Raw genomic sequence first — 56,054 nt, 5'->3', positions numbered from 1 at the left:
GAGGGCTGGGTGCGATGGTCGAATACCGTGTCGGACAAGCTGGCTCGGCCCGGCGCCTCCTCGCCGTCGCACATCGCCGGGACGCTGGCCGAGGCCCTGGCCGACGATCCGCTGTTCTGCGACCTGCTGGCCAACCTGCACCTGCACCTGGAACACGAGGTGGACGCGGAGCGGGTCATCGAGGTCAAGCGCATCAGCACCGCCGCCACGCGCTCGCTCGCCGATTCCATCGAGAGGGCGCTGCCCGAACTCGGGCGGTCGGGGTCGCTCGACATCCTGCTGGCCGCGTACTCGCTGGCGGCCACCCTGTGGCAGGTGGCGAACCCACCGGCCGATCTCACCGACGTCTACGCCGAGGAGCCGGAAGTGGCTCCGCCGGAGTGGAATCTGGACTTTGCGACCGCGCTGACGCGCCTGCTGACCGCCACGTGCATCGGGCTCATCGCGGAAGCCTCATGAACTCAGGAAGGGGGCCGGTAGCGCTGTGGCTTGGCGAACTGCAACCGGTGAACACGGGAAGGACTTGGAGCGCCCAGTGACGACGACTGAGTCAAGGACGGAGCCGCTCCAGCAGCAGGGCTCCGCCGGCGGGGAGGGCAAAGAGGTCGCTCCGCAGCGCGGCAGGAAACAGGGGCTCTTGGCGCGTTTCTGGCTGGTCCTCACGATCGCGGCTGTCGTCGCGCTGTCGGGATTCGTCGTATACCGATTGCACGGCATCTTCGGCGTTCACCGCGGTTCGTTCGGTGGTGGCACCTCGGGCGAGGTCCTCGACGAGTTCAACGCCAAGACGATCACGCTGCAGGTCTGGGGCCCACCGGGCAGCACGGCAACCATCAACTACCTCGACGAAAACTCCCATCCGCAGCAGGCCCTCAACGTGCCCTTGCCGTGGAGCAAAGTATTGAGTTCAACGAAACCCGGCATCCCGGCAAACCTGGTGGCGCAAGGAGACGGCAGTTGGATCGCCTGCCAGTTCGTGGTGAACAAGCACGACGGGAGCGGTGACGTCATCAAGACTCCGAACCGCTCAGATCCCAACCAAACCGTGAACGCCTTCGTCTATTGCCTGGACAAGTCCGCATGAGCGAGCCGGGCGAGGTTCCGCCGCGCGTCGATCAGCCGCTGATCCCGCCGTTCCTGCCGCGAATGATCCATCGGCTGGCCCTGCCGATCGTCCTGGTGTGGTTGGGCATCGTGTTCGTCACCAACACCGTGGCCCCGCAGCTGGAGGTCGTCGCCAAAACCCACTCGGTGTCGATGAGTCCGACTGACGCGGCATCCTTTCAGTCGATGATGCGCGTGGGATCGACGTTCAAAGAGTTCAACTCCGACAACTCCGCCATGATCTTGCTGGAGGGCGACAAGCCACTCGGGGCCGACGCGCACCGCTACTACGACGAGATCGTCAGGCGCATCGAGCAGGACAAGAAACACGTTCAGCACGTCCAGGATTTCTGGAGTGATCCGCTGACGGCGGCGGGTTCCCAGAGCCACGATCAAAAGGCCGCGTACGTCCAGGTTTACCTCGCCGGCAACATGGGCGGCGGGCTGGCGAACGAGTCCGCCGCGGCCCTCCGCAAGATCGTGGACTCGGTGCCCGCGCCGCCGGGAATCAAGGCATATGTCACCGGCGCGGGTCCGCTGTTCGCCGATCAGTCCCACGCGGGTGAGAAGGGCGTCGCGAAGGTCACGCTCGTCACCTTCCTGGTGATCATCCTGATGCTGCTGTTCGTGTACCGGTCGGTGAGCACCGTGCTGATCATGCTGGCCATGGTGTTCATCGAGCTGGCAGCGGCCCGCGGTGTCGTCGCGACGCTCGGTAACTACGGCGTCATGGGGCTGTCGACGTTCGCCAACAACATGCTGGTGCTGATGGCGATCGCCGCCGGGACGGATTACGCGATCTTCGTGGTCGGCCGCTATCACGAGGCCCGCGGTCTGGGCGAGACCCGCGAACAGGCGTTCTACACCATGTTCCACAGCACCGCGCATGTCGTGCTGGGATCGGGGCTGACCATCGCCGGCGCGATGTACTGCCTGAGCTTCACCCGGCTGCCGTACTTCCAGTCGCTGGGGGTGCCGTGCGCGGTCGGCATGCTGGTCGCGGTGCTCGCGGCGTTGACGCTGGCTCCGGCGATACTGACGGTGGCGTCGTTCTTCAAGCTCATGGACCCGAAGCGCAGCCTGCAGACCCGGGGCTGGCGTCGGATGGGCACCGCGGTCGTCCGCTGGCCCGCACCGGTACTCGCGGTGACCATCGCGGTCGCGTTGGTGGGTCTGCTCGCCCTGCCCGGTTACAAGACGGACTACGACAACCGCCACTTTTTGCCGGCGGACACCCCGGCCAATGTCGGTTATGCCGCCGCGGACCGGCACTTCGACCAGGCTCGGCTCAATCCGGAGCTGTTGATGATCGAGACCGATCACGACCTGCGTAACCCGGCCGACTTCATCGTCCTGGACAAGGTCGCCAAGGCGGTCTTCCACATCCCCGGTATCGGCAGGGTGCAGACCATCACCCGGCCGTTGGGCACGCCGCTCGACCACAGCACCCTCGGTTTCCAGATGGGCGCGCAGGCCGCGGGGCGGATCCAGACCCAGCACTACCAAGAGGAGCAGGCGAACAATCTGCTCAAGCAGGCGGACGAGCTGCACAAGACGATGGCGACGCTGCATGAGCAGATGCAGGTGACCCAGGATCTCAGCAACACGACACACGAGACCACCAAGCTCACCAAAGAAACCGTGGAGATCACCGAGAGGTTGCGCGACGACATCGCCAACTTCGACGACTTCCTCCGGCCGATCCGCAGCTACTTCTACTGGGAGAAGCACTGTTACGACATCCCGGCGTGCTGGGCACTCCGGTCGGTTTTCAACGCGCTCGACGGCATCGACCAGGTGGCCCAGAACATCGTGAACCTGAGCGCGAACCTCGACAAGCTGGACAAGATTCAGCCCAAGCTGGTGGCGCTGATACCGCCGCAGATCGAGAGCCAGCAGCGCAACCTCGACACCATCATGTCGAACTATGCGATCACCCAGGGTCTAAACGAACAGGCGAAAGCGCAGTCCGACAACGCCACCGCGCAGGGCGACGCCTTCGACAAAGCGAAGAACGACGACACGTTCTACCTTCCGCCGGAGGCGTTCAAGAGCCCGGATTTCGCGCGGGGTCTCAAACAGTTCATCTCGCCGAACGGGCACGCCGTCCGGCTGATCATCTCCCATGAAGGCGACCCGGCGACTCCGGAAGGCATCAACCACATCGAGCCGATCAAGCAGGCCGTGCACGAGGCGATCAAGGGCACGCCCTGGGAGGGCGCCAAGGTTTACCTCGGCGGCACCGCCGCGACGTACAAGGACATGCACGACGGCTCCGACATCGACCTGCTGATCGCCGGAATCGCCGCGGCCACTTTGATTTTCGTCATCATGCTGGTGATCACCCGAAGCGTCGTGGCGGCCGTCGTGATCGTCGGGACGGTGTTGCTGTCGCTGGGCGCCTCATTCGGACTCTCCGTGCTCTTATGGCAGTACATCCTGGGTATGAAATTGCACTGGATGGTGCTGGCGATGGCGGTCATCCTGCTGCTGGCGGTCGGCTCGGACTACAACCTGCTGCTGATATCGCGGTTCAAAGAGGAAATCCACGCCGGGCTCAAAACCGGGACGATCCGCGCGATGGCCGGTTCGGGCTCGGTGGTGACCTCCGCCGGCCTGGTGTTCGCCGCCACCATGGCCACGTTCATGTTCAGCCCGCTGCTGGTGATGGCCCAGGTGGGTACGACGATCGCGCTGGGTCTCCTGTTCGACACCTTGATCGTGCGGTCGTTCATGACACCGTCGCTGGCCACCCTGCTCGGGCGTTGGTTCTGGTGGCCGCAGCACGTGCGGCCACGGCCGGCCAGCACCATGCTGCGCCCGTACGGGCCGCGTCGTGCCGTGCGCGAGCTGATCCTCAACGACGTCGAGGAGCACCCGGCGGGCGGACTGGTACAGCCGCGCTGACGGGGCCGCCGGTTCACATTTCGCGAAAATGTAACTGCCGACGCCTTCCTCGTGGGAAACGCGTCGGCAGTTGCAGTCTCGCGGGCCGTCAGGCGGCCATGTGGATTACGACCAGTTCCACACCGACATGTCGCCGGGCGGGTATGTGTTGCAGATGTCGGTGGCCTTGGCGACCACGCCCTTGTTGTTCCAGAAGATCTTCATGTGGTTGGGCCAGGCCAGCCACAGCGGATCGGACTGTGGCGCATAGAAGTTCTCGGAGTAGTTCCGGCGGTCCGCCGGTGACAACGCGTAGAACCAGTGGGCCTTGTCGATGGCGGCCTGGTTCACGTTGGGGTGGTTGTTGAAGTCGATCATGTAGCGCTGGTAGTACACCGGGCTGGTGTCCCGGGTTGCCGCCAGGATCTGCTCGGCGTCGCACGTGGTGTTGATCATTCGGCGGGGGATCGGGAAATCCTCCGTGGAGTCGGCTACCGCGGTCGACGGGAAGATCGCAGCGGTAACACCCAGAGCAAGGAACGCGGCGCCTGCACGCAGGCCAGTACTCAGCCGAGACATAGCCGTTACGGTAGCACTTTTTGGCCCGACGCGGATATTTCCCAGCTCACTGCCAGCGGATCCCTAGCCTGGCTCAGTATCAGTCCCGATCAGGGACGATGACGTGCGAGGGGTCTGGCCGCAGCTCCGGCGGGGCCTGGCTGTAGTCCCCGAACGGGCCGTCGCGGCGCGCGACGGCGGCCCGCACGCCCTCTGTCTCGGCGGCCTTGATGAAGCCCAGGGCCTCGGGCGTATTGCGCATCAGGCCGTCGAGGATGCCGCCGAGCGTCTGGGTAGAGGCCAGGCCCATGTTCTCGTAGGCCTGGTTGACGATCAGCTTCTGCGCCTGCAGCTGCGACAAGGGGATCTGCGCCAGCTCGGCGGCGATCTCGGCCACCCGCGCTTCGAGGCGCTCGAAGGGCACCGCCTCGTTGATCAACTCGATCTCGGCGGCCTGCACGCCGGTCAGGGGCCGGCCGGTCAGCGAGTGCCACTTCACCTTGGCCAGGCTCAGCCGGTAGAGCCACATCCCGGTCAGGTACGCGCCCCACATCCTGCTGTAGGGGGTGCCGATCACGGCGTCCTCGCTGGCGATGACGAGATCGGCGCACAGCGCGTAGTCGCTGGCCCCGCCCACGCACCAGCCGTGCACCTGGGCGATCACCAGTTTTGACGCCCGCCAGATGGCCATGAACTTTTGCGTCGGTCCGGTCTCGCGGGAGCTGACCATCGCGAAGTCCTTGCCGGGGTCCCATTTCCCGTCGCTCATCATGGACTCGCCCCAGTGCTGGAATCCGCCGCCGAAGTCGTAGCCGCCGGAAAACGCCCGGCCCGCCCCGCGCAGCACGATGACCTTGACGGACGGGTCCCGCTCGGCCAGGCCGACGGCGGCCTCGATCTCGTCGGGCATGGGCGGCACGATCGTGTTCAGCTGCTCGGGCCGGTTCAGCGTGATGGTGGCGACCGGGCCGTCCGCCTTGTACAGGACTGTCTCGAAGTCGGGCATCGCTAGCCCTCCTCGGTGGGCGGGTCGGCCTCGCGGTTTTCCGGCGAGGAGGCGTAGATCCGCCCGCCGATCTTCAGGTACGGGGTGGTGAGGTAGGCCGAGAACGCGACGATGGCCGAGAAGATCGCCGCCACGACGACGCCGTTGGGCCACAGCTGACCGGTCCCGATCGCGAAGCAGACGATGCCGATGATCGCGGTCGCCCAGTAAAACCTCCGGCCGGCGCGGCGATGCTTTACGAAGCGGTACCGCGCCTGCGCCGCCGAGGCCAGGATGAAGATCAGTCCCGTCGCCAGCAGGGTGAGTTCGATGCGTTGGATCGCTGACACGTCGACGATCCTATGGCCGCGCGAGCATTTGCCACAGGAACGAGTAGGTCAGCGCCGACTTGAACGCGACCTGCTCGTTGTCGGCGGCGCCGGCGTGGCCGCCCTCGATGTTCTCGTAGTAGAACACCGGCTGGCCCGCCGCCTCGAGCGCCGCCGTCATCTTGCGGGCGTGGCCCGGGTGCACCCGGTCATCGCGGGTCGACGTGGTGATCAGCACCGGCGGGTACCGGCGCGTCGCCGAAATGTTTTGGTACGGCGAGTATTCGGCGATGAACTCCCAGTCGTCGGGATTGTCCGGGTCCCCGTATTCGGCCACCCACGAGGCGCCGGCGAGCAACAGGTGATAGCGCTTCATGTCCAGCAGCGGCACGCTGCACACCAGCGCGCCGAATTTCTCCGGGTACCGGGTCAGCATGATGCCCATCAGCAGGCCGCCGTTGCTGCCGCCCTGCGCCCCGAGCTGCTCGACCGTGGTGATGCCGCGGTCCACCAAATCGGTTGCCACGGCGGCGAAGTCCTCGGCAACCTTGTGCCGCCCCTCGCGTATCGCCTGGGTGTGCCAGCCGGGACCGTATTCGCCGCCGCCGCGGATGTTGGCCAGCACGTACGTGCCGCCGCGGGCCAGCCACAGCCTGCCGAGCACGCCGCTGTAACCGGGAGTGTTCGACGATTCGAATCCGCCGTAGCCGTAGAGCAGGGTGGGCGCCGGCGCATCGGACGCCGGGCCGCCGGGCCGCACCACGAAGTAGGGGATCGGCGTGCCGTCCTGCGACTTCACGAAATGCTGTGCCACGGAGATGTTTTCGGCGTCGAAGAACGCCGGGGCGGACTTGAGCGGCTCGAGGGCCCCGTCGTCGGTGCCCCGCATCAGCCGGGACGGAGAGTCGAATCCGCTGGAATCCAGGAAGAACTCGTCGCCGGTGTCGTCGGCGGAGACGACGACGGTGTTGGTGGCGGCGGGAATCCCGGCCACCGGTTCGCGGCGCCAGCCCCCCCGTGACGATCGCAAGCGCGGCGGAGCCGGGCGCAGCGGGTCGTCACGCGATGGCGGCGTGGCGATCTCGACGCGGCTGGCCACGTCGAGGAGCGAGACGATCAACAGCCGGTCGCGGGTCCACGCGTAGTGGTTGAGCGCGGTGTGCTCGTCGGGTTCGAAGACGACTTGCAATTGCGCTGTGCCGGCGAGGAATTCCTCGTAGTCGGCGGCCAGCAGCGATCCGGCGCGATAGGTCGTGTCGCCGAAGAACCAGTCACTGCGCAACTCGACCAGCAGCCATTCGCGGTGCAGGCTGACGCTGGCGTCGGTGGGGGTGTCGATGCGGATGAGTTCCGGGCCGCGCAGCTCGTAGAGCTCTTCGTTCCAGAAGTCCAGGGCCCGGCCGATCAGGGTGCGTTCGAAACCGGGAATCCGGCTGGCGCTGGCCGCCACGTTCACGTCGGAACGGGCGCCCTCGAAGACGGTTTCGGCCTCGGCCAGGGGCGTGCCTCGGCGCCACCGCTTGACCACCCGCGGATAGCCGGACTCGGTGAGGCTGTCTGCGCCGAAGTCGGTGCCGACCAGGACGGTGTCGGGATCCTCCCAGCTGACCTGCGACTTGGCTTCCGGCAGGTCGAAGCCGTCTTTCACGAATTCCCTTGTCAGCATATCGAATTCGCGCACGATGGAGGCGTCCGAACCGCCGCGGGAGAGGCTGATCAGCGCCCGGGTGTACTCGGGGTAGATGACGGCGGCGCCGGCCCACACCCATTTCTCGCCGTCGGCCCGGCCCAGTTCGTCGACGTCGATCAGCACGTCCCACTCGGGGGCGTCGGTGCGGTAACTGTCCAGCGTGGTGCGCCGCCACAGCCCGCGGGGGTTGGCGGCGTCGCGCCAGAAGTTGTAGAGGTACTCGCCGCGGCGCACCACGTAGGGGATGCGGGCGTCGGTGTCGAGCACCTCGAGCGCCTCGGTGCGCATCCGCTCGAAATCGGTGTCGCGGAAGCGCGCGAGCGTCGGCTCGTTGCGCGCGCGCACCCAATCCAGCGCGTCGTCACCGGTGACGTCCTCGAGCCAGAGGTAGGGGTCTTGGCCGTCTTGCGGGTCGGTGCGCGCTTGCGGCGTGATGGAAGCCATGGAAGCCATTGTGGCCGCGGCGGTACTGTGAGGTGTATTACACAGCCGAATGAGGAGTGAGAGCAGATGACTGTTTTCGCACGTCCAGGTTCTGCCGGGGCGTTGATGTCGTATGAGTCTCGCTACGAGAACTTCATCGGGGGGCAGTGGGTTCCGCCGGCGCGGGGGCGCTACTTCGAGAACCCGACACCGGTCACCGGCCAGACGTTCTGCGAGGTCGCCCGCTCGGATGAGGCCGACGTCGACAAGGCGCTCGACGCCGCCCACGCGGCCGCGCCGGCGTGGGGCAAGACGGCGCCGGCCGAGCGGGCCGCGATCCTGAACAAGATCGCCGACCGCATCGACGAACACACCGCCGCGCTGGCGGTGGCCGAGGTCTGGGACAACGGCAAGCCGATCCGCGAGGCGCTGGCCGCCGACATTCCCTTGGCGGCCGACCACTTCCGGTATTTCGCCGCGGCGCTGCGCGCGCAGGAGGGCTCGCTGAGCCAGATCGACGACGACACCGTCGCCTACCACTTCCACGAGCCGCTCGGCGTGGTCGGGCAGATCATCCCGTGGAACTTCCCCATCCTGATGGGTGCCTGGAAACTGGCGCCCGCGCTGGCGGCGGGCAACGCGGTGGTGCTCAAACCCGCTGAGCAGACACCGGTTTCGGTGCTCTACCTGATGTCGCTGATCGGCGACCTGCTGCCGCCCGGGGTGATCAACGTCGTCAGCGGGTTCGGCGCCGAGGCCGGCAAGCCGCTGGCGTCGAGCAACCGGATCGCCAAGATCGCGTTCACCGGCGAGACCACCACCGGGCGACTGATCATGCAGTACGCGTCGCAGAACCTGATCCCGGTCACCCTGGAACTCGGGGGCAAGAGCCCCAACATCTTCTTCGCCGACGTGATGGCCAAGGCCGACGACTATCAGGACAAGGCGCTGGAGGGCTTCACGATGTTCGCCCTCAACCAGGGCGAGGTGTGCACCTGCCCGTCGCGCAGCCTGGTCCAGGCCGACATCTACGACGAATTCCTGGAGCTGGCCGCGATCCGCACCAAGGCGGTCCGGCAGGGCGACCCGCTGGACTCCGAGACCATGCTGGGATCGCAGGCGTCCAACGACCAGCTCGAAAAGGTGTTGTCCTACATCGAAATCGGCAAGGACGAGGGCGCCAAGGTGATCACCGGCGGCGAGCGCGCCGAGCTCGGCGGTGACCTGTCCGGCGGCTTCTACATGCAACCCACGATCCTGGGCGGCGATAACACGATGCGCGTCTTCCAGGAGGAGATCTTCGGGCCGGTGGTGGCGGTGACGTCGTTCTCCGATTACGACGACGCCATCTCGATCGCCAACGACACCCTCTACGGCCTGGGCGCGGGGGTGTGGAGCCGCGACGGCAACACCGCCTACCGGGCCGGCCGCGACATCCAGGCCGGCCGGGTGTGGGTGAACTGCTACCACGTCTATCCCGCCCACGCGGCGTTCGGCGGCTACAAGCAGTCCGGCATCGGCCGGGAGAACCACAAGATGATGCTCGACCACTACCAGCAGACCAAGAACATGCTGGTGTCCTACTCCGAAAAGGCGCAAGGGTTCTTCTGACGCGCCGGCGACGATGCAGAGCGAAGCGATGAGGAGGAGCGGCGCCAAGGGTCTCGCGCCACCAGGAGTGGCCATCACCGCCCCGGCCGCCGAGGTGCTCACGCGGCTGCAGGCGGCGCACGGGCCGGTGATGTTTCACCAGTCCGGCGGCTGCTGCGACGGGTCGTCGCCGATGTGTTATCCGCTCGGCGACTTCCTCGTCGGCGATCGCGACGTCCTGCTGGGCGTGCTCGACGTCGGGTCCGACGGGGTGCCGGTGTGGATTTCGGGCCCGCAATACGCCGCCCACTATCGCGACAAGCACACCCAGTTGGTGATCGACGTGGTGCCCGGTCGCGGTGGCGGGTTCAGTCTCGAGGCGCCCGACGGCGTCCGGTTCCTGTCCCGCGGTCGCGTTTTCACGGCAGCAGAACAGGCGTCTTTGGCCGGCGTGCCGGTCATCACGGGCGCGGGTTACGAGCGTGGTGAACGCCCTGCGACACGGGGTCCGGTGGTGGCCGACGCGGGCGCGCAGACATGCCCTGAGCCTCGGTAACCGCAGTACAGTCGAGAAAGTGATTCCCCTGCCCCGTCCCTGGTTACTGGCCGGCGCCATGCTGATCGGAAGCGCGGTCGGGGCACTGGCGTGCGTGGCGTACACCGTGGTGGTCCACGCCAGCGTCCGCCCGGACATCGCGATCGCGTCGGTGGTCGGCGTCCCCGGCGTCGTCGGGCTGACGATGATCCTGTTTTCCGGGCGCCGCTGGGTCACCGCACTGGGGGCGTTCATCCTGGCGGTGGCGCCGGGCTGGTTCGGTGTGCTCGTCGCGTTGCGGGTGACCGCCGGTGCCTGACGACAAGGACGCGGCGAGCCCCGGGACCGAGGCCTTCGTGCCGGACTTCTCCGACGATGACGACCAGGCCGAGGACACCGGCACGCAATCGTGGGTCCCCGACTTCGATTCCGACTCCGACTCCGACGAGGAGGCCGAGGACACCGGCGGGCGGCCCGCCGCAACCGAACCCGAGTCCGAGGAGCCCGAACCCGAGGTTCCCGCGGGGCCCGTCGGCCCGGTGCAGTCGGTGACCGTCCCCGGTCGCTACCTCTACGTCAAGTGGTGGAAGTTGGCCCTGCTGCTCCTCGGTGTCTGGGCCGCCGCGGCCGTGGTCGGGCTGGGTCTGTTCTCGTGGTGGTACAACTCGGTCGACAAGACCCCGGCGCTGTTCGCGGTGCTGGTCTACGTGTCGCTGTGCGTGGTCGGCGCCGTGATGCTCGCGATGGTGCACGGCAGGCCACTGGTTTCGGCGCTGTCGGTGGCGGTGCTGTCCGGGCCGTTCGCCGCCGTGGCCGGCGCGGCGCCGTTGTACGGCTATTACTACTGCGAGCGAGTGGGCCACTGTCTCGTCGGCGTCATTCCCTATTGAGGCCTCGCCCGGGCGGCCACCAGGGGCCCTGGCCCACTAGGGTGGGCTCGTGACTTCTCACTATGACGTCGTCGTCCTCGGGGCCGGTCCAGGCGGATATGTCGCGGCCATTCGCGCCGCACAACTGGGGCTTTCCACCGCGGTTGTCGAGCCGAAGTACTGGGGTGGGGTCTGCCTCAACGTCGGCTGCATTCCGTCCAAGGCGCTGCTGCGCAATGCCGAGCTCGCGCACATCTTCACCAAAGAGGCCAAGACCTTTGGCATCAGCGGCGAGGCGACCTTCGACTACGGGGTCGCCTTCGACCGCAGCCGCAAGGTGGCCGAGGGCCGCGTCGCCGGCGTGCACTTCCTGATGAAGAAGAACAAGATCACCGAGATTCACGGCTACGGCCGGTTCACCGACGCCAACACCATGTCGGTCGAGCTCAACGACGGCGGCACCGAGACCGTCACGTTCGACAACGCCATCATCGCGACCGGCAGCAGCACCCGGCTGGTTCCGGGCACCTCGCTGTCGGCCAACGTGGTCACCTACGAAGAGCAGATCCTGTCCCGCGAGCTGCCGGAGTCGATCGTTATCGCCGGCGCCGGTGCCATCGGCATGGAGTTCGGCTACGTGCTGCGCAACTACGGCGTCGAGGTGACCATCGTGGAGTTCCTGCCGCGCGCGCTGCCCAACGAGGACGCCGAGGTGTCCAAGGAAATCGAGAAGCAGTTCAAGAAGCTGGGCGTCAAGATCCTCACCGGAACCAAGGTCGAGTCGATCTCCGACAACGGTGCCGAAGTGACGGTGGTCGTCAGCAAGGACGGCAACACCCAAGAGCTCAAGGCCGCGAAGGTGTTGCAGGCCATCGGGTTTGCGCCCAACGTCGAGGGCTTCGGCCTGGAGGCGGCCGGGGTCGCGCTGACCGACCGCAAGGCCATCGGCATCACCGACTACATGCGCACCAACATCGAGCACATCTACGCCATCGGCGACGTCACCGGCAAGCTGCAGCTGGCCCACGTGGCCGAGGCCCAGGGCGTGGTGGCGGCCGAAACCATCGCCGGCGCAGAGACTTTGGCGCTCGGCGACTACCGGATGATGCCGCGCGCGACGTTCTGCCAGCCCAACGTCGCCAGCTTCGGCCTCACCGAGGAGCAGGCCCGCGACGAAGGCTACGACGTGGTGGTGGCGAAGTTCCCGTTCACCGCGAACGCCAAGGCCCACGGTGTGGGCGACCCCAGCGGGTTCGTCAAGCTGATCGCCGACTCCAAATACGGTGAGCTGCTGGGCGGACACCTGGTGGGCCACGACGTCTCCGAGCTGCTGCCGGAGCTGACGCTGGCGCAGAAGTGGGATCTGACCGCCACCGAGCTGGCCCGCAACGTGCACACCCACCCGACCATGTCCGAGGCGCTGCAGGAATGCTTCCACGGCCTGACCGGACACATGATCAATTTCTGAGTCGCGCATGATTCGCACCGTCACGCCTCAGACGATCGCGGGCGCCCTCGGTGGCCTGGCGACCGGTTATGTCGTGTGGTTGCTGGGCATTTCGACCGGGGACAACGCGACGGCGGGCCAGTGGGGCCCGCTGGTGCTGCTCGCATCGGTGGTGCTGGGAATCGGCGCCGGCATCTGGGGCGTCTGGCAGCGCCGGCGCGGGAGGCGGGCCCGGGCCGCGTTCGCCTTCGCGCTGCCGGTGCTTCCCGTGGTCCTGACGCTGGCTATCCTCGCCGACGTCTACCTATAGCTCGCGCGGATTGTCCAACGGAATCTCGAGCGTGGCCATTGTCGCGGCGAGCCCGTCGTATTGGCTTGCCAGCAAGCAGAATTCGATGAGCTGCCGCCGATCCAGGTGGGTCGCCAGCTGGCGCCAGGTGGCGTCGGTGACGGCCCGGTCCTTGACGAACTCGTCCGTCGCCGCCAGCAGCGCCTGCTGACGCACGGTCAGGCGCCCCTCGACCGGGTCCAGCCGCTCGGGCCACGCGAAGATCGCGGCCTGCACGTCCGCGTCCAGCCCGGCCGCCCGCGCCATCCGGCGATGGTGCTGCAGTTCGTATTCGCACCCCCGCAGGTGCCCGACCCGCAGGATCACCAACTCGGTGTCGACGGTCGGGAGCTTGCCGCGCAGCAGCCGGCCCCCGTAGGCCAGCCACGTCCAGAACAGCAACTGGCGCTGGCCCAGGGTGGTGAACAGGTGCATCTCCGGGGCGCGCACGGTGCGCGCGCCCAGCTTCGCGATCACCCAGTTGATCGGTCCCAGTTGGCGGAATCGTCCCGGCGGGATGCGGCCCTCGGCGGGTGGGTGGCTCACGGTTGCGTCACCAGGTAGGGGGACACGGTGCTGCGATGCTCGTCGAGGTCGAGCGCGCGTCCGAGCGCCGGGAAGGCGCGCTGCGGGCAGTTGTCGCGTTCGCAGACCCGGCAGCCCGCGCCGATCGGTGTGGAGATTTCCCCCGACAAGTCGAGTCCTTCCGAGTAGACGAGCCGGTGCGCGTGGCGAAGCTCGCAGCCCAAGCCGATCGCGAAGGTCTTACCGGGCTGACCATACCGGGCCGCGCGGCGTTCCACGGTGCGGGCCACCCACATGTAGTTGCGGCCGTCGGGCATCTGGGCGATCTGGACCAGGATCTTGCCCGGGTTGGCGAACGTCTCGTAGACGTTCCACAGCGGGCAGGTGCCGCCGCTGGAGGAGAAGTGAAAACCGGTGGCGGACTGGCGTTTTGACATGTTTCCGGCGCGGTCGACCCGGACGAACGAGAACGGCACCCCGCGCATTGACGGGCGCTGCATCGTCGAGAGCCGGTGCGCGATGGTCTCGTAGCTGATCGAGTAGAACGAGGACAACCGCTCGACGTCATAGCGGAAATTCTCTGCGACGTCGTGGAATTGGCGGTAGGGGAGCACGGCGGCCGCGGCGAAGTAGTTGGCCAGACCGAGCCGGGCCAGCGTGTGCGACTCGTCGCTGGTGAACTTGCCCTGCGCGACCAGGTCATCGATCAGATCACCGAACTCGAGATAGGCCAGTTCGGCGGCCATCTTGAACACCTGCTGCCCCAGCGAGAGGTGGTTGCTGATTTCCAGGGTCTTGGTGGCGGGGTCGTAGCGGTGCAGCACGGTGTCGCCGAGATCGATGCGCCGGTTGATGTGCACCCCGTGTACCTCGGTGAGCCGGCGGGTCAACTCCCGGGCCAGATCGCCGTGGTGCAACCGCATTTTGATGGTGAGGTCCTCGGCGGCGGTGTCCAGCTCGTGCAGGTAGTTCTGCCGTTGGTAGAAGTAGTCGCGCACTTCCTCGTGCGGCATGGTGATCGACCCGCTGCCGCTGCCGTCGGAGTACCGCTCCTCGGTGGCGGCCGCCAGCTGCGCCGTGGTGATCCGGTAGCGGCGGTGCAGGTTGACCACCGCCCGCGCCAACCCGGGATGAGCGCTGACCATCTCGGCGACCTCGGTCGGGTCGACGTCGATGTCCAGGTCCCGGTCCATGGTGACCTCGCGCAGCTCGGCGACCAGCCGGGTGTCGTCCTGCGACGAGAAGAACGTGGCGTCCACCCCGAACACCTCGCTGATGCGCAGCAGCACGGCCACCGTCAGCGGGCGAACGTCATGCTCGATCTGATTGAGGTAGCTGGGGGAAATCTCCAGCATCTGAGCCAGCGCGGCCTGGGAAAACCCGCGCTCGTTGCGCAGCTGGCGGACCCGCGAGCCGACGAACGTCTTGGACACTTCACCGAGGTTACCGGGCCTTGTGAAGACATGGTTCGCAGAGTTGGCAGCCGGCCTGGCGCGTCGCGATTGGTGTTCGCCGCGCCTCGTTGGCATTATTCGACCGGGACCCTGGGCCTTAACCTGGGGTAACCCCGAGGAATAAACGGGGAACAGCGGGGAGTGTGGCCGTGAGCCTGGATAAACAACTGATGCCGGTGCCCGACGGTCACCCTGACGTTTTCGACCGCCAGTGGCCGTTGCGGGTCGGCGATATCGACCGCACGGGCCGGTTGCGGCTGGACGCCGCGTGCCGCCACATCCAGGACATCGGCCAGGACCAGCTGCGCGAGATGGGTTTCGAGGAGACCCATCCGCTGTGGATCGTCCGGCGCACCATGATCGACCTGATCCGGCCGGTCGAGTTCAGCGACATGCTGCGGATGCGCAGGTGGTGCTCGGGCACCTCCAATCGGTGGTGCGAGATGCGGGTCCGCATCGACGGCAAGCGCAGCAGCGGGCTCATCGAGTCCGAGGCCTTCTGGATCAACATCAACCGGGAAACCCAGATGCCCTCGCGCATCGCCGACGACTTCCTGGCGGGCCTGCACAAGACGACGTCGGTGGATCGGTTGCGGTGGAGGTCCTATCTGAAGCCGGGCGGCCGGGACGACGCGACCGAGATCCACGAGTTTCCCGTCCGGGTCACCGACATCGACCTGTTCGACCACATGAACAACTCGGTGTACTGGAGCGTGGTCGAGGACTACCTGGCCTCGCACACCGAGCTGATGCGGGCGCCGTTGCGCATCACGATCGAGCACGAGGCGCCGGTGGCGCTGGGCGACAAGCTGGAGATCATTTCGCACGTTCACCCCGCCGGATCCACCGAGCAATTCGGTCCCGGCCTGGCCGACCGCGCTGTTACAACGCTCACATACGCCGTCGGTGACGAGACGAAAGCCGTCGCCGCGATCTTTGCTCGCTAACGGGACAAGCGTCCCGGTTAAATTGCGCGGTGACCTGCGGCTTTGGGGTTACTGACGGGTAGCTTCTGAAACGGTTAAGTTAGTTAGCAACTTAGCAAGCTTCGCAAATTCACGCGTTCCCGTTACTGAAATTGGCAACTTAAACGGGTGGACCGCCCCCCTTGAGCTGTGCCATCTTCGAGTTAGCACACCAGTGAAGTTGAGCCACTAGCTACCGCCGGTGAGGCGTTCAGCAACTCAGTAGTGAAGATCGTGAAGGAGCATGCCCAATGTCTGTCGTTGGCACCCCCAAGAGCGCCGAACAGATCCAGAAGGACTGGGACACCAACCCGCGGTGGAAGGATGTCACCCGCACCTACAGCGCCAAGGACGTCGTCGCCCTGCAGGGCACCGTCGTCGAGGAGGCCACCCTGGCCCGCCGCGGCGCCGAGGTGCTGTGGGAGCAGCTCCACGATCTCGAATACATCAACGCCCTCGGCGCGCTGACCGGCAACATGGCCGTCCAGCAGGTGCGTGCCGGCCTCAAGGCCATCTACCTGTCCGGTTGGCAGGTCGCCGGTGACGCGAACCTGTCCGGGCACACCTACCCCGACCAGAGCCTCTACCCGGCCAACTCGGTGCCGCAGGTGGTCCGCCGGATCAACAACGCGCTGCTGCGCGCCGACGAGATCGCCAAGGTCGAGGGCGACACCTCGGTGAAGAACTGGCTGGCGCCCATCGTCGCCGACGGTGAGGCCGGTTTCGGTGGCGCGCTCAACGTCTACGAGCTGCAGAAGGCCATGATCGCGGCCGGTGTCGCGGGCTCGCACTGGGAGGACCAGCTGGCTTCGGAGAAGAAGTGTGGTCACCTGGGCGGCAAGGTGCTGATCCCGACCCAGCAGCACATCCGCACCCTGACCTCGGCCCGACTGGCCGCCGACGTGTGCGACGTTCCGACCGTCGTCATCGCCCGGACCGACGCCGAGGCGGCCACGCTGATCACCTCCGACGTCGACGAGCGCGACCAGCCGTTCATCACCGGTGAGCGCACCAAGGAGGGCTTCTACCGGGTCCGCAACGGCCTGGAGCCCTGCATCGCGCGGGCCAAGGCGTATGCGCCGTACTCCGACCTGATCTGGATGGAGACCGGTACTCCGGATCTCGAGCTGGCCGCCAAGTTCGCCGAGGGCGTCAAGTCCGAGTTCCCCGACCAGATGCTGGCCTACAACTGCTCGCCGTCGTTCAACTGGAAGAAGCACCTTGACGACTCCACCATCGCGAAGTTCCAAAAGGAGCTTGGCGCAATGGGATTCAAGTTCCAGTTCATCACGCTGGCCGGCTTCCACGCCCTGAACTACTCGATGTTCGATCTGGCCTACGGCTACGCCCGCAACCAGATGAGCGCCTACGTCGAGCTGCAGGAGCGCGAGTTCGCCGCCGAGGAGCGTGGCTACACCGCGACCAAGCACCAGCGCGAGGTGGGTGCCGGTTACTTCGACCGCATCGCCACCACGGTCGACCCGACCTCGTCGACCACCGCGCTGACCGGCTCCACCGAAGAGGGCCAGTTTCACTGAGATTGAGCGGCGCATGCCGCGAGGACGAAGTGAAACCGACGGCTCGAGTCACTGAGATTGAGCGGCCCGCAAGCGCCGAGCGTGCACCTGTGGCGAGAATTCGGCCGAATTTTCGCGCTGAGTACACGCTCGTCGTACCGAGAATGAGATGAAGTAGCGTAGGCCCCGCCCAGCCAATCCTGGGCGGGGCCTATTGCGGTGCAATGCGATACGTTCACCGCAGAGAACCGGAGAGAATTCAGTGAGTGACGCAGCGATTCAGCGAGTAGGGGTAGTCGGGGCCGGCCAGATGGGGTCCGGCATCGCCGAGGTTTCGGTCCGCGCCGACGTCGACGTGACGGTGTTCGAGACCACCGAGGCCCTCATCACGGCGGGACGCAACCGCATCGTCAAGTCGCTCGAGCGCGGCGTCAGCGCCGGCAAGGTCACCGAGCGCGAACGCGACCGCGCGCTGAGCAAGCTCACCTTCACCACAGACCTGAAGGACCTCGCCGACCGTCAACTGGTCATCGAAGCGATCATCGAAGACGACGCCGTCAAGGCGCAGGTTTTCGCCGAACTCGACCGGGTGATCACCGATCCCGACGCGGTGCTGGCGTCCAACACCTCGAGCATCCCGATCATGAAGATCGCCGCGGCCACCAAGAACCCGCAACGCGTGCTGGGTCTGCACTTTTTCAACCCGGTCCCGGTGCTGCCGCTGGTCGAGCTGGTCAGCACGCTGGTCACCGACGAAGCCGCCGCCGCCCGCACCGAGGAATTCGCGAGCGCGGTCCTGGGCAAGCAGGTGGTGCGCTGCTCGGACCGGTCGGGATTCGTGGTGAACGCCTTGCTGGTGCCGTACCTGCTGTCGGCGATCCGTATGGTGGAGGCTGGCTTCGCCACCGTCGAAGACGTGGACAAAGCCGTGGTGGCCGGACTGTCACACCCGATGGGCCCGTTGCGCCTGTCCGACCTGGTCGGCCTGGACACCTTGAAACTGATCGCCGACAAGATGTTCGAGGAGTTCAAGGAGCCGCACTATGGGCCGCCGCCGCTGTTGCTGCGGATGGTGGAGGCCGGCCGGCTGGGCAAGAAAACGGGTCAGGGCTTTTACCGGTACTGACCGATCCGATGGCATACCGCGAGGTGGCTGACACTGCCTGCTGCTAACCGTCGGCTAATATGCTCGCGTTGAATAGGACGAAAGGTATGTACCGAGGATGACGAGGCTCGAGCCGTATTACGAGGAGTCGCAGTCAATCTACGACGTCTCGGACGAATTTTTCGCATTGTTTCTCGACCCCACCATGGGCTACACGTGCGCCTACTTCGAGCGCGACGACATGACCCTCGAAGAGGCCCAGATTGCAAAATTCGACTTGGCGCTGGGAAAGCTGAACCTCGAGCCCGGGATGACGCTGCTGGACATCGGCTGCGGTTGGGGCGGCGCGCTCAAACGGGCCGTCGAGAAATACGACGTCAACGTCATCGGAATCACGCTGAGCCGCAACCAATTCGAGTACAGCAAAAAATTGCTGTCCGGATTGCCGACGGACCGCAACATCGAGGTGCGCCTGCAGGGCTGGGAAGAGTTCGAGGACAAGGTCGACCGGATCGTGACGATCGGCGCCTTCGAGGCGTTCAAAATGGAACGCTATCCCGCATTTTTCGACATCGCCTACGACGTCCTTCCCGACGACGGCCGGATGCTTTTGCACACGATTCTGATGTATCAGTGGCAGCAATATCCCGAGCTCGGCGTCACGTTGACGATGAGCGATATTCGATTCGCGCGATTCATCGGCCAGGAGATCTTCCCCGGCGGGCAGCTGCCGGCGCAGGAAGACATTTTCAAGTTCGGCGAGGCGGCGGGCTTTTCGGTCGAGCGGGTGCAGTTGCTGCAGCAGCATTACGCGCGGACCCTCAACATCTGGGCGGCCAATCTGGAAGCCAACAAGGACAAGGCGATCGCCATCCAGTCCCAAGAGGTCTACGACAAATACATGCACTATCTGACCGGGTGCGAGAATTTCTTCCGCAAGGGCATCAGCAACGTGGGGCAATTCACGTTGGTCAAATAGGACAGTCAAGTCAGCCCCGAACGGCGATCCGTTCGGGGCTGATTGTTTCCGTCGATCGGGTTACTTCTCCATCGTGAACTGATTGACGTCGGTGTACCCGTCGCGGAACAGCTCGGCGCAGCCGGTCAGGTACTTCATATACCGGTCGTAAACCTCTTGGGACTGGATGGCGAGCGCCTGCTCCCGATTCGCCTCGAGCGCCGCGGCCCACAGGTCCAGCGTCCTCGCGTAGTGCAGCCGCAGCGACTGGACGCGGGTGAGCTCGAAACCCACGGTGACCCCGTACTCGCCGACGGTCTGCGGCGTCGGGAGCCAGCCCCCCGGGAAGATCTCGGCCAGGATGAATTTCGAGAACTCGACGATCTCGCGGGTCAGGTTCAGACCCTTCGCCCGCGCATCCTTGAAGGACGGCCGAACGATGGTGTGCAGCAACATGATTCCGCCGGGCGGCAGCGCGTTGTAGGCCATCTTGAAGAAGCGCCCGTAGCGCTGGCGGCCGAAGTGCTCGAACGCGCCGATCGAGACGATGCGGTCCACCGGCTCGTGGAACTTCTCCCAGCCCTCCAGCAGCACCCGACGGGTGCGGGTGGTGTCCATCTGGTCGAAGGACTTCTGCACGTGCTCGGCCTGGTTCTCCGACAGCGTCAGGCCCACGACGTTGACGTCGTAGCGCTCGATGGCCCGCCGCATGGTGGCACCCCAGCCGCAACCGATGTCCAGCAGCGTCATCCCGGGCTCGAGCTTCAGCTTGCCCAGCGCCAGATCGATCTTGGCGAGCTGCGCCTCTTCCAGGGTCATGTCGTCGCGTTCGAAGTAGGCGCAGCTGTAGGTCTGGGTGGGGTCCAGGAATAGGCGGAAGAAATCGTCAGACAAGTCATAATGGGCTTGCACGTTTCCGAAATGCGGCGTGAGCTGCACAGACATGTCGTCATGGGCCTTTCTTGTTGCGGGGGGCAGGGCCGAACGGCCGAACAGATACCCCGCTTCGTCCCCCGACGCTCTCCTGCATGCTAGCGCCTGAATCTGATGAAGTCGTAGACCCCGGGGCGCGTGCCAGCCTCACATAAGCGGGCGCGATTCCGAAAACCGCCGGCGGCGCCGCCAGGCCTTAAACGCCTGGGAGCCCGAGCCCGTCGTCGGGGTCCCGGGGCGGGACGATGGGCGACGGGTGCGGCTCTTCGCGGAACTTTTCCAGCGATCCGCCGACCTCGACGATCCCTTTCAGCGCATTCCAGCTCAGCATCGTCAGGTAGTCGATCAGCTCGTCGCGACTCATCCGCGGATAGGACATCCAGGAGTGGGTGGCCAGCTGCACGCCGCCGACGATCAGGAAGGCCCAGGGCTCCGCGCCGCCGGTATCCATGCCCGCCTGCTGCATGCGACGGCGCATCAACACCGCGAGCATGCGGGCGATGATCCGCTCGGAGTCGGCGATGACCTTGCTCTTGCTGGCGGAACTGTTGGCCATCACGAAGCGGTACGGCTCCGGTTCGTTCGCGACGGTTTCGACGTACACCCGGATGACCTCGCGGGTCAGGTCGAAGCCGTCCAGGTTGGACGTCAGCGCCGCAGCCATATTGGGAATCAGGGTCGTCTGGGTGAACCGCATCATCACCGCGGTGGTGAGGTCGTTCTTGTCGACGAAGTAGCGGTAGAGCACCGTCTTGGAGACGCCGATCTCTGCCGCGATCTCATCCATGCTCAGCGTTCCGCCCAGCCGGCGGATCGCGTCGATCGTGCCGTCAACGAGTTCGTTACGACGCTCCACCTTGTGCTGATGCCAGCGCCGCTTGCGCCCATCCATTTTGGCGTGCGCAACCGTGATTTGCTCTGTCACTATCGCCGATTTCCCATTCCCTAGACGCCCTTGATACTACGGCGTGGGCGGGCCGGTTTGTGGTCCTGGCCGGGCGTGAAGTGGCCTCGAAGTCGGGGCTGCAACCAGTGTCGTCACACCAATCGCCGGGAACATAGATGATGAAGTGGTGGCACACAGAGCCTCGGTGCGAGGCGACGCGTCCGGCCCGCCGACGGCGAGGCCCCCTTCGGCGACGCCGTTGACGGCCGGGGGCCGGGGTCGCACCTCTTTTGCCGAATCCTTCGCGGGCGCCGATCGAGAGGCCGACGCGCAGCGACGGGTGGCGCTGCGCCGGATGAAGATGGTGGCGCTGAGCTTCCTCATCGGCGCCACCGGCGTGTTCCTCGCCTGCCGGTGGGCCCAGGCGCACGCCGGCGTGGGCGTCTGGGTCGGTTACGTCGGTGCCGCCGCGGAGGCCGGGATGGTGGGCGCGCTGGCGGACTGGTTCGCCGTGACCGCGCTCTTCAGGCACCCGCTGGGCATACCCATCCCGCACACCGCGATCATCAAACGCAAGAAAGACCAGCTGGGCGAGGGTCTGGGCGCGTTCGTGCGGGAGAACTTCCTGTCGGCCGAGGTGGTGGAAACCAAGCTGCGCGACGCCGAGGTGTCCGGGCGGCTCGGGAAATGGCTGTCGGAAGCCGCCCATGCCGAGCGGGTGGCGAGCGAGACGGCCACGGTGCTGCGCGTGCTGGTCGAGCTGCTGCGCGACGAAGACGTCCAGCAGGTGATCGACCGGATGATCGTGCGCCGCATCGCCGAACCCCAATGGGGCCCGCCCGTCGGCCGGGTGCTGGCGACCCTGCTGGCCGAGAACCGGCAGGAGGCGCTGATCCAGTTGCTGGCCGACCGGGCCTTTCAGTGGTCGCTGAACGCGGGCGAGGTCATCCAGCGGGTGGTCGAGCGTGACTCGCCGACCTGGTCGCCGCGCTTCGTCGACCACCTCGTGGGCGATCGCATCCACCGCGAGCTGATGGACTTCACCGACAAGGTGCGCCGCAACCCCGAGCACGAACTGCGCCGGTCGGCGACCCGTTTCCTGTTCGAATTCGCCGACGACCTGCAGCACGACCCGGACACCATCGCGCGTGCCGACGCCATCAAGGAGCAGCTCATGGCGCGCGACGAGATCGCCAACGCCGCCGCGACCGCGTGGACGACGCTGAAACGACTGGTGCTCGAGGGTGTGGACGACCCGTCCAGCACGCTGCGCACGCGGATCGCCGACACGGTCGTCCGCATCGGGGAGTCGCTGCGCGACGACGTCGACCTGCGCGACAAGGTCGACAACTGGCTCGTTCGGGCGGCCCAGCACCTGGTCTCGCAATATGGGGTGGAGATCACAGCGATCATCACCGACACCATCGAACGCTGGGACGCCGAGGAGGCCAGCCGGCGCATCGAACTGCACGTGGGCCGTGACCTGCAATTCATCCGGATCAACGGAACGGTGGTCGGCTCGTTGGCGGGCCTGGTCATCTACGCCGTCGCGCAGCTGCTTTTCTAGCAGTGCTAACAAGTGCTTGCAATAGCAAGCACTTGTTGTACCCTGGTGGCGTCAAGATCGACCGCCCGACCAGGAGCACGCCATGTCACCCGAGGAGAAGCTCTCCGCCAAGGTGTCCAACGCTGCCTCCGACATGGCCTCTGACATCGGCAGCTTCATCCGCAGCCAGCGTGAACTCGCGCAGGTTTCGGTGCGCCAGCTCGCCGAGAAGTCCGGGGTCAGCAATCCATATTTGAGCCAGGTGGAGCGTGGATTGCGTAAACCCTCCGCCGACGTCCTGAACCAGATCGCGAAGGCCCTACGGGTTTCTGCCGAGGTTCTCTACGTGCGCGCCGGGATCCTCGAACCCACCGACAAGAGTCAGGTGCGGGACGCGATCGTCACCGACACTGCGATCACCGAGCGCCAAAAGCAGATCCTGCTCGACATCTACGCATCGTTCACCCAGCAAAACGAATCCACCGATGAGGAGTGTCCGACCGAACCCGACACCGAGTGAACAGGCGCTTCGGGTTGGTGATGTATAGACGACCGGCCGCCGGGGTTACCCCACACGGAGGGATCTACCGATTCCAGCTCAGCGCTGGACGACTACCCCGGGTTCTGGCGGCCCCAGTTGCGAAGGAGACGTTTGCACCTAGCTTTCCGACCAGACACCTGACAACAAAACGCCAAAGCCAACAACTCCATGAAAGGAAAAACCATGGCGGAAAACACCAACATCGAAGACTTGCGGGCCCCTTTGCTCGCCGCCCTGGGCGCGGCCGACCTGGCCCTGGCCACGGTTAACGACCTGATCGCCAGCCTGCGGGAGCGCGCCGAAGAGACCCGCGTCGAGACCCGCACCCGGGTCGAAGAGCGTCGCGCTCGCCTGACCAAGCTTCAGGAGGACCTGCCCGAGCAGTTCACCGAGCTGCGCGACAAATTCACCACCGAAGAGCTGCGCAAAGCCGCCGAGGGCTACCTCGAGGCGGCGACCAGCCGGTACAACGAACTCGTCGAGCGCGGCGAGGCGGCCCTGCAGCGGCTGCGCAGCCAGACGGCGTTCGAGGACGCCTCGGCGCGTGCCGAGGGCTACGTCGACCAGGCCGTCGAGCTGACCCAGGAGGCGCTGGGCACCGTCGCGTCGCAGACCCGCGCCGTCGGCGAGCGCGCCGCCAAGCTGGTCGGCATCGAGCTGCCCGGCAAGGCCGAAGCGACCGCCAAGAAGGCCCAGAAGGCCGTCGGCAAGGCGCCCGCGAAGAAGGCCCCCGCCAAGAAGGCTCCGGCCAAGAAGGCTCCCGCCAAGAAGGCGGCGGCCAAGAAGGTCACCCAGAAGTAGTACGACACTCGCACGACGTTCGGCTCCGAGTCGCCTCCGGGTGACTCGGAGTCGACGTTTTCGACGGTGCCCGCCTACGCTTGAAGGCGTGAACCACCTCGTGGGTACCGTCATGCTGGTTTTGCAGATCGCCGTCTTGGTCACGGCGATCTACGCGTTCGTGCATGCCGCGCTGCAGCGACCCGACGCCTATACCGCCGCCGACAAGCTGACCAAGCCCGTGTGGTTGCTGATCCTGGCCGGCGCCGTCGCCCTGACATCGATCCTGGGCTTCGTCTTCGGCGTGCTCGGCATGGCGATCGCGGCCTGCGCGGCCGGTGTCTACCTGGTCGACGTGCGGCCCAAACTCCTGGAAATACAGGGCAAGTCGCGCTAGCGCGATGAGGGTGCTGCTGACGGCGGCGACCGCCGCGCTCGTCGCCGTGTGCTGCCCGACACCGCACGCGATCGCCGCGCCCGATCCCGACCCCGGCACCGGGGGGCCGAACCCGCCCGCGCTGTCGCCGCCCTTTGTCGAGCGCACCGAGTGGGCGCAGTGGCAGGGCCGCAGCAGCCTGCGGGTCTTCCCGTCGGCGGCCGGCCGGGCCGCCTCCCGCACCCCCGCGTCCCCGGCGTGGGCCGACGAGGCCTGGGCCGAGGTGCTCGCCCTGGCGCCCGATGCCGACACTCCCGGGATGCAGGCCCAGTTCCTGTGCCACTGGCAGTTCGCCGAACTGGCTCGGCCCGGCAAGACCAGCTGGAACCTGGAGCCGTGGCGCCCGGTCGTCGACGACGCGGAAATGGTTGCCTCCGACTGCAATCCGGGCGGTCGGGAAGAATCGTTCGGATGATCAGCCACCCCACCCGGGCACAGTTGGCGGCCTACGTCGACCACACCCTGCTCAAACCCGAAGCCACCGCCGCCGACGTGACCGCCCTGGTCGCCGAGGCGGCCGAACTGGGCGTGTACGCGGTCTGCGTCTCGCCGCCCATGGTTCCCGTCGCGGTGCACGCCGTCCCCGGCGTGCGGGTGGCCAGCGTGGCGGGATTTCCGTCGGGCAAGCATGTTTCGGCGGTCAAGGCCCACGAGGCCGCCCTGGCCGTGGCGTCCGGCGCCTGCGAAGTCGACCTGGTCATCGACGTCGGCGCGGCGCTGGCGGGCGACGTCGACGCGGTGCGCTCCGACATCGCGGCCGTGCGGAACGCCGTCGGCGGCGCCGTGCTCAAGGTGATCGTGGAATCGTCAGCGTTGCTGGCGATGGCCGACGAGCGCACGCTGACGCAGGTGTGCCGCGCCGCCGAAGACGCCGGCGCCGACTTCGTCAAGACCTCGACCGGGTTTCACCCGACCGGGGGCGCCTCTGTGCGGGCGGTCGCCCTGATGGCCGACACGGTCGGTGGCCGGCTGGGCGTGAAGGCCAGCGGCGGCATCCGCACCGCCGCGGACGCGCTCGCGATGCTGGATGCCGGCGCGACCCGGCTGGGCCTCTCGGGCACCCGGACAGTGCTCGACGGGCTCGGCCGAAGGGACTGAACCGTCAGAGGTTGGCGAAGCAGGGATCGTTGTTGTTGCCGGTGGGGATGCTGGCGTTCCGCGTCGAGAAGTGGCTGGTCACACCCTTGTCGGTGACCTGCACGCTGTCGGCGCGGATGCCCAGCGGGTAGTTCTTGGTCAGGTTCGAGGTGAAGTCGTCGAGCGTCGACTGCACGGATTCCTTGGGCATCGTGAAGCCGAGCGCGTTGAAACTGACGATCTGCAGCTTCAGCCCGGTGCCCTCCACCACCGGCTTGGCGGTGATGTTGTCCAACATGCCCTTCAGCTCGATGGTGCCGTCGGCGGGACGGGTGGTCACGGTGTTGGTGACGAACGGGCCCAGCACCGGGATCGCGCTCTGCACCGACTCCTTGATGCCGTCACTGGTCCAGCTGATGGTGGCGTCCAGTGAGCCGATGGTGCCCTTCGAGTTGGCCGTGTCCTTGAGCCGCACGTCGTTGATGTTGATCGAGAGCTTCATGCCCTTGGCGTCGCGGATGTTGTTGCCGGCGGTCTGCACAGAGATGTTGGTGTAGTGCTTGGTCGCCTGCTGCCACAGCATCAGCGGCGTCACCCCGAAGGACGCGGTCGCCTGGTCCTTGACCTCGCAAGCCACCGCTTGGGCGACCTTGGTGTCCGCGACGTGGCGCACGTACAGCTCGGCCCCGATGAGCCCGGCGATGATCAGCGCGAACACGATGATGAAGATCAGCAGCACGGAGACAGGGTCACGGCCGAAGCGGCGCTTCTTCTTCTCCGGGGTGGCGTCATCGCCGGGCTGAGTGGCCAGCCGCTCCGTCGGTCCGGTGGGCGGCGTGGGCGGCGGCGGGTAGCCGCGTTGCTGCATGTTCGGCTGGGGCGTCCCGAATCGCTCGGTCTGACCCGGCGGGGGAGCATGGGTGGGCGGCGGTGGTGGCGGTGGCGGCCGCATCTGACCTGGGCCGCCGGTGCTGATCCGCTCGGTCGGCCGTTCCGTGGGGGGCTGGCCGAACGGTCCCTGGTTGGAGGGACGGGCCCACTTCGACGGGTCCGGGTTCGGGGGTCCTTGTGGGTTCGTCACCGTACTGATTCTGCCCTATCAATCTGAGCAAAGGCCGAGCGGTTGCTGAGGACCGCGACGGCTTTGCGCGCCTCGGCGACCCTGTCGACGTCGACGTCGGCCACCACGAGCTGCGGGTCCGCGCCGGCCGACGCGATGACCTCGCCCAGCGGCGAAACGACCAGGCTGCCTCCGACCCCGGTCGGTGCGCCCGATCCGGATTCCGCCTGCGCGGCACCGGGGTCCGCCTGACCGGCGGCGGCGACGTAGCTCATCGAGTCGAGCGCGCGGGCGCGGGCCAGCAGCGTCCACTGGTCGAGTTTGCCCGGGCCCGCGCCCCAGGACGCGCAGACGGCGATCACCTGGGCGCCGCGGCGGGCCAACTCGGTGTAGAGCTCCGGGAAACGGATGTCGTAGCAAACGGTCAACCCGACCCCGACGCCGTCGACCGTGATCACCACCGGCTCGTGTCCCGGCGCGACCGTCCGCGATTCGGTGAAGCCGAACGCGTCGTAGAGGTGGATCTTGTCGTAGTGGGCGCCCGGCAGGCCGGGGGCCGCCGCGAGCAGCGTGTTTTTCACCCGCCCGTCGCCGGCCGGGGTGAACATGCCGGCGACGACGGTGATCTGAGATTCGTCCGCGATGCGCCGCACACCGTCGGCCCAGGGGCCGTCGACAGGCTCGGCGACCGGGCCCAGCGGGACGCCGAACCGGCACATGGTGGCCTCCGGGAACACCACCAGCTTCGCGCCCGCGTCGGCGGCCCGAAGGCTGTATTCGCGCACCAGCTGCAGGTTTGCTGCGGGGTCGGTGCCGCTGAGGATCTGCGCCAGGGCGATTCTCATGAGGGCCAGCTTAAAGCGTGACGACCCCGGGGGCTCAGGCCGTTTTGGCGATCCACTCCGTGGTGAAGCGCTGTTCGGCGGCGATCAGTTCGGCCAGGCGGGCGCCGATGATGTTCTCCAACTTGCCGCCGATGATCGGGACACGCACCTGCACGGTGGCCCGAAACGTCAGCCGGGTGCCGCCGGTCCTTCCGATCGGCTCCAGGACGGCGGTGCCCTCCAGATTCACCGGCGCACCCACGATCGAGCCCACGACCGACCCCGCCGCGGCGCCGTCGGTCACCGGCCCCCACGTCTCCTCGCGCCGGATGCGCAGGTCGCCGCTGTGCAACTGCGTGACCATCCCCGGCAGCTTGTCGCTGCGGATCACCTGCAGCGTGACGACCTCGACGGTGTCGTCGTCACCGGACTCCCCGCCGACCCGCATCGACTCCAGCGTGGCGACATCGACCCCGGATTCGGCCAGCCTGGCCCGCCAGTAGTTCGCATCGGTGAAGGCCCGGTGCACCTCGTCAACGCTGCCGTCGTAGTCGGCCGACAAGTCGAATGAACGCGGCATAGCAGGTCAGGCTACCGTTACGGGCCATGAAATCCAGCGGTGCCGGTTCGGTGTTCGCCGGCGCGTCGGTGGCCGAATCGGTGCCGCTGGCGCCGCTGACGACCCTGCGGGTCGGACCGGTCGCGCGGCGCCTCGTCACGTGCACGAACAGCGACCAGGTCGTCGCCGCGCTGGGGCACCTGGACGCCGAGACGCGCGCCGGACGAGGCGGCCCGGTGCTGGTGTTCGCCGGCGGCTCCAACCTGGTGATCTCCGACACGTGCGCGGACCTGCCCGCCGTGCGGCTGGCCAACGACGGCATCACCGTCGACGGCAACCTGGTCCGCGCCCAGGCGGGCGCGGTGTGGGACGACGTCGTGGTCACCGCCATCGAGCACGGCCTCGGCGGGCTGGAATGCCTGTCCGGCATCCCGGGCTCGGCCGGGGCCACCCCGGTGCAGAACGTCGGGGCCTACGGTGCGGAAGTGTCCGACACCATCACGCGGGTCCGGGTGCTCGATCGTGGCAGCGGCGAGGTGCGCTGGGTGCCGGGCGGCGAGCTGGGCTTCGGCTACCGCACCAGCGTGTTCAAACGCGGGGGTGCCAGCGGGTTCGAAATCCCTTCTGTCGTACTGGAAGTGGAGTTCGCGCTGGACGCGTCGGGGCGCAGCGCGCCGCTGCGCTACGGGGAGCTGGCGGCCGCGCTGAACGCGGGCAGCGGCGAGCGTGCCGACCCGCGGGCGGTGCGCGAGGCGGTGCTGGCCCTGCGGGCGCGCAAGGGCATGGTGCTCGATGCGGCCGATCACGACACCTGGAGCGTGGGTTCGTTCTTCACCAATCCGGTCGTCGCCCCCGACGTCTACGAGCGGCTGGCCGCCACCGTCGACGGGCCCGTCCCGAACTACCCGGCTCCCGGCGGCGTCAAGCTGGCCGCCGGCTGGCTGGTCGAGCGCGCCGGCTTCGCCAAGGGCTATCCGGAGCCGGGCCCGGGCGGCCGCGAAGCGCCCTGCCGGCTGTCCACCAAGCACGCGTTGGCGCTGACCAACCGGGGCGGCGCCAGCGCCGACGACGTGATCGCGCTGGCCCGCGTCATCCGCGACGGCGTTCGCGCTGTGTTTGGTGTCACACTGATCCCGGAGCCCGTCCTGCTGGGGTGCAGGCTGTAGCCGTAAAATTTTGCCGACGCGTGCCGGACCCCGATTTGTCGCGGGCGGGTTGGCGGATTTCCCCGGTATCTTTGATTTTCGTGACCCCGTCCCGTGCCCCGCGGCCGTTCAACCGGCGCGTGGCTTTGGCGACCCTCGGGCTCGGCGTGCTCGCCCCCAATGCGCTGGCCGCATGCAGTGGCACGACCGCGAAGCGAGCCGAGAAGAAAGAGCAGCCTTCGCTGCAGCTGAAGTACCAGCCCGCAGACGCCACCCAGAACGTGGTGCCGATCGCCCCGGTCAGCGTCCAGGTGAGCGACGGGTGGTTCCAGCACGTCACGCTGTCGAATTCGTCGGGCAAGGCCGTCGCCGGCGCGTTCAACCACGACCGGACCGTCTACACGACCTCCGAACCCCTGGGCTATGACATGACCTACACGTGGAGCGGCTCGGCCGTCGGGCACGACGGCAAGGCCGTTCCGGTCGCGGGCAAGTTCACCACGGTGTCGCCCAGCAAGAAGATCGGTGGGGCGTTCCAGCTGGCCGACGGCCAGACCGTGGGCGTCGCGGCGCCGATCATCCTGCAGTTCGACGCCCCGATCACCGACAAGGCCGCCGTCGAAAAGGCGCTCACCGTCACCACCAATCCGCCCGTCGAGGGCAGCTGGGCGTGGCTGCCCGACGAGGCGCAGGGCGCCCGCGCGCACTGGCGCACCCGCGAGTACTACCCCGCGGGCACCACGGTCAACGTCGAGGCCAAGCTGTACGGCCTGCCGTTCGGCGACAGCGCGTACGGCGCCGAGGACATCTCGCTGAACATCCAGATCGGCCGCCGGCAGGTGGTCAAGGCCGAGGTCTCGTCGCACCGCATCCAGGTGGTCCGCGACGAGGGCGTCATCATGGATTTCCCGTGCAGCTACGGCGAGGCCGACAAGGCGCGCAACGTCACCCGCAACGGCATCCACGTGGTCAGCGAGAAGTACGCCGACTTCTACATGTCCAACCCGGCGGCGGGCTACAACCACATCCACGAACGCTGGGCGGTGCGGATCTCCAACAACGGCGAGTTCATCCACGCAAACCCGGCAAGCTCTGGCGCACAAGGCAATTCGAACGTCACCAACGGCTGCATCAACCTGTCCACGAGCGACGCCGAGCAGTACTACCAGTCGGCGATCTACGGCGACCCTGTCGAAGTGACCGGTAGCACGATCCAGCTGTCCTACTCCGACGGCGACATCTGGGACTGGGCCGTGGACTGGGACACCTGGGTGTCCATGTCGGCGTTGCCCCCGCCCAGCGCCCGTCCGCCGTCAACGCAGATCCCGGTCACCGCCCCGGTGACGCCGTCCAACGCGCCGACCCTGTCGGGCACCCCGACCACGACGACACCCGCCACCACCGGCCCGGCTACCTCCGGCGGTTAAAGCGGCTGGCCGACGCCTGGTCGCGCGGCTTCATCACGATCAGGTCCAAGTCGACGTGGGCGGGCCGCGAGGCGACGAATCCGATCACTTCGGCCACATCGGCCGCCACCAACGGGGTGATGCCGGTGTAGACGGCGTCCGCGCGCTGTTGGTCGCCGTCGAAGCGCACCAGCGAGAATTCCGTTTCGACGGCCCCCGGGGCGATCTCGGTCAGCCGCACCGGTTTGCCCAGTAGTTCGCCCCGCAGGGTGCGGTGCAGCGCGCCCTGGCCGTGTTTGGCCGCCGTGTAGCCGGCACCGCCGTCGTAAACCTCAAGCGCCGCAACGGAAGTGACGGTGACGATCAGCCCGTCTCCGGATTCGATCAGCTTCGGCAGCAACGCGCGGGTGACGCGCAGCGTGCCGATCACGTTGGTCTCCCACATCCACCGCCAGTGTTCGAGGTCGGAATCGCTGACGGGTTCCAGTCCGCGGGCGCCGCCGGCGTTGTTGACCAGCACGTCGACGCGGCTCAATTTGCCCGCCAGCGCGTCGACGGCGGCGTCGTCTGTGACATCGGCCACAATCGCGGTGCCGCCGATCTCCTCGGCCAGGTCGCGGATCCGGTCCGCCCGGCGCGCCACCGCGACGACGTGAAAGCCCTGTGCAGCCAGGGTGCGGGCGGTCGCCGCCCCGATCCCGGAGCTGGCTCCCGTGATCACCGCGACGCGTTCATTCCTGCCAGTTTTAACCATCGAAACAACCTTAGTGAACGTGCTAAATTTTCCGTGTGCTTCACAGCGCCCTGTCCAACATCACAACCGCCGCGTGTCTGTGCGCGGCGGGTGCGTGTTGTTGCTGCGCACTTTGCCGCCCCTGACCCCATGCCAGGTGTGGCCAAGACGGCCAGCAAAATTCGGACAAAGGACGCTCGTGCCCACCAATATCCTTACCCATACCCATCTTTCGCCCAGTCGCATCGCCGGCCACTCCGGCCAAAAGGGCCACCGCGTGGTGCGCCGGCAAATTGTGCCGCCGGCGTTGCACATCCCCGACTCGGCGGCGGCCTCCGTCTTCCGGGCCGTGCGGCTGCGCGGCCCAGTCGGCCGTGACGTCATCGCCGGCGTCACCTCGCTGAGCATCGCGACGGTCAACCGTCAGGTCATCGCCCTGCTGGAGGCCGGCCTGCTGCGGGAGCGCGCCGACCTGGCCGTCTCCGGCGCGATCGGCCGCCCGCGCGTGCCGGTGGAGGTCAACCACGAGCCGTTCGTGACGCTGGGCATCCACATCGGTGCGCGCACCACCAGCATCGTCGCCACCGACCTGTTCGGCCGCACCCTCGACACCGTCGAGACCCCGACGCCGCGCAACCCGGCCGGGCCCGCGCTGGCGTCGCTGGCCGACAGCGCCCGGCGGTACCTGCGGCGCTGGCATCGGCGGCGGCCGCTGTGGGTCGGGGTCGCCATCGGCGGCACCGTCGACGGCGCCACCGGCCAGGTCGACCACCCGCGGCTGGGCTGGCGGCAGGCGCCGGTCGGACAGGTGCTGGCCGACGCGCTGGGCCTGCCGGTCTCGGTGGCTTCGCACGTGGACGCCATGGCCGGGGCCGAGCTGCTGCTGGGCATGCGGCGATTCCTGCCCAGCTCGCCGACGAGCTTGTACGTCTACGCCCGCGAGACCGTGGGCTACGCGCTGGTGATCGGCGGGCGGGTGCACTGCCCGTCCAGCGGGCCGGGCACCATCGCGAGCCTGCCCGCCCACTCCGAGCTGCTCGGCGGCACCGGACAGCTGGAATCCACCGTCAGCGACGAAGCCGTGGTGGCCGCCGCCCGCCAGCAGCGCGTCCTGCCGTTCGCCCCCGCGAACCGCGGCAACGGGCCCGCCACCGGCATCGCCGACCTGTTGCGGGTGGCGCGCGCCGGCAACCAGCAGGCCAAGGATCTGCTCGCCGAGCGGGGCCGGGTGCTCGGCGAGGCGGTGGCGTTGCTGCGCGACATGCTCAACCCCGACGAACTGGTGGTCGGTGGCCAGGCGTTCACGGAGTACCCCGAAGCGATGGAGCAGGTGGAGGCGGCGTTCGCCGCACGCTCGGTGTTGGGGCCGCGCGACATCCGCGTCACCGCCTTCGGTAACCGGGTGCAGGAGGCCGGTGCGGGGACCGTGTCGCTGTCCGGGCTGTACGCCGACCCGCTGGGTGCGATGCGGCGGGCCGGGGCGCTGGACGCCCGGTTGCACGACGTCACCCGGGACGAGTCGCCCGCCTGACGCGTGTCCTGCGCGGGTGCGGCCGCCGGCGAGCCGTCCTGTAAAGATGACAGGGTGCGGCACGATGACGTTTTCCGGCTGAACGAACCGCGCCGCGTTGCAGTGTTGGCGGTCCACACCTCCCCACTGGCCCAGCCCGGCACCGGCGACGCGGGCGGCATGAACGTCTACGTGCTGCAGACCGCGTTGCACCTGGCGCGGCGGGGCATCGAGGTGGAGATCTTCACCCGGGCGACCGCGTCCGCCGACCCGCCGGTGGCGCGGGTGGCGCCCGGGGTGCTGGTCCGCAACGTGGTGGCGGGGCCGTTCGAGGGGCTGGACAAATACGACCTGCCCACCCAGCTGTGCGCGTTCGCGGCGGGGGTGTTGCGCGCCGAGGCATCCCATGAGCCGGGCTACTACGACATCGTGCACTCGCACTATTGGCTGTCCGGGCAGGTGGGCTGGCTGGCCCGCGACCGCTGGGCGGTGCCGCTGGTGCACACCGCGCACACCCTGGCCGCGGTCAAGAACGCGGCGTTGGCCGAGGGGGACTCGCCCGAGCCGCCGCTGCGCACGGTGGGGGAGCAGCAGGTGGTCGACGAGGCGGACCGCCTGATCGTCAACACCGACGACGAGGCCAGGCAACTGATCTCGATTCACCACGCCGACCCGGCGCGGATCGACGTCGTCCATCCCGGGGTGGACCTCGACGTGTTCCGGCCCGGCGATCGCCGGGCCGCCCGGGCCGCGCTGGGCCTGCCGCCCGACGAATGCATCGTGGCGTTCGTCGGCCGGATCCAGCCGCTGAAGGCGCCCGACATCGTGTTGCGTGCCGCCGCGAAACTGCCGGGGGCGCGGATCGTGGTCGCGGGCGGGCCGTCGGGCAGCGGCCTGGCTTCCCCGGACGGATTGGCCCGGCTGGCCGACGAGCTGGGCATCACCGCGCGGGTGACCTTCCTGCCCCCGCAGTCCCGGCCGAACCTGGCCACGTTGTTCCAGGCCGCCGATGTCGTTGCGGTGCCGAGCTATTCGGAGTCGTTCGGCCTGGTCGCCCTCGAGGCGCAGGCCTGCGGCACCCCGGTGGCGGCGGCCGCGGTCGGCGGGCTGCCGGTGGCCGTGCGCGACGGGATCACCGGCACGCTGGTCGCCGGGCACGACGTCGACCGCTGGGCGGCCGCGCTGGACGGCCTGCTGCGCAGGCCGGCGGAGCAGGCCGCGGAGATGGGCCGCGCGGCCGCCGCCCACGCGGCCACCTTCTCCTGGGACCACACCACCGATGCGCTGCTGGCCAGCTATCGCCGCGCGATCGGCGAGTACACCGCCGAGCGCCGCGGGGTGGGCGCATGAGTTCCTCCACCGTAACCCGGGTGATCGAGGATGCCCTGCGGGCCAGCGGGCTGAACTACTCGAAACACGCTGGCGCACATGGCGGTCCGCCCGGCTTGGTGGTGGAACTGCCCGGCGAGCGCAAGCTCAAGACCAACACCATCTTGAGCGTCGGCGAGCATTCGGTGCGGGTCGAGGCCTTCGTGTGCCGCAAGCCCGACGAGAACCACGAGGGCGTCTACCGATTCCTGCTCAAGCGCAATCGCCGGCTCTACGGCGTCGCCTACACGCTGGACAACGTCGGCGACATCTACCTGGTGGGCCGCATGTCGCTGCCGTCGGTGGACGCCGACGAGATCGACCGGGTGCTCGGCCAGGTGCTCGAAGCGGTGGACTCGGACTTTAATACGTTGCTGGAGTTGGGTTTTCGCTCGTCGATCCAGAAAGAGTGGGAGTGGCGGGTGTCGCGCGGCGAGTCGCTGAAGAACCTGCAGGCCTTCGCCCACCTGATCGACGAAGACGACGAAGACGACCCGGATTAGTACGCTCGGCGCGGCTCGATGAGTGCGTGAGAGACTAACCGGCATGGGTGACTCTGCCACGCTGGTGCTGCTCCGCCACGGCGAGAGCGAATGGAATTCGCTGAACCTGTTTACCGGCTGGGTGGACGTCGGGCTGACCGACAAGGGCCGCACCGAGGCGGTGCGCAGCGGCGAGCTGCTCGCCGAGCACAACCTGTTGCCCGACATCCTCTACACGTCGCTGCTGCGCCGGGCCATCTCCACCGCGCACCTGGCGCTGGACGCCGCCGACCGGCTGTGGATTCCGGTGCGGCGCACCTGGCGGCTCAACGAACGCCATTACGGGGCGCTGCAGGGCCTGGACAAGGCCGAGACCAAGGCGCGCTACGGCGACGACCAGTTCATGGCCTGGCGACGCAGCTACGACACGCCGCCCCCGCCGATCGAGCAGGGCAGCACCTACAGCCAGGACGCCGATCCCCGGTACGCCGACATCGGCGGCGGGCCGCTGACCGAGTGCCTCGCCGACGTGGTTGTCCGCTTCCTGCCGTATTTCACCGACGTCATCGTCCCGGACCTGCGCAGCGGCAAGACGGTGCTGATCGTCGCGCACGGCAACTCGCTGCGGGCCCTGGTCAAGCACCTCGATCAGATGTCCGACGACGACATCGTGGGCCTGAACATCCCGACCGGCATCCCGCTGCGCTACGACCTGGACGCCGACCTGCGGCCGGTGGTGCCCGGCGGCACCTATCTGGACCCCGAAGCGGCCGCCGCCGGTGCCGCCGCGGTCGCCGGCCAGGGCCGCGGCTGAGGTTTGCGCCCCGGCGCGATATGGCGCGCGAACGCCCCGTTAGCCAAACACCACGTGAACGGGAGCGGAACACCTGTGACGCAAGGTGTGACTTGTCCGATTTTGGCCTCGTTCTGCTAGGGCAGCGTTCAGGAAGATTTGTAGGATTTGCTATGTGACTGTGTTCTCGGCGCTGTTGCTCGCCGGGGTGTTGTCCGTGCTGGCACTGGCCGCAGGTGTGGCGGTCGGGGCCCGGCTGTCTCCGCGCGCGGTGCAGCGCCGCCAGCGGGCGAGCACCGAGTGGACCGGGATCACCGTCGGGCAGATGCTGGAATGCATCGTGTCGCTGATGCCGGTGGGCGCGGCGGTGGTGGACGTCCATCGCGACGTCGTCTACCTCAACAATCGGGCCAAGGAGCTGGGCCTGGTGCGCGACCGCCAGCTCGATGACCAGGCCTGGGAGGCGGCGCAGCAGGCGCTGACCGGTGTCGACGTCGAGTTCGACCTGCAGCCGGCGAAACGGGCGGGCGGCCGGTCCGGGCTGTCGGTGCACGGGCAGGCCCGGTTGCTCAGCGAAGAGGACCGCCGGTTCGCCGTGGTCTTCGCCCACGACCAGTCCGACTATGCGCGGATGGAAGCTACCCGGCGCGACTTCGTGGCCAATGTCAGCCACGAGCTCAAGACCCCGGTGGGTGCGATGGCCCTGCTCGCCGAGGCCCTGCTCGCCTCAGCCGACGACTCCGAAACCGTGCGAAGGTTCGCCGAGAAGGTGCTCGTCGAAGCCAACCGCCTGGGGGACATGGTCGCCGAGCTGATCGAGCTGTCCCGGCTCCAAGGCGCCGAGCCGCTGCCCGACGTCGTCGAGGTCAACGTGGACAGGGTTGTGAGCGAAGCGATTTCGCGCCACAAGGTGGCGGCCGACAACACCAACATCGCGGTCCGCACCGACTCTCCCAGCGGTTTGCGGGTGCTCGGCGACGAAACGCTGTTGATCACCGCGCTGGCCAACCTGGTCTCCAACGCGATCGCCTATTCGCCGCCGGGTTCGCCGGTGTCGATCAGCCGTCGCCGCCGCGGCGAGAACGTCGAGATCGCCGTCACGGATCGCGGGATCGGGATCGCCCTGGAAGACCAGGAGCGGGTCTTCGAGCGGTTCTTCCGGGGCGACAAGGCCCGCTCACGGGCCACCGGCGGCAGCGGCCTGGGCCTGGCGATCGTCAAACACGTCGCGGCCAACCACAACGGCACCATCGGCGTGTGGAGCAAGCCGGGAACCGGATCGACATTCACCCTGTCCATTCCGGCGGCCAAGCCGTCAACTCGAGACGAGGGCGAATCCGAGCAACCGCAGGGCCGCGACGTGCGGCCCGACCGGTCCCAAAGAGAGGAAGAACTAAGTCGATGACCCGCGCGTACGACGATGCCGAGGAGTTGCGCTCATGACCCGCGCGTATGACGATGCCGAGCGTAGCGATGAGGAGGAATCGCGCTCATGACCAGTGTGCTGATCGTGGAGGACGAGGAGTCGCTGGCCGATCCGCTGGCGTTCCTGCTCCGCAAGGAGGGCTTCGAGGCCACCGTGGTGACCGACGGGTCGGCGGCGCTCGCCGAGTTCGACCGAGCCGGCGCCGACATCGTGCTGCTCGACCTCATGCTGCCCGGAATGTCGGGCACCGACGTCTGCAAGCAGCTGCGCGCGCGTTCCAGCGTGCCGGTGATCATGGTGACCGCCCGCGACAGTGAGATCGACAAGGTCGTCGGTCTCGAGTTGGGCGCGGATGACTATGTGACCAAGCCCTATTCGGCGCGTGAGCTGATCGCGCGGATCCGGGCGGTGCTACGCCGCGGCGGCGACGACGAGTCCGAGATCAGCGACGGCGTGCTCGAGTCCGGCCCGGTGCGGATGGATGTCGAACGCCACGTCGTGTCGGTCAACGGTGACGCGATCACCTTGCCGCTCAAGGAATTCGACTTGCTCGAGTACCTGATGCGCAACAGCGGCCGGGTGCTGACCCGCGGGCAGCTGATCGATCGGGTGTGGGGTGCGGACTACGTCGGCGACACCAAGACGCTCGACGTCCACGTCAAGCGCCTGCGGTCCAAGATCGAAGCCGACCCGGCCAACCCGGTGCACCTGGTGACGGTGCGGGGCCTGGGCTACAAGCTGGAAGGCTAGCGGCTACTCGGCGATGCGAGTCGCCGGGTGCACCGCGATAAGCCCTAACTTGCTGCGGCGCTTGCACATTGCGGCCAGCTCCGCGTAGGCCTTGCTGCCCAGCAGCTCGGTGAGTTCGTCGGCCAGGCTTTCCCACACCTGCTTGGCGCCGACGTGAGCGGCCGGGTCGCCGGTGCAGTACCAGTGTAGGTCGGCGCCCCCGGAACCCCAGCCGCGGCGGTCGTATTCGGTGACCCAGGTCTTGAGGATCTCGGTGCCGTCGGGCCGGGTCACCCACTCCTGGCTGCGGCGGATCGGCAACTGCCAGCAGACATCCGGCTTCATGGTCAGCGGCGGCACACCGAGCTTGAGCGCCTTGCTGTGCAGCGCGCAGCCGACCCCGCCCGCGAAACCGGGGCGGTTCAGGAAGATGCACGCATCCTTGTGCTTGCGGGTGCGGTACTGCGGTTGGCCCTCGTGCTCGTCGAGCTCCAGATATCCCTTGCGGCCCAAGCCTTTTTCGCGGTACTGCCAGTCGGCGGCGGTCAGCTTTTTCACCGCGTCGTCCAGGCGGGCGCGGTCGTCGTCGTCGGACAGGAACGCGCCGTGCGAGCAGCACCCGTCGTCCGGGCGGCCCTCCACCGTGCCCCGGCAGGCCGGAGTGCCGAACACGCACGTCCACCGCGAGAGCAGCCAGGTCAGGTCGGCGGCGATCAGATGCTCGGGGTTGTCGGGGTCGTAGAACTCCACCCATTCGCGGGCGAAATCCAGTTCGACCTCTTGGCCCGGCGCTACCGGTTCCGGGTGCGAATTCGCCACGGAGTCCACGTTAGACCACATTTCGGCGCAGCCGAGCCGCTGACACTCGCGCCCGTATGGCCGTGATCACGGTGGGTTAACCGGGTCGCGCAAGAGCCCGGCGGCCAGGCCCGGTTAGGTTGTCTACGTGCGATTGGGCGTTCTCGACGTGGGCAGCAACACGGTGCATCTCCTGGTGGTCGATGCCCACCGGGGCGGTCATCCGACGCCGATGAGTTCGACGAAGGCCACCCTGCGGCTGGCCGAGGCCACCGACAGCGCCGGCAAGATCACCAAACGTGGCGCCGAAAAGCTGATCTCCACCATCGACGAATTCGCCAAGATCGCCGACAGTTCGGGCTGCGAGGAGCTGATGGCCTTCGCCACCTCGGCGGTCCGGGACGCCGGCAACTCCGAGGACGTGCTGAGCCGGGTGCGCAAGGAGACCGGCGTCGAGTTGCGGGTGCTGACCGGTGTCGACGAGTCGCGGCTGACCTTCTTGGCGGTGCGGCGCTGGTACGGCTGGAGCGCGGGACGGATCATCAACCTCGACATCGGTGGCGGTTCGCTGGAGATGTCCAGCGGCCTGGACGAGGAGCCCGAGGTCGCGATGTCGCTGCCGCTGGGCGCCGGCCGGCTGACCCGCGAATGGCTGCCCGACGACCCACCCGGGCGGCGCCGGGTGGCGATGCTGCGGGATTGGCTGGACGCCGAGCTCGCGGAAGCCAGCGCGAAGATCCTCGATGCCGGCAGTCCCGACCTGGCGGTGGCGACGTCGAAGACGTTCCGCTCGCTCGCGCGGCTCACCGGCGCGGCCCCGTCGGGGGCCGGGCCGCGGGTCAAGAGGACGCTGACAGCAAACGGCCTCAGGCAACTCATATCTTTCATCTCTAGGATGACGACCGCTGACCGGGCGGAACTGGAAGGAGTGAGCGCCGAGCGCGCCCCGCAGATTGTGGCGGGTGCGCTGGTGGCGGAGGCGAGCATGCGAGCGCTGTCGATTGAAGTGGTGGATATTTGCCCGTGGGCATTACGGGAAGGTCTCATTCTGCGCAAACTCGACAGTGAAGCCGACGGAACTGCCCTCATGGGCCCGTCGGTGCGTAATGCTGGAGGTCAGGTAGTTGATCGGAATCAGCACCGATCGAGAGGCGACAAACCATGACCGGACCGCACTCCGAGACCGAAAGCCCGGGCACTCGGCCGATCTCGGTGGCCGAATTGCTGGCCAGAAACGGAACCATCGGCGCCCCGGCGGTCACCCGTCGGCGCCGCCGTCGCCGCGGTGACAGCGACGCGGTGACCGTCGCCGAGCTCACCGGCGAAATCCCCGTGGTGAGTGACGACGACGACGTCGAACACGGCGCCACCGACACGATCGAGGCCGCCCAACCCGCCGAACCCGCCGACGACACCGAGAACGGCGTCGTCGAGCCGGTGACCGAAGACAAGCCCAAGACCGCCTACTGGTCCGAGCCCGAGCCGCGCTGGCCCAAGTCGCCGCCGCAGCCCAAGCGGACGCCGGGCCCCGAGCGCAGCGAATACCCCCGGCCGTTGGCCAACGGGACCGTCAAGCCCGGCGAACCCTCTGGCGCCGAGGACATGAGCTTTGACCCGATGGACCACTACGCCGACATCCCCGTCGACGTGATGGACTCCGACGTCCGCGAAGCCGAACCCGCGCTGGAGGACTCCGCCTACGTGCGCTCCTACCTGCAATCCTCGGGCTCGTTGGAGGAGGACGAGGACGCCGCCGGCGCGGGGTCGCTGACCGCCGGACTGCTCGGCGACGAGGAGCACCTCGAGGGCGAAGACGGGCACGTCGAGGGCGCGGACGCTCACCCGGCGCCGGGCAGGCTCGACTCGCTGTGGCGGGGCGCCGTGGTGGTGCTCCAGTCGATCCTGGCGGTCGCATTCGGCGGCGGGTTGTTCGTGGCCTTCGACCAGCTGTGGCGCTGGAACAGCATCGTGGCGTTGGTGCTCTCGGTGCTGGTCATCCTCGGCCTGGTGGTGGGGGTGCGGGTGGTCCGCAAGACCGAGGACATCGCCAGCACGTTGATCGCGGTCGCGGTGGGTGCGCTGATCACCCTGGGGCCGCTGGCGCTGTCGTTGCAGTCGGGCTAGCGGCGCCCACAGCCAGTGCGCCCAGCCATCAAAGTCGGCCTCTCCACGGCTTCGGTGTACCCGTTGCGGGCCGAGGCCGCGTTCGAGTACGCGGCCCGGCTGGGGTATGACGGCGTCGAGCTGATGGTCTGGGCCGAGTCGGCGAGCCAGGACGTCGCGGCCGTCAAGAAGCTGTCCCGGCGCTATCGCGTCCCCGTGTTGTCGGTGCACGCGCCGTGCCTGCTGATCTCGCAACGGGTGTGGGGTCCCAATCCGATCCCCAAGCTGGACCGCAGCGTGCGCGTCGCCGAACAGCTGGGCGCGCAGACCGTCGTCGTGCATCCGCCGTTTCGCTGGCAGCGGCGCTACGCCGAGGGGTTCAGCGACCAGGTGGCCAAACTGGAAGCGTCGAGCGACGTGATGGTCGCGGTCGAGAACATGTTCCCGTTCCGGGCGGACCGGCTTTTTGGGGCCGGTCAGTCGCTGGAACGGATGCGCCGGCGCGGCGGCGGCCCCGGTGCGGCGATTTCCGCGTTCGCGCCCTCCTACGACCCGCTCGACGGCAACCACGCCCACTACACGCTGGACCTGTCCCACACCGCGACCGCAGGCACCGATTCCCTGGACATGGCGCAGCGGATGGGGGCGGGGCTGGTGCATCTGCACCTGTGCGACGGCAACGGGCTGCCCGCCGACGAGCATCTGGTGCCGGGACGCGGCACACAACCCACCGTCGAGCTGTGCCAGATGCTGGCCGCCAGCCATTTCGCCGGGCACGTCATCCTGGAGGTGTCGACGTCCGGCGCGCGTTCGGCCAATGAGCGCGAAGCCATGCTCGCCGAGTCGCTGCAGTTCGCCCGCACGCATCTGCTGCGCTGATCATTCAGGAGACCCGCGAAAGTCCATGAGCGCGTTATTCACCACCGCAATGTCGTTGCGGGAGGCCGGTTCCGGCGTCTACGAAGGAGAGCTCGACAAGCGCTGGACCATCGGTCCCAAGGTGCACGGCGGCGCGATGCTGGCCCTGTGCGCCAACGCCGCGCGCACCGCCTGCGGCGGGCCGTCGGCCGGGCCGGTCCTGCAGCCGGTCGCAGTGTCGGCGAGCTTCCTGTGGGCGCCCGATCCGGGGCCGGTGCAGTTGGTCACGTCGATCCGCAAGCGCGGCCGCCGGATCAGCGTCGTGGACGTCGAGCTCACCCAGGGTGACCGCACCGCGGTGCACGCCGTGGTCAACCTCGGCGAGCCCGAGCATTACCCTCCCGACGGCGCCGTGAAGCCGCTGCTGTCGGCCAACCCGGTGCTGGACCTGATGGCGCCCGAACCGCCCGACGACATCGAGCCGATCGGCCCCGGGCATCCGCTGGCCGGCCTGGTGCACCTGGGCGAGGGCTGCGATGTGCGGCCGGTGTTGTCGACCATGCAGGTCCGCGACGACGGGCGCCCGCCGGTGATCCAGATGTGGGCGCGCCCCCGCGGCGTGGCCCCGGACGCGCTGTTTGCGCTCATGTGCGGCGATTTGTCGGCGCCGGTGACCTTCGCGGTGGACCGCACCGGCTGGGCGCCCACCATCCAGCTCACGGCCTTTCTGCGGGGGTTGCCGGCCGACGGGTGGCTGCGCATCATCGCGACCTGCACCGAGATCGGGCACGACTGGTTCGACGAGGACCACACGGTCGTCGACAGCCTGGGGCGCCTGGTGGTGCAGGCCCGCCAGCTGGCGTTGGTCCCTGCCGCTCGCTAGCGGCCGGTGTCTGCGATGCTGTCGGGCATGGCAAGAATCGCGATCATCGGTGGCGGCAGCATCGGGGAGGCACTGCTGTCGGGTCTGCTGCGCGCCGGCCGGCAGGTCAAGGACCTGGTGGTGGTCGAGCGGGTGCCCGAGCGTGCCAAGTATCTGGCCGATACCTATTCGGTGCTGATCACCTCGGTGGCCGAGGCGGTGGAAAACGCGTCGTTCGTCGTGGTCGCGGTGAAGCCCGCCGACATCGAGTCGGTGATGTCGGAGGTCGCGCGGGCGGCCGGCGCGGCGGAGAGCGATACCGCCGAGCAGGTGTTCGTCACGGTCGCGGCCGGCGTCACCATCGCCTACTTCGAATCCAAACTCCCGGCCGGGACCCCGGTGGTGCGGGCCATGCCGAATACGGCGGCGCTGGTGGGCGCGGGGGTCACGGCCCTGGCCAAGGGCAGGTTCGTCACCCCGCCGCAGCTGGAGGGCGTCTCGGCCCTGTTCGACTCCGTGGGCGGGGTGCTGAACGTTCCCGAGGGCCAAATGGACGCCGTCACGGCGCTGTCGGGCTCCGGTCCGGCGTATTTCTTCCTGATGGTCGAGGCCCTCATCGACGCCGGCGTCGCGGCGGGCCTGAGCCGCGAGGTGGCCGGCGACTTGACCGCGCAGACCATGGCCGGCGCGGCGGCGATGCTGCTGGAACGGATGGACGCCGACCGTCGGCTCGGCGAGCTCGAGGCGCCCGGCATGCGGGTGGACGCCACCGCGACGCAGCTGCGGGCGACGGTGACCTCGCCCGGCGGGACCACGGCGGCGGCGCTGCGCGAGCTGGAACGGGGAGGCCTGCGAGCGGCCGTCGACGCGGCGGTTCAGGCCGCGAAAATGCGCTCTGAGCAGCTAAGAATTACATCAGAGTAATCCAAGTTTTTTGAACTGATTGTCCCCCACCAGTACCAGTAACCCCATCAGTCCCGCTATTCTCCTCTTTGTAAGCACGTGTGGGTGCCAGCGGAGGGGAAGCCGCTGGCATGCGCGTGCCTGACACGATTGGGTTGCGATGACGTCTACGAATGGGCCATCAACGCGAGATTCTGCAGGTAAGCCACGGGATACCAGTTCCGTCGATGGCCAGCAGGGCAGGACGCAATTCCTCACCGTCGCCGAGGTGGCGGCGTTGATGCGGGTGTCCAAGATGACGGTCTACCGGTTGGTGCACAACGGTGAACTGCCCGCGGTTCGGGTGGGCCGGTCCTTCCGGGTGCACGCCAAGGCCGTCCACGACATGCTCGAGACGTCCTACTTCGACGCCGGCTGACCCGAACCGGTGGCCGCTTTCGGGCGGCTGCTGGCTTCGCGGTTGCGCGGCGATCAGGCGACGCCGGTTTGGCGTTGGGTGCGTCCGGCTGGGTAAAGTGACCGGGTCCAATCTTTGAAGCAGGTCTCGGTCTAGATAGCGGAGTTCATGGGTTCAGTAATCAAGAAGCGGCGCAAGCGTATGTCGAAGAAGAAGCACCGCAAGCTGCTGCGTCGCACCCGGGTGCAGCGCAGAAAACTCGGCAAGTAACCCCCGCTGCGGCCTTCCTAAGGCCGTCATAAGGCCACCGTAAAAAGGCCCTAACTGGTCGCAACGCGCCATAGTGCGGCCGTCTCGCCGACGGCTAGGCTGTTCGGGTGGATGCGTCGAATGGGGAGAACACCGGGCCGGACGACACCTCCGGCAATGCGGCGCATTACCCCAAAATCGTGCTGGTCACCGGTGCCTGCCGGTTTCTGGGCGGCTACCTGACGGCTCGGCTCGCGCAGAACCCGATGATCAAAGGCGTCATCGCGGTGGACGCGATCGCCCCCAGCAAAGACATGCTGCGCCGCATGGGACGCGCCGAGTTCGTCCGCGCTGACATCCGTAATCCCTTTATTGCCAAGGTGATTCGCAACGGCGACGTCGACACGGTGGTGCACGCGGCGGCCGCGTCGTACGCGCCGCGCTCCGGCGGCACCGCGGCGCTCAAAGAGATCAACGTGATGGGCGCGATGCAGCTGTTCGCGGCCTGTCAAAAGGCCCCCTCGGTGCGCCGCGTGGTGCTCAAGTCGACGTCGGAGGTGTACGGCTCGAGCGCCCACGATCCTGTGATGTTCACCGAGGACAGCACCAGCCGTCGGCCCTTCCGCGACGGTTTCGCCAAGGACAGCCTCGACATCGAAGCCTATGCGCGCGGATTGGGGCGGCGCCGGCCCGACATCGCCGTGACGATCTTGCGGCTGGCCAACATGATCGGTCCGGCGATGGACACGACGTTGTCGCGTTATCTCGCCGGGCCTTTGGTGCCGACGATGTTCGGCCGCGGCGCCCGGCTGCAGTTGCTGCACGAGCAGGACGCCCTCGGTGCGCTCGAGCGCGCGGCCATGGCCGGCAAGGCGGGCACGTTCAACATCGGCGCCGACGGCATCATCATGCTGTCGCAGGCGATCCGTCGGGCGGGCCGGATCCCTTTGCCCGTACCGGGTTTCGGCGTTTGGGCGCTGGATTCGCTGCGCCGCGCCAACCGCTACAACGAGATCAGCCGCGATCAGTTTGATTATTTGAGTTACGGCCGCGTCATGGACACCAGCCGGATGCGCTCAGAACTCAACTACCAGCCGAAATGGACGACGGCGGAGGCCTTCGACGACTACGTTCGCGGCCGAGGCCTGACTCCCATAATCGACCCAGATCGGGTACGCTCCTTGGAAGGTCGCGCCATATCTCTAGCCCAGCGCTGGGGTAGCCGAAATCCAATTCCGTGGGGTGGGGTCAGGTAGGTATCGTGGCGGGTGAAACCAGAGCGAATGTCATTCCACTGCATACGAATCGGGGCCGGGTAGCAGCGCGCCGGAGAGCCGATCAACGAGCAGAGTCAGCCCGCCAGCACCCGTCGTTGTTGACCGATCCGAGCGGCCGCGCGTCGGCGGAGCAGATCGCCGCGGTGGTTCGCGAAATCGACGAGCACCGCCGTGCCACGGGGGCATCGTCCGGCGAGGCGCCGCTGAATGAGCTGGCGCAGCGCGTCGCGTCGGTCGCCGGATTCCTGCGCCAGCGGCTGACGGGTGACTACAGTGTCGACGAGTTCGGCTTCGATCCGCACTTCAACAGCGCGATCGTCCGGCCGCTGCTGCGGCTGTTCTTCCGGTCCTGGTTCCGGGTCGAGGTGAGCGGGATCGAGAACCTGCCCGCCGACGGCGCCGCGTTGGTGGTCGCCAATCACGCCGGGGTGTTGCCGTTCGACGGGTTGATGTTGTCGGTGGCGGTGCACGACGAGCATCGCGCGCATCGTGAGCTGCGGCTGCTCGCCGCCGACATGGTGTTCGACCTGCCCGTGGTGGGCGAGGCGGCCCGCAAGGCCGGCCACACCATGGCCTGCACGACGGACGCGCACCGACTGCTCGCCGCCGGCGAGCTCACCGCCGTGTTCCCGGAGGGCTACAAGGGGCTGGGGAAGCGGTTCGAGGACCGCTACCGGCTGCAGCGGTTCGGCCGCGGCGGGTTCGTCACCGCCGCGCTGCGGACCAAGGCGCCGATCATCCCCTGCTCGATCATCGGGTCCGAAGAGATCTACCCGATGCTGACGGACGTCAAGCTGCTGGCGCGGCTGTTCGGGCTGCCGTACTTCCCGATCACGCCGCTGTTCCCGTTGGCCGGGCCCGTGGGCCTGGTGCCGCTGCCGTCGAAATGGCACATCGCGTTCGGTGAGCCGATTTACACCGACGACTATGCGGCCTCCGACGCCGACGACCCGATGGTCACCTTCGAGCTGACCGATCAGGTGCGCGAGACCATCCAGCAGACGCTGTACCGGTTGCTGGCCGGCCGTCGCAACATCTTCTTCGGCTGAGCCTTTTCCCGCTGAGCCGCGGGGGCCAAAAGGAAACGCCACCACGGAAATCCGTGGTGGCGTTGACCTTTGAAGACGTCGGCTACTTCACCATGGTGAACTGGCAGACGTTCGTGTAGCCGTCGCGGAACAGGTCCGAGCAGCCCCGCAAGTACTTCAAGTAGATGTCGTAGGTCTCCTGCCCCTTCAGGGCAATCGCCTCTTCCTTGTGCGCCTCGAGCGCATCGCCCCAGGCGGTCAGCGTCGGCACGTAGTTCTTGCCGATGAAGTGGTGCCGCTCGATCTTGAAACCCGCGTCCGTCGCGTACCTGTCGACCAGGTCGACCTGGGGCAACTTTCCGCCCGGGTAGATCTCCTTCAAGATGAAGCTGATGAACCGGAGCAGGGTCATGTTGACCTTCAACCCCATCGCGTTGCCCTCTTCGCGGCTGGGGACCACGATCGAGTGCAGCAGCATGCGGCCGTCGTCGGGCAGCAGGTCGTAGTACTTCTTGAAGAAGGTGGCGTAGCGCTCGTACCCGGCGTCACCGGCGCCGTCGGCGAAGTGCTCGAACGCGCCCAGCGACACGATCCGGTCGATCGGCACGTCGCCGGGGAATTCCTCCCAGCCCTGGATCCGCACCTCTTTACGGCGGGGGCTGTCCATCTTTTCGAACTCGGCGACGCAGTGGGCGTACTGGTTCTCGCTCAGCGTCAACCCGATCACGTTGACGTCGTATTCGGCCACCGCGTGCCGCATCGTCGAGCCCCAGCCGCTGCCGATGTCGAGCAGCGTCATGCCGGGCTCGAGGTTCAGCTTGTCCAGAGCGAGCTTGCGCTTGGCGTACTGCGCCTCTTCCAGCGTCTTGGTCAGATTCTGCGGATCGGGATTCTCGTCAAAGTAGCCACAGCTGTACGTCATCGAGGGGTCAAGCCACAGCTTGAAGAATTCGTTCGACTTGTCGTAGTGGGATCGCACGGCCTCGACCGGCGGATGCAGCTGCGTTCCCGTTTCCCCCTGTGGTGACATTTACGACGCCCCTATCTTTCCTGCGGATATTGATGCAACTGCCGCGGCGGTTGCTTCGGTGTCGGCCTGGTTTGCGGCTTCCCCCAGCATTGTGACAACGCTGGTGACGATCGGCTTTCCATCGGCATCGGTCACTTCGCTGCGGATCTCCGCCAGCACGGTGCCGTGGGACTCAATGACCGAGTCTAGGTAGGTGTCGAAGTAAAGCCTATCGTGAGCCAGGATCGGGCGGTAGAACTTGAACTTCTGGTCGCGGTGGATGACCCTGGCGATGTTGATGGGGATGCTGAACTTGGTGAAGATCTCCAACTGCACGCGGCGCCCGGCAATCGCGAGGAACGTCAGCGGCGCCACCATCTCGGTGTACCCCGCCTTCCGGGATTCATTCTCGTCGAAATGCGCCGGGTGGTCGTCTTTGATCGCCTGGGCGAACTCACGGATCTTTTCGCGACCGACCTCGAAGTAGTCCGGTGCGCGGTAATGGCTGCCGATAAGTCCTTCGGCTTCTTTGGGGACTGTCATGCCGCTGTGCTCTCCGCTCGAAGATGTCTCAGCGGCGCAGCCTATCAGCGTGATTGCCGCCGAGAGGCCACCGCGGCCAGCGCACCCCCGGCCGCGCCCAGCGCCAACGCCGACGGCACCCCGATCCGCGCCGCCTTGCGGGCGGTGCGGAAGTCGCGAATCTCCCATCCGCGCTCCCGGGCCAGGGCGCGCAGGCGGGCGTCGGGATTGATGGCGACCGCGGTCCCCACCAGCGACAGCATGGGCACATCGTTGTAGCTGTCGGAGTAGGCGGTGCAGCGTTTCAGGTTGAGCCCCTCGCGAATTGCCAGCGAGCGCACCGCGTGCGCCTTGCCGGCGCCGTGCAGGATGTCACCGACCAGCCTGCCGGTGAAGACCCCGTCGACCGATTCCGCGACGGTGCCCAGCGCGCCGGTCAGGCCGAGGCGTCGCGCGATGGTCGCGGCGAGCTCGTAGGGGGTGGCGGTGATCAGCCACACCTGCTGGCCGGCGTCCAGATGCATTTGCGTCAGCTCGCGGGTGCCGGGCCAGATCTTGTCGGCGATGATCTCGTCGTAGATCTCCTCGCCCAAGGCCACCAGCTGCTCGACCGACCTGCCCTCGATGAAGGCGAGCGCCTTGCGCCGGCCCGCGGCGACGTCGTTGCTGTTCTCCTTGCCGAGGACCTGAAACTTGGCCTGGGCGTAGATGAATCCGAGGACATCGCGATAGGTGAAGTAGTTGCGCGTGGCTAACCCACGGCCGAAGTGCACCGCCGAGGAGCCCTGCACCAGGGTGTTGTCGACATCGAAGAAGGCGGCGGCGGTGAGGTCGATCGGGGGTTGCGGACGGTCCTGGCTGGCGGCGGCTTCCTGCATGCCCTCGATCGCGCGGGCCGCGCTGGCGTCCGCGCCCAGCGACTCCAGGTCGACGTAGCCGGTGTGGTCTGCGTTGACCGGGTCAAAGGAAGTCATCGCCCAACCTCCTAGATCGCTGTGTTGCCTGGTGACCCAGCGGGTGCCCGATACACAACCCTATCGGGCAGATGACGAGGGGGCGGGTATGGCTGGGTCGTCGGCTACCCGGCTGTCCGGCTGCCGGGCTGATGCCTCGGGCTGCCGGCTGCCGAACGTGACGCTGCAGTCACGTTCGACGCCGAGTGTGACTGCAGCGTCACACTCGTGGCTCGGCGGGCCCATTTGGTCGGGGCGCGATAAGACTTGTCCGTGGGCGTCGGTTCAGGAAACGAGCCTAAGCTTTCTTGTCGGGATCGAACTCGGTACCGGATGTGTCATCCCAAAATTTCGGCGAGACGTCTGTTTTGCGGTCTTCGGACGCAACCGCGTCGACTCTGGCCTGAAATTCATCGAAGCCCTTCCTTGCGCGCGCTAATTCTTCTGCCGTTGGCGCGGTAACGCCAGCTTCTTCTGGCGTCGAAAAAGTCTTACCGGCAATCTTTTTGCTCATTGGGAACTCCCGTCATGACGAGAAGGTGCGCGCGGAACAGATAGTCGGCGTTGAATCATTCCGATAAACGTCCTAACTGCCCGAGCGCCGAAACTCGGCTTGGCGATAGAAGAATCCGAGGATGTCGGTAGGTGAAGTAGTTACGCGAGGCCAGCACGTGGCTGAAATGCACGCCGAGGAGCTCTGCGCCACGTGTCGTGCACGTCGAAACAGGCGGCGGCTATCGGGTCAGATGGCGTGGGGGAGTTGACGTGTCCGCACTGCCGGCTGCACCCGAACGCGACGCTGGCGTCACGTTCGACGCCGAGCATGACCACACCGATCACACCCAGGGCCAAACCCGGTTTGCTGATCGTTATTTGGACGCGTCTGCTGCAACGACGATTATGATTCGTCAGTTCCACTGGCGGTCAATGATTCACGATCGAAAATCACCCAGTCATCGGCGTTGTTGACAATCTGGACGCCGTCGAGCTCGGTGGTGGTCGTCAGCATATCTTTGAGTGCCTCCCACTTCATGCCCCCATATCTGATCCCTGGACGTGTTCGCGTCGTGTAAGCGCGTATCACGCGCGGCATGTGCTGGACAGCGAACGTTTTCATAATCGGTTGGCCCTCTTCGCTTTGCACTTTCGCAAGCTCAATGAATATCTCGCGTCCTCGGAGCACAGATCCGATCGACGGCGAAAGTTTCTCCGGCGGCGTGTGAAGAGCGCGTGTTATTAGATCTTCAACCGCGTTATCACTATTCGGCGGAGGTTCAGAGAGTTCATTTGAGCGATTTTCTCTAGACTGCAGAACATCGAGAACTTCGGTTATTTGTTGTTTATTAATTGCTACCCACTGCGACGTGCGATTGCAGACGATCACCCAGTCGAGGTCCGGCATGGAGAGCGCTGCGGCAAGCGCATCTTCGAAGGCGCCACCGGCGAAGGTGTTGGGTAGATCTGGGTGGTCTTCCGATGTGTACAGCATCATGGCATTTGTTCCGTCGGGCAATCGCAGCAAGGGGGTAGCATTGAGCTGCTTTCCCTCATGTTCAACGGTCGTTCGAGGAAAAAATAATTCGACACCACGAAGTGCCGAAAAAAGACGTCGATCTGTCTCCGGCGACTTTTGTTGGGCAGCGAAATCAATCAATTCGTCGATTCCGGCGTTGTGGGGTGCCGTCAACGTTTATACCTTTCGTAAGGCGTGAACTTTTCATTGAATTTATCATATATTCCGTTTACGTGGTATATCTTGCCCGTCGGCGAAGTTGGATCGAAAGTACATACAGCTAAATCGACAAGGCCCATGTTTTCGTGGATAAGCTTACTAATGAGCGTCGGACTCGTTACAGTTAGCGGTGAGCCTAGAATGTTTAACCCATCCGGTGGATGGATTGTATAGTTGGGTATAAGCTCGCCTGGTTTAAAAGTCTTGGAATAAACGCCGGAGGTGTCTCCGCCGGTCTCGATAAGATTGCCCAGTGAGTCAGTAATAGTCGAGCCGTGCTCGGCAAAAGTCGTAATACTCGAGCCTTTCGGCACAGTAAAGAAGCCGTCGCCGGGATCGTAACTTCCATGTCCGCTTATTGTGTGCTTCTCGCCTTGCGGCATCTCGTCATGTGGAATCCCGTGACCGGGGAGTTCCCCTGGTTGGTGCTCACCTTGATCAGGTGGCTGGCCATCGCTTGGTGGTATCTCCTTTGGGGTTTCCTTGGGAAAGGAGTCCGACGGCGGCGCCCCATCACCGGGAAGGTGAGGTGCGTTGCCGTCGCCGGGTGGATGTGGACCGGCGCTACGCGGTTCGGGCGGATGTGCAGCGGGTTCCCCGCCGTGAGGCACCTCCCCGAGGCCGGGAGGCGTTTCGGCGGGGAGGCCGCCCGCGGGGACAGAGGGAACCGACGGCGGCTCCGGCAAAGACGGCATCGATGGCATCGAAGGAGCCGAGGCCGCCGGCATCGAGGCTGCCGGGGTTGAAGCGGCGGGCGCGGCCGCTGGCGGCACCGTGGGTGGTACCCGCGTGGCAGGCTCGTGCGGCTGCGGATAGGGCGATGGTGTGGCTTCTGCGGGGGCCGATACCGGTGGCTTGCCCCCCGATTCTGGTGGGACCGCAATCGGTTTCGGTTCGCCGCTGTGAGGTGTCCCGCCGACCGGCGGCTTGGATTCGGTGGGGCTGTGCGGCAGAGGGCCGTCGGCGGGGCCCGGTGCCGGCTTGCCCGAAGGAGCTGGCGCGGGATGGCCCGGTTCCGGCGGCTTGACCTCCGGCGGCTTGACCTCCGGCGGTTTCACCTCCGGCGGTTTCACCTCCGGCGGCTTGACCTCCGGAGGCTTGGGAATCTCGGGCGGTTTCTTCAAACCCTTCAGCACATCGGCCGCCCGGCTGCCCGCTTTGCCCACCTTGGAAAGTGGTCCGCCCGGCAAGGCCAGCGTTGCCACATCGAAGAGCGATTTTCCGAGAGCCTCGGCCGGGTTTTTGCCCCACTCGTCCCAATGGGTGACGTCCTTTCCGAGCGCTTTCCACGAGTCGGCGACTCCGGGCCCACCGTCGGGGCCCAAGCCGACCAGTGGCGCGGCCCCGGAGGCCATGCCGTACACGTCTTTGGCGTAACCGATCGGATCGGTCTGAAGCCGGTTCGGGCTGAACTTCGCGAGCTGCTCGAGAAAGTCGTAGCCCTCGATGCCGACGCCTTTGAGGGTCTGGCCGACCTGGTTGAGTGCCCTGCCGACCGGCGTCCCGTGCAAAAAGTGGTCCCACTCCTTACCCGCCCAGTGGGCCATATCTTCTGCCGCGGTGGCGGCCGCTGACATGGTGGCCTCGATCTGGCCGCCCAGCGTTACGGCTTCATGGGAAAAGCTGTTGACCACTGTTTTGATGTCGTCGGCGATCCTCTTGATCTCGTCTTCGTCTTCATCGGTCAGCAGATCCCACACCTCTTTGATCCCGGTCAGCGGATCACAAATGCGGGACAGCAGATCCAGGATCGCCGCGTGGACCTGGTCGATCTTGGCCGCGTAGCTGTTGAGCTGCGCGGCGATCGTTTGGCATTGCCGCGCAACGCTGTTGGTGGCGCCAGACGCATCAGCCAACGCTTTGTTGATGGCGGCGGCCTCGGGAATCTGCTGCGCGGCAATGGCAGCCATCGTGCCGCCACCGGCCGCGATCTCGGTCGTCATGAAGTTGACGCCCGCAGTCGTCCACGCCGCCGCGGCCGCGCGCAACTTCGCCGAATCGCCAGTGGGCCAGATCATTCCGATATACGGCGCGACCCAGCTCCAGCCCGCCGGGGCGCCGCTGCCGGCACCCACGGCCGACGGCGGATGAGACGCCGCGGCCAGCGGCGCGGTCACCGGCGGCGTCGGCAAGCCGCCGGCGCGGCCCGTCACATCCGACATCGCCTCGGCCAGCGCATAGTTGTGGGCCGACATCCGCACGCCGTCGCCGATGCTGCACAGCCCATTGCGGGTACTGGTCATCGCCTCGATCACCTTGGCCGCCGCACCGTTGTAAGCGCGGCCCAGCGACGCACCGACCGGATCGTCACCGGCCATGCCCGCACTGCCGGCGAGCGCCGTGGTCAACGTCGAGATCACCGATCCCAACGAGACACCGGTGGAAAGTACCGTCGCGCCGGCGCGATCTAGGGCAGTCGGGTCACACGCCAGCGGCGCCATGCAGTCACGACCACATACCGAGATTCGTCGACATCGCGCCGGTGTAGTTGCCGTGCGCGGTCGTGGCGACCTTCTCGAGCTGCGCCAGCGCCTCGCGCATCATCGCCTCACCGCGCACCCAGTGCTGATGCGCCTCGGCGTGGGCCGCGGCGGCATCTCCCGACCATGTCGCGTGCAAACGCGTTACGCGAGAATCGATTTCGGCGATCATATCTTCGGCATACCGTTGAAACGCCGCCATCCGCTGCACCGCGTCGGCCAACGCCTGCGGATCCACCCGAAATGCCTCAGCCATCGCGCACCGCCCGCTCGGCCTGGGCGGACCCGGCCTCGTTGCTCTGATACGCCCCGCCGGCCTGGCCCACCAGATGCGCCAGCATCGACAACCCGAGCTCGACCTCGCGCGCGCCCTTGTGCCACAGCTCCCACGCCGAGGCGTAGGCACCCCCGGCCGCGCCCTGCCAACCGCCCAGCATCTGGCCGATCTGATCGTCGAGCTGCGACAGTTGAGCCGAAAGATGCTCGGCCGCACCGCTCAGGGAGACGGCGGCGCCCTGCATCACCACCGGATCGACCCGCACCGTGTTGTCGGCCATAGCCGGAACATAACTCCTGGTAGGCGGCCCCACAAGTCGCTAATGACACACTGATGCCCATGACTCAAGCGCCCGGCCGGCCGCAGGTGGAGTTGTTGACCCGCGACGGGTGCACCATCTGCGAGCGCCTCCACGCCCGGCTGGTCGTTTTGGCCGGTGAACTGGGCTTCGATCTGGCGACGACTGACGTCGACGCCGCGGCCGCGGAGGGCAACCCCGCGCTGCGGGCCGAGTTCGGTGACCGGCTGCCGGTGGTCCTGCTCGACGGCCGCGAACACAGCTACTGGGAGCTTGACGAGCCCCGGTTGCGCGCGGATCTCGCCCGCTGACAGGGCGGCCGGCTGGGCGCCGGGCAATTATTTGGTAGCCCAGCTGATAAACGTTTACCGTGGACAGCAGTTCAGTTACTGGAGGATGCAAGGGAGCTGGCCAGGTGATGCTGCCGTGAGCGTCTTGCTCTTCGGGGTTTCGCACCGCAGTGCGCCGGTCTCCGTCCTGGAACAACTCAGCATCGACGAGTCCGATCAAGGCAAGATCGTCGACCGGGTGTTGCAGTCGCCGCTGGTGACCGAGGCGATGGTGCTGTCGACATGCAACCGGGTCGAGGTCTATGCCGTGGTGGACGCGTTCCACGGCGGGCTCGCGGTGATCGGGCAGGTGCTGTCGGAACATTCCGGGATGTCGATGACCGACATCACCAAATACGCCTACGTCCGATACAGCGAGGCCGCCGTCGAGCACCTGTTCGCCGTGGCCAGCGGCCTGGATTCGGCGGTGATCGGCGAGCAGCAGGTGCTCGGTCAGGTGCGTCGCGCGTACGCCACGGCCGAGACGAACCGCACGGTCGGCCGGGTCCTGCACGAGCTGGCCCAGCGGGCGCTGTCGGTCGGCAAGCGGGTGCATTCCGAGACCGCCATCGACGCGGCCGGCGCCTCGGTGGTGTCGGTCGCCCTGAACATGGCCGAACGCCGGCTGGGCGGGCTGTCGGGGCGCACCGCCGTGCTGGTCGGCGCCGGGGCGATGGGCGCCCTGGCCGCGGCGCACCTGTCCCGCGCCGGCATCGCCCAGGTCCACGTGCTCAACCGGTCGCTGTCGCGGGCGCAGCGCCTGGTCCGCAAGATCCGCGAAACCGGTGTGCGGGCCGACGCGCTGCCGCTGGAACGGCTCACCGACGTCCTGGCGGGTGCCGACGTCGTCGTCAGTTGTACCGGGGCGGTGAGCCCGGTGGTCTCCCTGGCCGACGTGCACCACGCGCTCGCCGCCGCGAACCGAGACGAGACCACCGACCCGCTGGTGATCTGCGACTTGGGCATGCCGCGCGACGTCGACCCGGCGGTGGCCGGGCTGCCCGGCGTGTGGGTCGTCGATGTGGACCGCGTCCAGCATGAGCCCTCGGCCCACGCGGCCGCGGCCGACGTCAACGCCGCCCGCACCATCGTGGCCACCGAGGTTGCCGCCTACCTGGCCGGACAGCGGATGGCCGAGGTCACGCCGACGGTCACGGCGCTGCGCCAGCGCGCCGCCGATGTGGTCGAAGCGGAGCTCCTGCGCCTGGACAACCGGCTTCCCGGGCTCGCCAGCGCGCAGCGTGAAGAGGTCGCGCGCACCGTGCGGCGGGTGGTGGACAAGCTGCTGCACGCGCCGACGGTGCGCATCAAGCAGCTCGCCAGCGCCCCCGGCGGCGACAGCTACGCCGAGGCGTTGCGCGAGCTTTTCGAACTCGACCAGACCGCCGTCGACGCCGTCGCCGCGGGCGAATTGCCAGTCATCGCAAACGGTTTCGACGCGGGCACACCGCAGCAACCGGCCGAGTAACCGATTGGCGAACGTGATCCGGATAGGCACCCGGGGCAGCCTGCTGGCCACCACCCAGGCCGGGATCGTCAGAGACGCCCTCATCGCTCTGGGGCACCCGGCGGAACTGGTGACCATCACCACCGCCGGGGACCGGTCGTCGGGGCCCATCGAATCCCTCGGAGTGGGTGTCTTCACCACTGCCCTGCGCGAGGCCATGGACGAGGGCCGCGTGGACGCCGCGGTGCACTCCCATAAGGACCTGCCGACGGCCGACGATCCGAGGTTTGCTGTGGCGGCCATACCCGTGCGCAACGATCCCCGTGACGCGGTGGTAGCCCGGGACGGGCTGGTGCTCGGGGAGTTGCCGCCGGGTTCGCTGGTGGGCACCTCCTCGCCGCGCCGGGCGGCACAGCTTAGAGCACTGGGTCTCGGTTTGGAAATCCGCCCCCTACGAGGCAACCTAGATACCAGGTTGAACAGGGTAAGCAGTGGTGATCTTGACGCGATCGTGGTGGCCCGGGCGGGCCTGGCCCGAATTGGGCGCCTTGATGACGTCACCGAGACGCTAGAGCCGGTGCAGATGTTGCCAGCACCGGCTCAGGGCGCGCTCGCCGTCGAATGCCGCGCCGGTGACAGCCGGTTGGCGGCAGTGCTGGCGGAGTTGGACGACGCCGACACGCGTGCGTCGGTCACCGCGGAGCGAGCCCTGTTGGCCGAACTGGAGGCCGGCTGCTCCGCACCGGTGGGCGCGATCGCTGAAGTGGTCGAGTCCATCGATGAGGAAGGCCGGATCTTCGAAGAGCTGTCGCTGCGTGGTTGCGTGGCGGCGCTGGACGGGTCCGACGTGATCCGCGCATCCGGCATCGGCACTCCCGGTCGGGCACGAGAGCTCGGGCTTTCGGTCGCCGCGGAGCTGTTCGAGCTAGGTGCCCGAGAGCTGATGCGCGGAGCGCGGGAAGACCCGACGCGAGGAAATTAAGTGCGAGTTACGTGGGAGCGACAATGACGACGCGAGGGCGTAAGCCGA

61 protein-coding genes (2 of these 61 only partly in view) are annotated in these 56,054 nt (G+C 67.1%); 40 read left to right on the top strand and 21 right to left on the bottom strand.

Going from position 1 to position 56,054, the window contains the following annotated elements; translation table 11 throughout:
* The 3 genes from AC0KS4_RS21940 to AC0KS4_RS21930 form a co-directional block, all read left to right on the top strand.
* On the top strand, window positions 1–459 hold the 3' portion of the coding sequence (locus AC0KS4_RS21940; protein ID WP_225328389.1) for a TetR/AcrR family transcriptional regulator. The gene continues 228 nt to the left of window position 1, outside the view; only the last 459 of its 687 coding nucleotides appear in the window; the start codon falls outside the window, past its left edge; it ends in the stop codon at window positions 457–459.
* A 76-nt stretch (window positions 460–535) separates the two neighbouring features.
* Complete coding sequence (locus tag AC0KS4_RS21935; RefSeq protein ID WP_225328388.1) at window positions 536–1,084, top strand: MmpS family transport accessory protein; 549 nt, start codon at window positions 536–538, stop codon at window positions 1,082–1,084.
* Window positions 1,081–4,011: an MMPL/RND family transporter gene (locus tag AC0KS4_RS21930; protein WP_225328387.1), complete on the top strand. Its 2,931-nt coding sequence runs from the start codon at window positions 1,081–1,083 to the stop codon at window positions 4,009–4,011. Before AC0KS4_RS21935 ends, AC0KS4_RS21930 begins: the two co-directional genes overlap by 4 nt.
* Window positions 4,012–4,116: 105 nt before the next feature.
* On the opposite strand, the gene AC0KS4_RS21925 is transcribed toward AC0KS4_RS21930, so the two are convergent.
* The 4 genes from AC0KS4_RS21925 to AC0KS4_RS21910 form a co-directional block, all read right to left on the bottom strand.
* The gene (locus AC0KS4_RS21925; RefSeq protein WP_225328386.1) at window positions 4,117–4,569 is read right to left on the bottom strand and encodes a DUF5078 domain-containing protein; all 453 of its coding nucleotides are present in this window, start codon (window positions 4,567–4,569) and stop codon (window positions 4,117–4,119) included.
* Window positions 4,570–4,648: 79 nt separating this feature from the next.
* On the bottom strand, window positions 4,649–5,554 hold the full coding sequence (locus tag AC0KS4_RS21920; RefSeq protein ID WP_238956931.1) for a crotonase/enoyl-CoA hydratase family protein: 906 nt from the start codon (window positions 5,552–5,554) through the stop codon (window positions 4,649–4,651).
* Window positions 5,555–5,556: 2 nt separating this feature from the next.
* Window positions 5,557–5,883: a macro domain-containing protein gene (locus tag AC0KS4_RS21915; protein WP_225328384.1), complete on the bottom strand. Its 327-nt coding sequence runs from the start codon at window positions 5,881–5,883 to the stop codon at window positions 5,557–5,559.
* Window positions 5,884–5,893: 10 nt separating this feature from the next.
* Window positions 5,894–7,996, bottom strand: a complete 2,103-nt coding sequence (locus AC0KS4_RS21910) for a prolyl oligopeptidase family serine peptidase (RefSeq protein ID WP_238956930.1) — start codon at window positions 7,994–7,996, stop codon at window positions 5,894–5,896.
* A 66-nt stretch (window positions 7,997–8,062) separates the two neighbouring features.
* On the opposite strand from AC0KS4_RS21910, the gene exaC reads away from it, so the two are divergent.
* From exaC to AC0KS4_RS21880, 6 genes are read left to right on the top strand one after another with little or no spacing between them, the layout of a single operon-like run.
* Window positions 8,063–9,586, top strand: a complete 1,524-nt coding sequence (exaC, locus tag AC0KS4_RS21905) for an acetaldehyde dehydrogenase ExaC (protein WP_238956929.1) — start codon at window positions 8,063–8,065, stop codon at window positions 9,584–9,586.
* A 28-nt stretch (window positions 9,587–9,614) separates the two neighbouring features.
* The gene (locus tag AC0KS4_RS21900) at window positions 9,615–10,121 is read left to right on the top strand and encodes a DUF779 domain-containing protein (RefSeq protein ID WP_238956928.1); all 507 of its coding nucleotides are present in this window, start codon (window positions 9,615–9,617) and stop codon (window positions 10,119–10,121) included.
* Between the two features lie 19 nt (window positions 10,122–10,140).
* On the top strand, window positions 10,141–10,419 hold the full coding sequence (locus AC0KS4_RS21895; RefSeq protein ID WP_225328380.1) for a putative holin: 279 nt from the start codon (window positions 10,141–10,143) through the stop codon (window positions 10,417–10,419).
* Window positions 10,412–10,990 (top strand): hypothetical protein, encoded by a 579-nt coding sequence (locus AC0KS4_RS21890; protein ID WP_238956927.1) that lies wholly within the window; start codon window positions 10,412–10,414, stop codon window positions 10,988–10,990. The genes AC0KS4_RS21895 and AC0KS4_RS21890 overlap by 8 nt, the downstream gene beginning before the upstream one ends.
* Before the next feature lie 49 nt (window positions 10,991–11,039).
* Entirely contained in the window at window positions 11,040–12,437 is a 1,398-nt protein-coding gene (gene lpdA / locus AC0KS4_RS21885; RefSeq protein WP_225328378.1) for a dihydrolipoyl dehydrogenase, read from the top strand.
* Window positions 12,438–12,444: 7 nt separating this feature from the next.
* Window positions 12,445–12,726, top strand: a complete 282-nt coding sequence (locus AC0KS4_RS21880) for a hypothetical protein (RefSeq protein ID WP_225328377.1) — start codon at window positions 12,445–12,447, stop codon at window positions 12,724–12,726.
* Here AC0KS4_RS21880 and AC0KS4_RS21875 read toward each other — a convergent pair.
* Window positions 12,721–13,290 carry a carboxymuconolactone decarboxylase family protein gene (locus tag AC0KS4_RS21875; protein WP_225328376.1) on the bottom strand — a complete coding sequence of 190 codons (570 nt, stop codon included), beginning with the start codon at window positions 13,288–13,290 and terminating at the stop codon, window positions 12,721–12,723. The genes AC0KS4_RS21880 and AC0KS4_RS21875 overlap by 6 nt on opposite strands.
* Entirely contained in the window at window positions 13,287–14,702 is a 1,416-nt protein-coding gene (ramB, locus tag AC0KS4_RS21870) for an acetate metabolism transcriptional regulator RamB (protein ID WP_225328375.1), read from the bottom strand. Before ramB ends, AC0KS4_RS21875 begins: the two co-directional genes overlap by 4 nt.
* Window positions 14,703–14,872: 170 nt before the next feature.
* Between ramB and AC0KS4_RS21865 the strand changes: the two genes are divergently transcribed.
* The 4 genes from AC0KS4_RS21865 (at window position 14,873) to AC0KS4_RS21850 (ending at window position 19,289) form a co-directional block, all read left to right on the top strand.
* Complete coding sequence (locus AC0KS4_RS21865) at window positions 14,873–15,670, top strand: acyl-[acyl-carrier-protein] thioesterase (protein WP_238956926.1); 798 nt, start codon at window positions 14,873–14,875, stop codon at window positions 15,668–15,670.
* 269 nt (window positions 15,671–15,939) lie between these two features.
* Window positions 15,940–17,226, top strand: coding sequence for an isocitrate lyase (gene aceA / locus AC0KS4_RS21860; RefSeq protein WP_202376737.1), 1,287 nt, complete (start codon window positions 15,940–15,942; stop codon window positions 17,224–17,226).
* Between the two features lie 241 nt (window positions 17,227–17,467).
* Window positions 17,468–18,331, top strand: a complete 864-nt coding sequence (locus AC0KS4_RS21855; protein ID WP_225328373.1) for a 3-hydroxybutyryl-CoA dehydrogenase — start codon at window positions 17,468–17,470, stop codon at window positions 18,329–18,331.
* Between the two features lie 97 nt (window positions 18,332–18,428).
* Window positions 18,429–19,289 (top strand): cyclopropane mycolic acid synthase family methyltransferase, encoded by an 861-nt coding sequence (locus AC0KS4_RS21850; protein ID WP_225328372.1) that lies wholly within the window; start codon window positions 18,429–18,431, stop codon window positions 19,287–19,289.
* A 60-nt stretch (window positions 19,290–19,349) separates the two neighbouring features.
* Here AC0KS4_RS21850 and pcaA read toward each other — a convergent pair whose 3' ends face one another.
* Both pcaA and AC0KS4_RS21840 read right to left on the bottom strand, forming a co-directional pair.
* Window positions 19,350–20,213, bottom strand: a complete 864-nt coding sequence (gene pcaA, locus AC0KS4_RS21845; protein ID WP_225328371.1) for a cyclopropane mycolic acid synthase PcaA — start codon at window positions 20,211–20,213, stop codon at window positions 19,350–19,352.
* 184 nt (window positions 20,214–20,397) lie between these two features.
* Complete coding sequence (locus AC0KS4_RS21840) at window positions 20,398–21,093, bottom strand: TetR/AcrR family transcriptional regulator (RefSeq protein ID WP_238957399.1); 696 nt, start codon at window positions 21,091–21,093, stop codon at window positions 20,398–20,400.
* 178 nt (window positions 21,094–21,271) lie between these two features.
* Between AC0KS4_RS21840 and AC0KS4_RS21835 the strand changes: the two genes are divergently transcribed.
* From AC0KS4_RS21835 to deoC, 6 genes are all read left to right on the top strand, one after another.
* Entirely contained in the window at window positions 21,272–22,654 is a 1,383-nt protein-coding gene (locus AC0KS4_RS21835) for a DUF445 domain-containing protein (protein WP_374109687.1), read from the top strand.
* 82 nt (window positions 22,655–22,736) lie between these two features.
* Window positions 22,737–23,153 (top strand): helix-turn-helix domain-containing protein, encoded by a 417-nt coding sequence (locus AC0KS4_RS21830; protein WP_225328370.1) that lies wholly within the window; start codon window positions 22,737–22,739, stop codon window positions 23,151–23,153.
* A 204-nt stretch (window positions 23,154–23,357) separates the two neighbouring features.
* Entirely contained in the window at window positions 23,358–23,975 is a 618-nt protein-coding gene (gene hbhA / locus AC0KS4_RS21825) for a heparin-binding hemagglutinin HbhA (RefSeq protein WP_225328369.1), read from the top strand.
* A gap of 88 nt (window positions 23,976–24,063) precedes the next feature.
* Entirely contained in the window at window positions 24,064–24,351 is a 288-nt protein-coding gene (locus tag AC0KS4_RS21820) for a DUF2516 family protein (protein ID WP_008261234.1), read from the top strand.
* 4 nt (window positions 24,352–24,355) lie between these two features.
* Window positions 24,356–24,805, top strand: a complete 450-nt coding sequence (locus AC0KS4_RS21815; RefSeq protein ID WP_238956925.1) for a DUF2599 domain-containing protein — start codon at window positions 24,356–24,358, stop codon at window positions 24,803–24,805.
* Entirely contained in the window at window positions 24,802–25,488 is a 687-nt protein-coding gene (gene deoC / locus AC0KS4_RS21810; protein WP_225328367.1) for a deoxyribose-phosphate aldolase, read from the top strand. Before AC0KS4_RS21815 ends, deoC begins: the two co-directional genes overlap by 4 nt.
* Before the next feature lie 4 nt (window positions 25,489–25,492).
* On the opposite strand, the gene AC0KS4_RS21805 is transcribed toward deoC, so the two are convergent.
* From AC0KS4_RS21805 to AC0KS4_RS21795, 3 genes are read right to left on the bottom strand one after another with little or no spacing between them, the layout of a single operon-like run.
* A complete protein-coding gene (locus tag AC0KS4_RS21805) occupies window positions 25,493–26,548 on the bottom strand; it encodes an LmeA family phospholipid-binding protein (protein ID WP_238956924.1) in 1,056 nt (351 codons plus the stop codon).
* Window positions 26,545–27,372 (bottom strand): carbon-nitrogen hydrolase family protein, encoded by an 828-nt coding sequence (locus AC0KS4_RS21800; RefSeq protein ID WP_225328365.1) that lies wholly within the window; start codon window positions 27,370–27,372, stop codon window positions 26,545–26,547. The genes AC0KS4_RS21805 and AC0KS4_RS21800 overlap by 4 nt, the downstream gene beginning before the upstream one ends.
* A gap of 34 nt (window positions 27,373–27,406) precedes the next feature.
* Window positions 27,407–27,931 (bottom strand): DUF2505 domain-containing protein, encoded by a 525-nt coding sequence (locus AC0KS4_RS21795; RefSeq protein ID WP_225328364.1) that lies wholly within the window; start codon window positions 27,929–27,931, stop codon window positions 27,407–27,409.
* Window positions 27,932–27,957: 26 nt separating this feature from the next.
* On the opposite strand from AC0KS4_RS21795, the gene AC0KS4_RS21790 reads away from it, so the two are divergent.
* Both AC0KS4_RS21790 and AC0KS4_RS21785 read left to right on the top strand, forming a co-directional pair.
* Entirely contained in the window at window positions 27,958–29,076 is a 1,119-nt protein-coding gene (locus AC0KS4_RS21790) for a UDP-N-acetylmuramate dehydrogenase (protein WP_225328363.1), read from the top strand.
* A 56-nt stretch (window positions 29,077–29,132) separates the two neighbouring features.
* Window positions 29,133–30,482, top strand: coding sequence for a L,D-transpeptidase (locus AC0KS4_RS21785; protein WP_425326361.1), 1,350 nt, complete (start codon window positions 29,133–29,135; stop codon window positions 30,480–30,482).
* On the opposite strand, the gene AC0KS4_RS21780 is transcribed toward AC0KS4_RS21785, so the two are convergent.
* Window positions 30,466–31,215: an SDR family oxidoreductase gene (locus tag AC0KS4_RS21780; RefSeq protein ID WP_238956923.1), complete on the bottom strand. Its 750-nt coding sequence runs from the start codon at window positions 31,213–31,215 to the stop codon at window positions 30,466–30,468. The genes AC0KS4_RS21785 and AC0KS4_RS21780 overlap by 17 nt on opposite strands.
* A gap of 223 nt (window positions 31,216–31,438) precedes the next feature.
* On the opposite strand from AC0KS4_RS21780, the gene AC0KS4_RS21775 reads away from it, so the two are divergent.
* From AC0KS4_RS21775 to regX, 6 genes are all read left to right on the top strand, one after another.
* Window positions 31,439–32,725, top strand: coding sequence for an ROK family protein (locus tag AC0KS4_RS21775; protein ID WP_225328428.1), 1,287 nt, complete (start codon window positions 31,439–31,441; stop codon window positions 32,723–32,725).
* Between the two features lie 54 nt (window positions 32,726–32,779).
* A complete protein-coding gene (mshA, locus tag AC0KS4_RS21770; RefSeq protein WP_238956922.1) occupies window positions 32,780–34,054 on the top strand; it encodes a D-inositol-3-phosphate glycosyltransferase in 1,275 nt (424 codons plus the stop codon).
* Window positions 34,051–34,575, top strand: coding sequence for a type III secretion system chaperone family protein (locus AC0KS4_RS21765; protein WP_225328775.1), 525 nt, complete (start codon window positions 34,051–34,053; stop codon window positions 34,573–34,575). Before mshA ends, AC0KS4_RS21765 begins: the two co-directional genes overlap by 4 nt.
* A 43-nt stretch (window positions 34,576–34,618) precedes the next feature.
* Window positions 34,619–35,368 carry a phosphoglyceromutase gene (locus AC0KS4_RS21760; protein WP_225328776.1) on the top strand — a complete coding sequence of 250 codons (750 nt, stop codon included), beginning with the start codon at window positions 34,619–34,621 and terminating at the stop codon, window positions 35,366–35,368.
* Window positions 35,369–35,522: 154 nt separating this feature from the next.
* Window positions 35,523–36,752 carry a sensor histidine kinase gene (locus AC0KS4_RS21755; protein ID WP_225328777.1) on the top strand — a complete coding sequence of 410 codons (1,230 nt, stop codon included), beginning with the start codon at window positions 35,523–35,525 and terminating at the stop codon, window positions 36,750–36,752.
* 87 nt (window positions 36,753–36,839) lie between these two features.
* On the top strand, window positions 36,840–37,523 hold the full coding sequence (gene regX, locus AC0KS4_RS21750) for a two-component sensory transduction protein RegX (RefSeq protein WP_225328778.1): 684 nt from the start codon (window positions 36,840–36,842) through the stop codon (window positions 37,521–37,523).
* 3 nt (window positions 37,524–37,526) lie between these two features.
* On the opposite strand, the gene AC0KS4_RS21745 is transcribed toward regX, so the two are convergent.
* Window positions 37,527–38,330: a DUF3109 family protein gene (locus tag AC0KS4_RS21745; RefSeq protein WP_225328779.1), complete on the bottom strand. Its 804-nt coding sequence runs from the start codon at window positions 38,328–38,330 to the stop codon at window positions 37,527–37,529.
* A gap of 118 nt (window positions 38,331–38,448) precedes the next feature.
* On the opposite strand from AC0KS4_RS21745, the gene AC0KS4_RS21740 reads away from it, so the two are divergent.
* The 9 genes from AC0KS4_RS21740 (at window position 38,449) to AC0KS4_RS21700 (ending at window position 45,998) form a co-directional block, all read left to right on the top strand.
* Complete coding sequence (locus tag AC0KS4_RS21740) at window positions 38,449–39,465, top strand: Ppx/GppA family phosphatase (protein ID WP_225328780.1); 1,017 nt, start codon at window positions 38,449–38,451, stop codon at window positions 39,463–39,465.
* Complete coding sequence (locus AC0KS4_RS21735) at window positions 39,462–40,424, top strand: hypothetical protein (RefSeq protein ID WP_225328781.1); 963 nt, start codon at window positions 39,462–39,464, stop codon at window positions 40,422–40,424. Before AC0KS4_RS21740 ends, AC0KS4_RS21735 begins: the two co-directional genes overlap by 4 nt.
* Before the next feature lie 15 nt (window positions 40,425–40,439).
* Complete coding sequence (locus AC0KS4_RS21730) at window positions 40,440–41,282, top strand: sugar phosphate isomerase/epimerase family protein (RefSeq protein ID WP_238956921.1); 843 nt, start codon at window positions 40,440–40,442, stop codon at window positions 41,280–41,282.
* 25 nt (window positions 41,283–41,307) lie between these two features.
* Window positions 41,308–42,144, top strand: a complete 837-nt coding sequence (locus tag AC0KS4_RS21725; RefSeq protein WP_225328783.1) for a thioesterase family protein — start codon at window positions 41,308–41,310, stop codon at window positions 42,142–42,144.
* A 27-nt stretch (window positions 42,145–42,171) separates the two neighbouring features.
* Complete coding sequence (gene proC / locus AC0KS4_RS21720) at window positions 42,172–43,047, top strand: pyrroline-5-carboxylate reductase (RefSeq protein ID WP_225328784.1); 876 nt, start codon at window positions 42,172–42,174, stop codon at window positions 43,045–43,047.
* A 139-nt stretch (window positions 43,048–43,186) separates the two neighbouring features.
* Complete coding sequence (locus tag AC0KS4_RS21715) at window positions 43,187–43,444, top strand: cell division/environmental response transcriptional regulator (RefSeq protein ID WP_067164836.1); 258 nt, start codon at window positions 43,187–43,189, stop codon at window positions 43,442–43,444.
* Between the two features lie 147 nt (window positions 43,445–43,591).
* Window positions 43,592–43,693 (top strand): 30S ribosomal protein bS22, encoded by a 102-nt coding sequence (locus tag AC0KS4_RS21710; protein WP_003402602.1) that lies wholly within the window; start codon window positions 43,592–43,594, stop codon window positions 43,691–43,693.
* Window positions 43,694–43,800: 107 nt separating this feature from the next.
* Window positions 43,801–44,928 (top strand): SDR family oxidoreductase, encoded by a 1,128-nt coding sequence (locus AC0KS4_RS21705; protein WP_225328785.1) that lies wholly within the window; start codon window positions 43,801–43,803, stop codon window positions 44,926–44,928.
* Entirely contained in the window at window positions 44,910–45,998 is a 1,089-nt protein-coding gene (locus AC0KS4_RS21700) for a lysophospholipid acyltransferase family protein (protein ID WP_225328786.1), read from the top strand. The genes AC0KS4_RS21705 and AC0KS4_RS21700 overlap by 19 nt, the downstream gene beginning before the upstream one ends.
* An 82-nt stretch (window positions 45,999–46,080) precedes the next feature.
* Here the strand turns inward: AC0KS4_RS21700 and AC0KS4_RS21695 are convergent, their stop codons facing one another.
* The 8 genes from AC0KS4_RS21695 to AC0KS4_RS21660 all read right to left on the bottom strand — a co-directional run bounded on the left by AC0KS4_RS21695 (window position 46,081) and on the right by AC0KS4_RS21660 (window position 53,230).
* On the bottom strand, window positions 46,081–47,007 hold the full coding sequence (locus AC0KS4_RS21695) for a cyclopropane mycolic acid synthase family methyltransferase (RefSeq protein WP_225328787.1): 927 nt from the start codon (window positions 47,005–47,007) through the stop codon (window positions 46,081–46,083).
* Window positions 47,008–47,529, bottom strand: coding sequence for an FAS1-like dehydratase domain-containing protein (locus AC0KS4_RS21690; RefSeq protein WP_225328788.1), 522 nt, complete (start codon window positions 47,527–47,529; stop codon window positions 47,008–47,010).
* A gap of 44 nt (window positions 47,530–47,573) precedes the next feature.
* Complete coding sequence (locus AC0KS4_RS21685; protein WP_225328789.1) at window positions 47,574–48,482, bottom strand: HAD family hydrolase; 909 nt, start codon at window positions 48,480–48,482, stop codon at window positions 47,574–47,576.
* A gap of 277 nt (window positions 48,483–48,759) precedes the next feature.
* Window positions 48,760–48,975, bottom strand: coding sequence for a hypothetical protein (locus tag AC0KS4_RS21680; RefSeq protein ID WP_225328790.1), 216 nt, complete (start codon window positions 48,973–48,975; stop codon window positions 48,760–48,762).
* Window positions 48,976–49,359: 384 nt separating this feature from the next.
* Entirely contained in the window at window positions 49,360–50,148 is a 789-nt protein-coding gene (locus AC0KS4_RS21675) for a hypothetical protein (protein ID WP_225328791.1), read from the bottom strand.
* A complete protein-coding gene (locus AC0KS4_RS21670; RefSeq protein ID WP_238956920.1) occupies window positions 50,145–52,634 on the bottom strand; it encodes a putative adhesin in 2,490 nt (829 codons plus the stop codon). Before AC0KS4_RS21670 ends, AC0KS4_RS21675 begins: the two co-directional genes overlap by 4 nt.
* Before the next feature lie 4 nt (window positions 52,635–52,638).
* On the bottom strand, window positions 52,639–52,929 hold the full coding sequence (locus AC0KS4_RS21665; protein WP_225328793.1) for a WXG100 family type VII secretion target: 291 nt from the start codon (window positions 52,927–52,929) through the stop codon (window positions 52,639–52,641).
* Window positions 52,922–53,230 (bottom strand): WXG100 family type VII secretion target, encoded by a 309-nt coding sequence (locus tag AC0KS4_RS21660; protein ID WP_225328794.1) that lies wholly within the window; start codon window positions 53,228–53,230, stop codon window positions 52,922–52,924. The genes AC0KS4_RS21665 and AC0KS4_RS21660 overlap by 8 nt, the downstream gene beginning before the upstream one ends.
* Before the next feature lie 59 nt (window positions 53,231–53,289).
* On the opposite strand from AC0KS4_RS21660, the gene AC0KS4_RS21655 reads away from it, so the two are divergent.
* From AC0KS4_RS21655 to AC0KS4_RS21640, 4 genes are all read left to right on the top strand, one after another.
* Window positions 53,290–53,559 carry a glutaredoxin family protein gene (locus tag AC0KS4_RS21655; protein WP_225328795.1) on the top strand — a complete coding sequence of 90 codons (270 nt, stop codon included), beginning with the start codon at window positions 53,290–53,292 and terminating at the stop codon, window positions 53,557–53,559.
* 115 nt (window positions 53,560–53,674) lie between these two features.
* On the top strand, window positions 53,675–55,045 hold the full coding sequence (locus AC0KS4_RS21650; RefSeq protein ID WP_238956919.1) for a glutamyl-tRNA reductase: 1,371 nt from the start codon (window positions 53,675–53,677) through the stop codon (window positions 55,043–55,045).
* A gap of 13 nt (window positions 55,046–55,058) precedes the next feature.
* Window positions 55,059–56,006 carry a hydroxymethylbilane synthase gene (hemC, locus tag AC0KS4_RS21645; protein WP_225328821.1) on the top strand — a complete coding sequence of 316 codons (948 nt, stop codon included), beginning with the start codon at window positions 55,059–55,061 and terminating at the stop codon, window positions 56,004–56,006.
* 23 nt (window positions 56,007–56,029) lie between these two features.
* Window positions 56,030–56,054: the 5' end (the start) of a bifunctional uroporphyrinogen-III C-methyltransferase/uroporphyrinogen-III synthase gene (locus AC0KS4_RS21640; protein WP_225328797.1), read on the top strand. Its footprint extends 1,634 nt past the window's final position; the window shows 25 of its 1,659 coding nt (coding positions 1–25); it begins with the start codon at window positions 56,030–56,032; its stop codon lies beyond the right edge, outside the window.

The sequence above is a fragment of the Mycobacterium sp. NTMscope_MAC_12 genome (genome assembly GCF_976985675.1).
This window is presented reverse-complemented; position numbering and strand designations above follow the sequence as displayed.

Coding starts and splice junctions, on each gene's coding strand:
- AC0KS4_RS21680 (WP_225328790.1), bottom strand. CDS start 48,975: ATGAGCAAAAAGATTGCCGGTAAGACTTTTTCGACGCCAGAAGAAGCT.
- hbhA (WP_225328369.1), top strand. CDS start 23,358: ATGGCGGAAAACACCAACATCGAAGACTTGCGGGCCCCTTTGCTCGCC.
- aceA (WP_202376737.1), top strand. CDS start 15,940: ATGTCTGTCGTTGGCACCCCCAAGAGCGCCGAACAGATCCAGAAGGAC.
- AC0KS4_RS21920 (WP_238956931.1), bottom strand. CDS start 5,554: ATGCCCGACTTCGAGACAGTCCTGTACAAGGCGGACGGCCCGGTCGCC.
- AC0KS4_RS21735 (WP_225328781.1), top strand. CDS start 39,462: ATGACCGGACCGCACTCCGAGACCGAAAGCCCGGGCACTCGGCCGATC.
- AC0KS4_RS21840 (WP_238957399.1), bottom strand. CDS start 21,093: ATGGATGGGCGCAAGCGGCGCTGGCATCAGCACAAGGTGGAGCGTCGT.
- AC0KS4_RS21880 (WP_225328377.1), top strand. CDS start 12,445: ATGATTCGCACCGTCACGCCTCAGACGATCGCGGGCGCCCTCGGTGGC.
- AC0KS4_RS21725 (WP_225328783.1), top strand. CDS start 41,308: ATGAGCGCGTTATTCACCACCGCAATGTCGTTGCGGGAGGCCGGTTCC.
- deoC (WP_225328367.1), top strand. CDS start 24,802: ATGATCAGCCACCCCACCCGGGCACAGTTGGCGGCCTACGTCGACCAC.
- AC0KS4_RS21830 (WP_225328370.1), top strand. CDS start 22,737: ATGTCACCCGAGGAGAAGCTCTCCGCCAAGGTGTCCAACGCTGCCTCC.
- AC0KS4_RS21930 (WP_225328387.1), top strand. CDS start 1,081: ATGAGCGAGCCGGGCGAGGTTCCGCCGCGCGTCGATCAGCCGCTGATC.
- AC0KS4_RS21695 (WP_225328787.1), bottom strand. CDS start 47,007: ATGTCACCACAGGGGGAAACGGGAACGCAGCTGCATCCGCCGGTCGAG.
- AC0KS4_RS21760 (WP_225328776.1), top strand. CDS start 34,619: ATGGGTGACTCTGCCACGCTGGTGCTGCTCCGCCACGGCGAGAGCGAA.
- proC (WP_225328784.1), top strand. CDS start 42,172: ATGGCAAGAATCGCGATCATCGGTGGCGGCAGCATCGGGGAGGCACTG.
- AC0KS4_RS21665 (WP_225328793.1), bottom strand. CDS start 52,929: ATGGCTGAGGCATTTCGGGTGGATCCGCAGGCGTTGGCCGACGCGGTG.
- AC0KS4_RS21670 (WP_238956920.1), bottom strand. CDS start 52,634: ATGGCGCCGCTGGCGTGTGACCCGACTGCCCTAGATCGCGCCGGCGCG.
- AC0KS4_RS21715 (WP_067164836.1), top strand. CDS start 43,187: ATGACGTCTACGAATGGGCCATCAACGCGAGATTCTGCAGGTAAGCCA.
- AC0KS4_RS21900 (WP_238956928.1), top strand. CDS start 9,615: ATGAGGAGGAGCGGCGCCAAGGGTCTCGCGCCACCAGGAGTGGCCATC.
- pcaA (WP_225328371.1), bottom strand. CDS start 20,213: ATGTCTGTGCAGCTCACGCCGCATTTCGGAAACGTGCAAGCCCATTAT.
- AC0KS4_RS21800 (WP_225328365.1), bottom strand. CDS start 27,372: ATGAGAATCGCCCTGGCGCAGATCCTCAGCGGCACCGACCCCGCAGCA.
- AC0KS4_RS21925 (WP_225328386.1), bottom strand. CDS start 4,569: ATGTCTCGGCTGAGTACTGGCCTGCGTGCAGGCGCCGCGTTCCTTGCT.
- AC0KS4_RS21655 (WP_225328795.1), top strand. CDS start 53,290: ATGACTCAAGCGCCCGGCCGGCCGCAGGTGGAGTTGTTGACCCGCGAC.
- AC0KS4_RS21815 (WP_238956925.1), top strand. CDS start 24,356: ATGAGGGTGCTGCTGACGGCGGCGACCGCCGCGCTCGTCGCCGTGTGC.
- regX (WP_225328778.1), top strand. CDS start 36,840: ATGACCAGTGTGCTGATCGTGGAGGACGAGGAGTCGCTGGCCGATCCG.
- AC0KS4_RS21710 (WP_003402602.1), top strand. CDS start 43,592: ATGGGTTCAGTAATCAAGAAGCGGCGCAAGCGTATGTCGAAGAAGAAG.
- AC0KS4_RS21685 (WP_225328789.1), bottom strand. CDS start 48,482: ATGACTTCCTTTGACCCGGTCAACGCAGACCACACCGGCTACGTCGAC.
- AC0KS4_RS21660 (WP_225328794.1), bottom strand. CDS start 53,230: ATGGCCGACAACACGGTGCGGGTCGATCCGGTGGTGATGCAGGGCGCC.
- AC0KS4_RS21790 (WP_225328363.1), top strand. CDS start 27,958: ATGAAATCCAGCGGTGCCGGTTCGGTGTTCGCCGGCGCGTCGGTGGCC.
- exaC (WP_238956929.1), top strand. CDS start 8,063: ATGACTGTTTTCGCACGTCCAGGTTCTGCCGGGGCGTTGATGTCGTAT.
- AC0KS4_RS21910 (WP_238956930.1), bottom strand. CDS start 7,996: ATGGCTTCCATCACGCCGCAAGCGCGCACCGACCCGCAAGACGGCCAA.
- AC0KS4_RS21850 (WP_225328372.1), top strand. CDS start 18,429: ATGACGAGGCTCGAGCCGTATTACGAGGAGTCGCAGTCAATCTACGAC.
- AC0KS4_RS21780 (WP_238956923.1), bottom strand. CDS start 31,215: ATGGTTAAAACTGGCAGGAATGAACGCGTCGCGGTGATCACGGGAGCC.
- AC0KS4_RS21765 (WP_225328775.1), top strand. CDS start 34,051: ATGAGTTCCTCCACCGTAACCCGGGTGATCGAGGATGCCCTGCGGGCC.
- AC0KS4_RS21690 (WP_225328788.1), bottom strand. CDS start 47,529: ATGACAGTCCCCAAAGAAGCCGAAGGACTTATCGGCAGCCATTACCGC.
- AC0KS4_RS21795 (WP_225328364.1), bottom strand. CDS start 27,931: ATGCCGCGTTCATTCGACTTGTCGGCCGACTACGACGGCAGCGTTGAC.